This is a genomic window from Pseudomyxococcus flavus (assembly GCF_050038885.1).
In the GTDB taxonomy this organism is placed as follows: Bacteria; Myxococcota; Myxococcia; order Myxococcales; family Myxococcaceae; genus Myxococcus; species Myxococcus flavus.
The window spans coordinates 9,132,436-9,189,496 of the sequence record NZ_CP143624.1; the positions used below are offsets into that span (position 1 = coordinate 9,132,436).

Consider the following 57,061-nt stretch of genomic DNA (forward strand, 5'->3'; position numbering starts at 1 on the left):
CCGATGACGCCCTTGTTGCCCCCCACCGCGAGGCACACGAAGGTCGTCCCCATGCCGCGCTTGGAAGCGTCCGACATCGCGGTGCGGTAGATGTCCGCGCACGCGCGCTGGACGGCGACCTCGATGAGCGCCGCGGCCGCGGAGCGGCTGTCCGGCGTCGGGTTGTTGCCCAGGTCCTTCAGCAGGTGGCGGTTGGCGGAGATGTGCTGCCTGACGACTTCCGTGGCCCGGTTGCTGGCGACTTCACCCGCCGCGTGCCCGCCCATGCCATCCGCCACCACGTAGAGCCCGAGCGACGCGTCCACCAGCATCGCGTCTTCGTTGTGCTGCCGCCTGCGGCCGACGTCGGTCAGTCCAAAAGCTTCTGTGGTCAAGGCCACCGCGTACACTCCCATGTGTGACAGAGGGCGACTCCGCACGTTACGCAGGCACACGAAGACGTGGCAAGGCTCAGGGAGCCATCCTCACGGCCAGCATCCGCACAAAACCGCTGGACGTGTAGAAGCCCACCTCCACCTGTCCGAAGCGAAGCCGCGCCCCATCCGCCACCGGGACAGCCCGCCGGGGGACGAGCCGGACGCCTCCCGCCCAGGTGCCGTTCTTGGAGCCGGCGTCCGTCAGCAGGAAGCCCGACTGGCCCTCCTCCCGGGTGAACCATGCGTGGAAACGGGACACGCTGCCGTCATCCAACACCACGTCATTGTTCCCCGTCCGCCCCACGGTGATTCCCCGGCCGAAGGCGTTCGGCCTCGACTTGACCACGGGGAACACCACCGGCCCGCTGGCTCCCAGTGTGGGAGCCCCGGCATTCGTCACCGTCTTCAGGCGGTATTCCTCCGACTCCGCGCCGCCCGTGTCCTCCGAAGCCGGAGTGAAGACGAGCAACGCGGGGGGCAGGTTCCGCTCGAAGGCTTCTCGATTGCGGAGATACCGTGAGACGTGGGCGCTGAGCGGCTCGGACATACGTAGCGTGCGAACAGGGTGCCCTTCGGTCGCACTCTACGCAAACACTAGCGCCAATCCACGAACAACCCGACCATCGGGCCACCGACGAAGAACCGGCCAAGGCTGCGGCGCTTGTAGCCAAAGGGCTCGGCGTAGCCCACAGCGAGCCCGCCCGCGACGTCCCCGAACTGGTAGCCCAGGTGGATGCGCCCCTCGATGAGGCCGGCCACGCGCCGGTCCGGCTCCAGCCCTCCGTCGAAGGTGGCACCGTAGAAGACGGGGCCGCCCGTCACCTGGAAGCCCCAGTGCACCTGGCCGGGCAGCTGGTTCCGGTACCCCACACCCACCTGCGGGCTGTGCTGGTAGAAGGACTTCACCGCGTTCTGCGGCTTGCCCTCTTCCGGATCCGGGAAGGCGACACCCCACGACACGCTGCCTTCCAGCAGCAGGGCGAAGGCGTCCTTGCGGTCCTGATGGAAGGTGAACTGCCACTGCACCTTCGCGATGGGTGACACCACGCCATCCTGGAGCGCGGCCCCCAGGAACACCCCGCGAGGCGCCCACGCGGGCGTCGGGGAGCGGTGCTCCTTGAGGCGCCGGGTCTCCTGTGCGCCAGCGGAAGAAACCAGACCAAGTGCAACTACCAGGAAAACGGGGAGCGTGCGGTGCATGGGACCCTCTTCCCGCCATGGCACGGCCCGCTTGTCAACGGACTGTTCGTTTCGCTATGACACACCTTGTTACCTTCGGATGGGCCCGGGCCGGGGATGTCTTCCCGGAACCACTCGCCGCGGGGCACAAGGAGCGGGACACCGCATGCCAGTCGTGACAGTCCGGGCCGGGAACAAGCAGCGCCCGGGAAGGTTCGACGTACTCGTCCGCAAGGCCACGGAGAAGGCCTCCGACCTGCTGGAGGAGAGTGACCGCGTCCTCGTGGTCTACGAGAAGGGCTGCGCGAGCCTCTATTACGAGCGTGACGGCGAGGCGCCCACGCCCTCCCCCGCGCAGCGCCCCTCCTGAGCGCGGGCCCAGCCCGGCCTGCACCGCTCAGCGCCCTGCTACCGTCGGGGCCCGAGCACGATGATGGCCATCCCCGCGATGGCGACGAGCGCCCCGGTGATGTCCCACCGCGAGGGACGCTCGCCTTCCACGAGCCACAGCCAGACGAGCGCCACGGCAATGTACACGCCGCCGTACGCCGCGTAGGTGCGGGCCGCGCCCGTGGGGTGCAGCGTCAACAGCCACGCGAAGGCCGCGAGGCTCCCTGCAGCCGGCACGAGCAGCCACGCCGACCTCCCCTGCCTCAGCCAGAGGTACGGGAGATAGCAGCCCACCACCTCGGCGACCGCGGTGAGGACGAAGAGCCCGAAGGCATACAGCAGATGCACGGTGCGATACCTCTCCAGGTGCTCGGGCTACGCCTTCGCGCCGCCATCTCGGTGAGCGCCATGATGTACGGAAGGAAGGTTACCGGGGGTCCGCATCCGTTCCGTGCAGGTTCGCGAGGCGTTGACGGGTGTGGCCGGTTCCATGCCCGGAGCCTTCCATCAATCCGCCCCGCGTCCCAGTCCAGAGCCTGGACGCTCGCATCGGCTCACCCGCGGACACTCCGGGCTCGAATCGGGCCCGCCGACACCCGGACGCCTTGTACACGCGAGGCGGCTGAGGCATCCCGAGGGGGCTGGAGGCAGCCCCCGCCCTGCCCAGGAACAACGGCTCGTACCACGCCCCTGACCATCCATCGGGTATCCGCGCCATGACCCTCTTCCCGCCTCCGGAGGCCCAGGACACCCCGCCACGTCGAAGCCGGAAGCGGCGCGCGGCAGCCTGGGCCCTGGGAGCGGTGCTGGTGCTGGAAGCCGCCATCAACGTCGCGCTCAATGTCGGCGTCGTCCAGGCCATCATGCGCCAGGCGACCCGCCGGACCGAGCTCACCTGGACGCGCGCCTGGTGGCTCTGGCCCATCGGTCCGCTCCACCTCCGCGACTTCACGCTGACCCAGCAGGACACGCACCGGTGGTGGCAGGTGAACATGGACGCGCTCGAAGCCAACGTGTCCCTGCTGGCCCTGCTGGGAAGGCGCGTGGACGTCCAGCGCATCGACGGCCATGGTGCGAGCTTCCGGATTGAGCCGTCCTTCGGTGTTCAGGAAGAACCCCCGCCGGGCCCCGGCTACCGCCCGTGGGTCATCCAGTTGGAGGACGTGACGGTCCACGAGGTTCGTGAGCTGGACTTCGGGCGGATTCGCTTCGTGGGGGCGCTGGACGTGCAGGGCGCCTTGAACCTCAAGGGGCGTGAGCGCCTCCAGGTCGAGACGCCTTCGATTCGCGTCGCCTCCGGCGCCATGGAGCTCGACCGGCGCCCCGTCACCCGGCTGGAGCGCCTGGAGGCGAAGGCACGGCTCGACGCCCCCTTCACGGGCGAGAATCGCTGGGACTTGTCGAAGGCGCTCAGCGCCGAGGTCCAGAGCCAGATGGCGCTGCTCCCCCTGGACTGGCTGAACGAGCACCTGGGACAGCGCTCAGGTATCGCGCTGCACGGCGGTGAAGGCACGCTGACACTGGACCTGCACCTGCACGAGGGCGCGCTCGCGAATGGCACCCGGGTCGAGGTGGAGAGCTCCGAGCTGGAGCTGCGGGCAGGTCCCATCCGGGTTCGGGCGCCCTGGAGCCTCGAAGCCTCGCTGGCGTCGGAGAGCCCGACGGTGCGCCAGGGGACCGCGCGGCTCACGCTCGCGCCCGTGCAGGTGTCCGGCCCTGAAGGCGTGGCAGCGGTGATACCCGAAATCACGCTCGCGGTGCTCGCGCATCGCCGCGCGGCGGAGGCGGACTGGGAGCTGGAGCCCGACCTTCGCGTGGCCAGGAGCCAGCCCATGGACTTGAAGCTGCTCAATCCCTGGCTGGCACGGACCCTTGAAATCGATTCCGGTTTCATGACGGTGCAGAGCAAGGCGCGGTCGAAGTCCGCGAAGGCCCGGGACGCGCTGCGGCTGAGCGTGGATTCCGACCTCGTGTCCGGACGCATGGGGGACATCAAGGTACTGCTGCGCGCGGAGGCGGACGTGGATGCGCGCAACCTGTCGTGGGACACGAAGTCGCTGGCACTCACGGGGACGACGCTTCGCCTGAGCAACGTCTCCACGAATGGCCCCGTGCCCATCCGAGCCTGGAGCGGCGTCTTCACCCTGCCCCAGGCCCGGCTGTCCCTGTCCCCCACCGTGCTGTCAGCGCGCTTCACCAGTCGGCTCACGGACACGCAGCCCATGGTCGCGCTGTTGACGAAGACCAAGAACCTGCCGGCCTTCCTGACGTCCCTGCTCAACATCCAGGGCGTCACCGTCACGGGCCGCGTGCAGATTGACGAACAAGGCCTCCAGCTCCGCGAGCTCCAGGCCACCGGCGAGGGATTCTCCCTGGAAGGACACCTGGACCTCGCGCAGGGACAGCTGACCGGGGCGCTCCTCGCGAAGCTGGGCCTCATCACCGGGGGCATCGAGTTCAAGCGCGGACGGCAGGACATCCACCTGCTCAACGCGAAGCGGTGGTTCGCCGCGCAGCAAGTCCCGCCCTTCCGGTAGCGCCTACGACAGGTGACGCGCCTCCAGCAATCACACGGGCCGCAAGCACGCGCTGCATGAAAGAGCGCCCGGGTGAGCGCATGGGTGTACTCCTCGGTAGCCAGTAGGAACTCGCTGCGTCCGATGCTGGCCGGGCGCCCCCTCACAGTGCCGCCTGCCCGGCGGGCAGCAGGAGCGCTTCGGAGTCCTTCGCCAAACCGGCCGCCCCAAGTGCCGCCGTGCGAGCACGCAGCGCACGCCGTGTCTTGAAGTGCATTGCCAGGCGGACGAGCGCTCCCCGGTGCCTTCGGTCTCGTGACAGGAAGCATGCGGCCGCTGCGCGCTGGCCTCGTGCTTGCAGTCTCAAAGCAGCGACGGTCAGCGCGACCGTGCGCTTCCTCCCCGTCGTTCACACACGAGGCCTCCCGACGATGTCGCTGGTGCTGCTCGGCCCCCTGCTCCTCAATACCCTGTTCACGACGCCCGAGCCCGCCTCACCAGCGCCGACGACGAAGGCTTCGCCCCGCGTTCCCGGCCTGGATGTCGCGGCTTCCCCCACGCCACCCACGCACCCGGCGGAGGTCCATGACCTCACGTCCCCGCTGCCGTGGCTGGGGTTGATGCTGGACGTGGGCGTGCCCGAAGGCGCGGGTGCGTCGCTCGCGTTCCGCCCGCTGCGCATGCTCCGGCTGCATGGCGGCCTCGTGCACAACGGCATCGCGCTGGGAGCTCGCGCCGGGGTCTCCTTCATCCCGTGGCAGGGGTTCGTGCGCCCGACCCTGACCGCGGAGGCCGGCCGACTGCCAGAGCAGAACGCGCGCGCCACCGTCGAACGATTCGTGGGGGCGCTGGGCCCCGCGGGCCTCCTGCTGGAACGCGTGGGGTACGACTTCGCCAATGCCCACCTTGGGCTGGAGGTGGGCAGCCCCCGACGCTTCTCGTTCTTCCTGCGCGGCGGTCTGTCCTACGTGCGCGCCGACGTGCACGGCGTGCAGCCCTGGTCCGAGGCGCGGAACGCCGACGTCACGGTGGAGCGCATCACCACGCCCCGCGTGAGCGGCACCCTGCCCACCATCAAGCTCGGCTTCCTGCTGTACCTGGGCTGAGCGCCGCCGCGGCCCTCCCCCATCCACTTGCCTTTCCGCTCAACGGAGTCCCGTTCATGTCCCTGGGTCGCAGTTCCTCCTTCCGCCTCGCGCTGGCCGCGGGTGTCTCCCTCCTCTCCGGCTGTGGAGAGGTCCTCTACGGTGAAATCGACATTCCTGAAGTCTGCGCCCGCATGAAGCCCTACGCATTCCAGACACCGGCCCTGCCGATGGAAGGCACCTTCACCCCCACCCTCAGCCTGGAGGTGGAGCTCGAGGACGCGTTGCCGCTGGACCTGGACCTGGTGAACGCGGACGTACGCTTCCGGCGCGCCACCTTCCGAGCGCTGAGAGGCAACCTCGGCTTGCTGGACGCGCTGGAGCTGGAGGCCGTCCATGCCTCTGCGCGCAGCGAGCCCACGGTGATGGCGACGTGGAGCGGCCCCGCCTCCGCCACCACCGAGCTCCACCTGCCGGGCAATGACACCGTGAACCTGTTCCCCTACATCCAGGATGGGAGCCTGCGCTTCAATCTGAGCTTCACCGCGCACATGCCGGACGAGGACGCGGAGATCGAACCCGTGCTCTGTCTGGGGATGAAGGGGCGCATCAACTATGGCGATGCGTTGACCGAGTCGCTCTAGTCGCGGTTGTCTCGCGAGTTCCCCGCGAGCCACGACAGCACGAGCAAGGCATTGACTCCGGGATTACCCAGACACGGCCCGTAGCAATCGCTCGGTGCCCTGGCCGCCTCCGCTCAGCGCCAGGGCGCACACACGAGGCGTCTCCTCCGAAGCTCGGCTCCACGCTGAGTCACCACCTACTCGCCATCCCGCGATGTACCCACCTGCGCCCAGCGCGGAAGCAAGGTGACCGTGGTCAGGCAGGCACGGCGTGCTGCTTGCAATCCCCACCATCGCTCACGACAGCGGAATTGGGTCCGCATGGATGGGTGCCCTCCCATGATTGATATGTCCCCCAAGAAGATACTCCTCGTGGACGATGAGTTGAGCGTCATCAATGCCTTGCGCCGCTGCCTGCGCAATGAGGGCTATGACATCGTCCACGCCAACAACCCCTTCGAGGGATTGCGACTCCTCCGGAGCGGCACCATCGACCTTGTCATCTCCGACCACATGATGGCTGGAATGACGGGGCTGGAGTTCCTCAAGCTCGCACGCGACCGGCATCCCGACTGCGTCCGCATCATCCTGTCCGGTCAGGCCGATATCCAGACGGCCATCGATGCCATCAATCACGGAGAGATCTACCGGTTTTTCACCAAGCCATGGAATGACATGGAGCTCCGGGTGATGTTGAACCTTGCCTTCGAGCAGCAGCGGAGCGAGCGCGAAAACCGCCAGCTGCTCGCGCAAGCCCGGAACCGGGTCCTCCCGACGCTTCCGACGATGCCCTCGAAGCCGCCGCGGCTTCCATCCATCGTCCGTGACGCGCAGGGCGCCATCCTCCTCACCGAAGAAGGGGACTCCGAGGTCGCACCGGCCTGAGCCCTCCAGAGTCACGCATGACGACGCTGCCCATCACGCTCGTATTTCGTTCGACGGTGCCGCCGGCGCTCCAGGGCGCACTCGATGCCGCCGGATTCCCCTGGTGGCGCGCGAGCGCCTCCGAGGCGGCTCAGTCCGTCCGAGCGGGTTGGGCCCAGGTCGTTATCTGCGAGCAGGTGCCGGGTTGGCAGGCCCTGGTGGCGCAAATCGAAAGCGTCCGCGGGGCCGCCATCCTCTGGGGCCCACCGCCCGCCCAGGACGACGGACGGCGCCTGCTGCCGTCCAGCGTGGAGACGCTCGAGGACGCGGCCCTGGTGCGAGAGGCGGTGGAGCGCGCCGAGGCACGCAGGCGCGCCCGACTGGAGCCGCGGTCCGACACGGACCTGCTCGCGCGCCACGAGCGCGCTGAGCGGGTGAGCCACTACGCCCAGTCCATCGCGTCCCAGGCCACCGTGTCGGACCTCGTCGCGGAGGCCATGTCCTGCACCCGCGACCTCTGCGACGCGGATGGCGCCGTGCTCCTGCTCGTCGACCGCGCGACGGGAGACCTCGAGTTCCAGCCCCGCTGGCCCGGCAGCCGCACGGCGCCACGAATCCGGCGCCGTCCGGGCGAAGGCATTGCCGGCCAGGTGGCCCGCGACGCCAGGTCCATGCGCGTGACGAGCGAGCGCGAGTGCACCGAGCTGGGCACGTCCCAGGGTGCCGTCACCGGCGTCGTTCCCGGCTCGGTCATCGCCGTTCCCCTGCTGTTCGCGGGCGACGTCATCGGCGTGCTCGAGGCGGTGCGCGGCGTGGAGCGGCCCGTCTTCAGCGCCCGGGACCTCGAGTGCCTGGAGCACCTGTCGCCGTATGTCAGCATCGCCGTGCACAACGCGCAGCTTTGGCAGGAGCTGTACGAGAGCCGGGCAGAGGTCCTCCAGGCCAACGCGCGGCTGGAGGAGAAGGTCCGCCAACGCACCGAGCAGATCTCCAAGGCGCAGCGTGAGTGGGTCGCGACCTTCGACTCCATCGGCGAGCCCGTCGCCTTGCAGGACGGCTTCACGGTCCGCCGCGCCAACCTCGCATATGCCCGCCGCGCGGGGGTCTCCGTGACGGAGCTCGGGGGCCGCAAGTGCCATGAGCTGCTGGCCCGCCAGAGCACCCCCTGCGCCGGCTGCCCGCTGGCCGAGACGCCGGAGGCGGCGCTGTCGGGCGACATCGCCCTCCCGGATGGCACCCTCTTCGCCTTCCATGGCTTCAAGCGACTCGATACGGCGTCGAGCCGCGAGGTGGTGGTGCACTACCGCGACATCACCGCGGAGAGGCGCCTCGAGTCCAAGCTCCGGGAGTCGGAGCGGCTCGCCGCAGTGGGCCAACTGGCCTCCGGGGCCGCTCACGAAATCAACAATCCCCTCGCGTTCATGCTCTCCAACCTCCGAAACCTCTCTGAGTACCTCCAGGAGATGGCGTCGGGCCTGGAGCCCATCCGCGCCGCGGCGCGCGCCCTTTCCAGCGGGCAGTGCGCCGAAGCGGGCCGCGCCCTGTCGAGCGTGGACCTCGACTCACTCGACTGGAACGTGCGGGACGGGCTCGAGCTGATCGCCGAGTCGCTCACCGGAGGCGAGCGAGTCGGAAGCATCGTCCGCAGCCTCCGGGAGCTGTCCCGCCTGGAGATCACCCGAAGCGAGCAGGCCTCCGTCAACGACTCCGTCATCCGCGCGGCACGAAAGGAGTTGGGCGATACCACGGACGACGTGGTCCTGGAGCTGGCCTCGAAGGCCCGAGCTCGGCTGTCTCCCCTCCATCTGGACCAGGCGCTCGGCCACGTGCTGCGCAATGCCCGTCAGGCCGTCAAACCCGGGCAGCACATCTTCGTGAGGACGCGGGACGAGGAGCAGACCGTCGTCGTGGAGGTCCAGGACGAGGGCCGGGGCATCGCCCCGGAGCATCTGGGCCGCGTCTTCGATCCCTTCTTCACGACGGGCGATATCGGACAGAGCGTGGGCCTGGGACTCACCGCGACGTATGGCATCGTCAGCCGCAGCGGCGGAACCATCGCCATCCGCTCCCAGCTCAACGAGGGCACCACCGTCCGCATCGAGCTCCCGATGGAGCGCTCGGCCAGCGCCGCCCCGACGACGGTGCAGGAGCCGGGCTCGAACCGCCTCACCCTCGCCGAGACCACCCACTGAGGTCCGCCCGGGCCAGGGGCTTTTCCCGCCGGGTTGCGGGAGACCCATTTGGAGGAAACCACCCGCCTCGCATCCCCGCATGCGGACGCAGCGCGAGGCGCGGCACGGCGCTCGCAGTGACGCTCCACGGACACACGTTCCATCACCGCAGGAGAACGCTCACGTGGCTGCTACATCATGCGAACTCAATCGTGCATTCCGCCGTCGGTCCGACGCGCTCGCGAAGGTACAAGCGGCCCTCGATGAGGGCCTCGCGCAGCTCGCCGACCCCATCGCCCCGCGTGAGCGTCAGGCCATCATCCTGCTCGTCTGGCTGGTGGCCCGGCTGCAAGGCGCCCATGACCTGGCCGCCGCGGCCAGCCTCTGGTCGTCCATCCAGCAGACAGGCTCGGTGGTGTTCCGCGGCGTGCGCCTCCGCTTCAACGCGGATGGCCCGACGCCTCCCATCTCGGTGGAGCCCTGACATGAGCCACGCCAAGCGCCTGTTGTTGCGCGCCTTGCCGCCAGGCCTGCCGCTGCCGTTGCGCATCGTCCTGAAACTGGGCGTGACGAGCGACGAGCTGATGCCCGTGCTCATCCTCGCGGCCCGGCATCCGGAGAAGCTGCGGGTGGGCCTGACAGAGGACCTGTCCTTCACGGAGCGGTGGCTGCTGCTCACCACCATGGTGGCCGCCCCCCTGGTGGTGACACCGCTGTTGGTGGCCTCCGCGGTCGCCGGCGTTCCGGCCCTCGGAGTGCTCGCCATCAGCGCCCTGGCGCTTCCCGGGCTCGCATTCCTGGTGGCCTACCCGTGGCGGCTGCGCGCCGTCATCATCCGCCGGGCCTTCGCCACTCACGCCGTGAAGCAGGCAAAGCCCGATGCGGTGTCGATGAGCCTCTTCCTCGACGAGGCCATCCGGCATCCCGCCGCGCCCCCTCGCTGAGGGGCCCTGCCGCGCCGCGCCTCACCGGGAGTGCCGCTCCGGGCCACGAGGAATCCTCGTCCGCCAGGGTCCACGTTTCGTCGGACCGGCGCGCCCACCGTGCGCCTGGAACGACAGGCCATGGAACGCGCCGCTCACGCCTGCCCGGTCGATGGGTCAAAGGCCCTGGACCGGAGCCGCGTCCACCCACGAGCCGCCACTCCACGACGCGCGCTCTGCGACACACGCGGCCCTGGACGTTGCGCTGGCTTCGTCAGGGTACGCGGCGACCTTGAATACGCCCCGCCGCAGGCGAGCACAGGCCTTGGCACGACAAATGTACATACGCAAACACAAGCGCCGGTCCTGAAAAACACGGCGTGGCAGCTCCACTTCACCCAACGAAAGCATCCATGAAGCCCTCGCAGCGTCTCGCCTCCACCTTCGCCGCCGTCCTCACCCTGTCCTCGCCCGCGCTCGCCGGCACGGCGACGAGCAACCTGAACGTCTCCGCCACCGTCTCCGCCAACTGCACCATCAGCACCGCCGCCGTCGCCTTCGGTGCGTATGACCCGGTGTCGGCCAACGCCGCGGCCGGGCTGGACGGCACGGGCTCCGTGACGGTGTCCTGCACCAGCGGCTCTGGCGCGGTCATCACCCTGGGCCAGGGCAACAACTCGGACACGGGTTCCACCGAAATGGCGCCGCTGCGCCGCATGTCTGACGGTGCCGCCAATTTCCTGGCGTATGCGCTCTACCAGGACGCGCCGCGCACCACGGCCTGGGGCAACACCGCCGAAACCGGCGTGCCGCACCTGGGCACCGGCACCGCGACCAGCATCACCATCTTCGGCACCATCGCCGCCGGGCAGAACGTCCCGGCTGCCACGTACAACGACTCCGTGGTCGCCACCATCACCTTCTAGTCACGCAGCCGGATGATGAGCATGGCTCGGCGTACCCGCTTCTCTCCCGCCCTCCTCATGGGACTGCTGCTGGCCACCACCAGCAGCCTGGCCTCCGACTATCAGGTCAGTCCAGTCCGCGTGGACATCCATGGCCGGGTCCGCACCGCGGTGCTGACGGTGCACAACCAGGGTCAGGAGCCGCTCAGGCTCCAGGTCTCCGCGTTCTCCTGGGAGCAGACCCCACGGGGTGAAATCCAGCTCGACGCCACGCAGGACGTATCGTTCTTCCCGTCGCTCCTGACACTGGAGCCCGGGCAGACACGCAACGTCCGCGTCGGGGTGGCGAGCGGCGCGGGCGACGCCGAGCGCACGTACCGGCTCATCATCGAACAACTGCCGCCGCGGGTCCGCGACGGCAGTGAACCTCCTGGCGTCCGCGTGCTCACGCGGATGTCCATCCCGATATTCGTGGCCCCGGTGAGCAAGTCGAGCACCGGGGTCCTCGAAAAGCCCTGTACCCGCGAGGGCACCCTCGCCTTCGCGGTCCGGAACACCGGCAGCACCCACTTCATGGTGCGAGAGGTCCGCGTCCGCGGCCTGGACGCCCAGGGCTCCGTCGTCATGGAGCAGCAGCTTCCAGGCTGGTACGTGCTCGCAGGGGGCCGTCGAGAGTACGCGCTCCCGCTCGAGCCTCGCGTCGCCCACCGCGTCGAACGGTTCACCATCGACGCACACACCAACGGCCCGACCCTGTCCACCCAGACGGGCGAGGCCGACCGCACATGCCCGTGGTGAGCAAAGGGCCCGACGCGTGCACAGCGGACAGCGCTGCGCCGCCACGGCCACGTCCCGCCCGTCTGGGCGTGGCGCTCGCGCTCTGGCTGGCGGCCTCCAGCGCGGTGGCCGAAGAAGCCGCCTCGATGGAGCGGCTCGTGCTGGCCCTGGAGGTCAACGGCGTGGACCGCGGCGAGGTGTTCCCCGTGCGGCGCGACGGGCTCTTGCTCATCGACACCCGCGAGCTTCTCGACGCCGGCATCCTGGTGGCCATGCTTCCGGGCCGGCGTGAGCAACTGGACGGCCGGACGTACCTCGCCGTGGATGAGGCCGCGCCGGAGCTTCGCTATTCGCTCGATGAGCAAGCGGCGCTCCTGAGGCTCACCGCCTCCCTCGCCGCGTTGCCCATGACCCAGGTCGACCTGCGCGCGGGGACGCGCCCGACCGACCTGGAGATTTCCAGGCCCGCCAGCGCCTTCCTCAACTACGCCGCCCGGCTCCGGGGAACCGAGCTCGCGCTGACCGCCGATGCCGGCTGGAGCCTGCGCGGGCTGCTCCTCACCAGCACCGCGACCTGGGCGCCCGGAGGCGCACCCGTCCGGGGGCTGACCCAGCTCACCCGCGACGAGCCATCGCGGGTCCGCCGCTGGATGGCCGGAGACGCCATCGTCTCCACCGGCCCCCTCGGCGGCGGCGCGGTGCTCACGGGGCTGCACGTCTCGCGCGAGTTCCGCCTGGACCCATATGGTCTCTTCGTCCCGGGCGCCCACGTCACGGACGGAGTCACCACGCCCTCGACCTTGGAGGTCTACGTCAACGACGTGCTGGTGCGCACGCTGGACCTGCCGCCGGGCCCCTTCTCGATGCAGGACCTTCCGCTGACGCGCGGCGCGACGGATGCGCGCTACGTGCTCCGGGACGCCTTCGGCCGCACACGCGAGGTCACCCAGCGCTTCTATCTGGCGTCCGGGCTGCTGGCGCCGGGCATGAGCGACTTCGCGCTGTCCGCGGGCTTTCGCCGGGAGAACCTGGCAACGAAGAGCTTCGACTACGGCCCCCCCGCCCTCCTCGGACGTTACCGGCGAGGTCTCGGTCCTCGGCTCACGGCCGGCGGGCGGTGGGAGGCCGCGCTGGACCGCGTCTCCGCGGGCCCGGAGCTCGCATGCCGGCTCCCCGTGGGCGAGCTGTCGCTGGCGCTGTCCGGAAGCCTCGTGGGCCCGCGCGCGGGCGCGACGGGCCAGTTGCAGTACGCCTATCTGGAGCGGCGGCTCGGCATCGGGCTGTTCGCGCGCGGCACCACGGACCATTACGCGACCGTCAGCCTGGACCCTGAGGATGAGCGCCCGCTCCTGGAGGCCGGCGGCTCGGTGAGCATGGCGCTCGGACGCGCTGGCTCGCTGGGCGTCCAGGCCACGGCTTTGCGCTGGCGGGACCAGGGCGTGAGCTTCCGCGCCACCGCGCTCGGCAGCCTGCAGCTGACGCGTGCGCTCACGCTCTCGCTGTCGGCGAGCCGCGCCGCCGGCATCGCCCGGTCCGCCGCCTGGGAGGGCCTGCTCTCCCTGTCCGTGCTCGTGGGCGAGCGGACCTCCGCGCGGCTCTGGCGCCAGCAGGGCCCGGGCCCCGGAGCCACGGCGATGGACGTGGTGCGGACACCCCCGCTCGGAGGAGGGCTTGGCTACCGCGTGCAGGCTCAGCACGGGCCACGGAGCCAGGGCGATGCGCGGGTCGAGTACGCGGGGGCCATCGGACGGGCCGCGGCGGGCGCCGGATGGCGGGATGGCGTCTTCACACCGCAGGCCGAGTTTTCTGGCGCGCTGGTGGCCATGGATGGCGTGGTGCTGCCCACCCGCAGCGTGGAGCAGGGGTTCGCGCTGGTGCGGGTGCCGGGAGCAGACGGCGTCCGAGTCCTCCTCAACCAGCAGGACATCGGGCGCACCAACACCTCGGGCGCCGTCGTCGTGCCGGGGCTGCTCCCCTATTACGCGAACCGCGTCTCCATCGCACAGGAGGACCTGCCGCCAGGGTTTGACGTCCCCGAGGTGGAGCGGGCCATCGCACCCGTGTTCCGGGGGGGCGCGCTGGTCCGGTTCAATGCCCGACGCTTTCGCGCCGTCCGCGGCTCGGTGGTCATCGACGAGGCCAGCGGAGCAACCGTCCCCTCCTTCGGAGAGCTCTCCGTCGCGCTGGGTGCGCCATCGCGGCAGGAGCGCCGCTCTCCGCTCGGTCGTGATGGCGAGTTCGAGCTGGAGGACCTGGAGCCTGGTTACTACCGGGCGACCGTTCACTCGGAAGCCGGGACGTGCGTGTTCGTCCTCACCGTTCCGTCCCAGGCAGATGGCATCACCGAGGTGGGCCGCCAGAGGTGCCAACGATGAGACATGGAATCCCGCGACTCGGAAGCTGGTTGCTGGCGCTCGCCGCGCTCGGGGCTCCCGCCGCGCACGCCCAGGCGGCCTGCTCGCTCGACGTGGTCGGCTGCAGCTTCGGCGCCTACGACATCTTCAGCATGGCACCGCTGGACTCCACAGGTAGCATCACCGTCTCCTGCGTGGGAATGAATGAGCCACTGACCGTGGTACTCACGCTGGACGCAGGCCGCTCCGGTGATGCTTTGCGCCGCGCCATGTACAACGGTCCCATTGTCCTCGAGTACAATCTCTATCTCGACGCGGCGCGCAGCCAGGTCTGGGGCAATGGCCTGTCCGGGACGTCCAGCAGCCAGGTCATCGTTGACGGCAGTCCGGTGACCATCCCGGTCTTCGGGCGAATCCCCGCCGCGCAGAAGGCGGCCACGGGCGCCTATGCCGACACACTGGTCGTGACCGTCACCTATTGACGGCCCACCTTGGCAACCCATCGCATAGGCCCAAGTGTTTCAGACTGAGGCGGTGCGACGCATTGGTCGCACACTTGCAATGAGAATCCGTCAAACTCCAGTCAAGGCTCTACTCCCGTGGAACAATTCAAGAAGCACGAGATATCACCACGGCGCCGGCTGCGCGTGGTGGATGATGAACGGAACGCGCTCAACACCATCCGCACCATCTCCAAGACTCGGAATGACAATCATCCGAGACGACCTGTAACAACTGCTCTCAAAGAGCATCTATTGCAATCAGAGAGCGCCTCTCTTTACAGGCTGTCATGGAAACAAAACGAGCGACTCCAGACACTCCGCGCCGACCTGGAAGCCTTGCTCCCGCAGCGCACCGAGGCGCTCCGTCACGCCAGGCGGAAGTGGGAGCACACGTTCGCTAGCCCGGCCGGCAAGGGCCCACGCTTTTCCGTCCTCATTCCCGCTCCAACATCGTGCAGGAAGGCACCATGACGCAGTGCAAGCGCGCGAAGATTCTCGTCGTGGACGATGACGCCATCGTCCTCAAGGCCGTGACCGCCATCCTCCAGCGGGAGGGCCACCTGGTCGTCTCCGTCAATGACGCGGTGGAGGGCGTCGCGGCCGCCAAGGACCCCTCCATTGACATCGCGTTGCTGGACCTCAAGATGCCGAACCTCACCGGCATGGACCTGCTGCGCGCCATCAGAGCCGAGCGCCCGGACATGGAGGTCATCATGATGACGGCCTATGCCACCGTGGGCATGGCCGTGGAGGCCGTGAAAGCGGGCGCCTACGACTTCCTCACCAAGCCCTTCGAGAACATCGACGAAGTGAGCCTCGCGGTGGCGAAGGCCGTCGAGCGAAAGACGCTCAAGGACCGCACCCGGGTGCTGGAGGAGGCGCTCACCGCGCGCAGCCAGTTCGAGGACCTCATCGGCCAGTCCCCCCAGATGCGCAGCGTCTTCAAGCTGGCGGAGATGGTGAGCCACTCCACGGCCACGGTGCTCATCCAGGGCGAGAGCGGCACCGGCAAGGAGCTGGTGGCCCGCGCCATCCACTTCCGCAGCCCACGAAAGGACGCGCCGTTCGTCGCGGTCAACTGCTCGGCGCTGTCGGAGACGTTGCTCGAGAGCGAGCTGTTCGGCCACGTGAAGGGCAGCTTCACCGGCGCCACCGGCAACAAGAAAGGGCTCTTCGAAGTCGCGCATGGCGGAACCCTCTTCCTGGACGAGATTGGCGACATCCCACCCGCCACCCAGGTGCGCCTGCTGCGCGTGCTCCAGGAGGGCGAGGTCAAGCGCGTGGGCGCCAACGACCCCATCAAGGTGGACGTGCGGGTCATCACCGCGACGCACGTGGACTTGTCCCGCGCGAAGGAGCAGGGACGGTTCCGCGAGGACCTCTTCTACCGGCTCAACGTCATCGCCATCAATCTTCCGCCGCTGCGTGAGCGCCCGGAGGACGTGCCGCTGCTGGCGCACCACTTCCTCCAGCTGTACTCGGCCAAGATGGGAAAGAAGGTGACAGGGTTCACGCCTGCCGCCATGGAGGCGCTCATCGGCAACCGGTGGCCGGGGAACGTGCGCGAGCTGGCGAACGTCATCGAGCGCGCGCTGGTCCTCACCTTCAACGAGGTGCTGGACCTGGAGGACCTCCCGCCGGGCTTCACCGAGGCCCCCAGGGCCAGCTCGCCCACCGAGGTCACCAGCCTGGCGCACCTGCATTACAACCAGGCGAAGCGCCTGGCGATTCGCGCCTTCGAGCGGCGCTACCTCTCCGCGTTGATGGAGAAATTCGGGAACAACGTCTCCAACGCGGCGCGCGCCGCGGGGTTGGACCGCTCCAACTTCCGCCGGCTCCTCAAGCAGTACGAGGTGGCGGGCCGCACGATGAGAGCCTCCTCCGAGGCACAGACCGACGACGACGACCTATCCACCCACCCCTCCTGACCGGACCTCCGATGGCGCAAGAACCAGAGGAACGCATGACCGCCTCCTGGTGGACGAGCTCCAAGCGGGTGGCCCCAGGCGGCCATCGCCCCAGTGAGCCCAGGCGAGATGGTGAGCCAGGAGCATCCAGCCCACCCCATCGGCGCCCGATGAAAGCCCGTGCCGCCGAGGTCGCCGTCGACGTGCGTCGCGAGCCGCGGCTCTCCATCGGTGACGAGAAAAGGAGCGAGGTCCTCTTCTCCGAGCAACTGCGCAGGGGCCATGTGAGCGTGGACCACCTCTTCGCGGGGTTGCTCTTCGTCCAGTGGATGCTGGCCGTCGCCGCATCAATCCTCCTGTCGACGAACACCTGGATGCGCAGGCTCGCGTGGCCCCTGGACAACGTCCATGGGGCGCTCCTGCTCGGTGCCGTGTTGAGCGGCATCCCCATCGTGCTGGCCCGCCTCCGGCCTGGGTACCCGCTCACGCGGCACGTCATCGCGACCGCCCAGTTGCTCTGGGCCTCGGTGCTGGTGCACGTGAGCGGCGGCCGGCTGGATTCCTACTTCTATGTGACCGGCTCACTGGCCGTGCTCGCCACCTACCGCGACTGGAAGGTGCTGATGACGGCCACGTGCGTGGTCGTCCTGGAGCACATCCTCCGAGGATGGTTCCTGCCCGGCTCCGTCCCCGGCCTGGTGGAGGAAGAGTGGTGGCTCATCCTCGAGCATGTGGGCTGGTTGGCGCTCACGAACCTGTTCCTGGTGGCCAGCATCCAGCGGACGCTCGCGGAGCTGCGCCACACTGCCCGGCGTCAGGCCCAGGTGGAAGCCATTCCCCGCGTCCTGGAGCAGCGCGTGGCCGAGCGCACGGCGCAGTTGGAGGAGGCCCAGAGCCTGGCACACCTGGGGAGCTGGGAGTGGGTCCCGGCAGAAGACAGGATGCACTGGTCCCCCGAGGTCTACCGCATCTGCGGAGTCGACCCGGCGACGTTCAAGCCCTCCATCGATAAGGCCCTTGCCCTCACGCAGCCAAGAGACCGGGAGGCGCTTCGGGAGAACCTCGAGCGGTTGCTCCGCGAGGGCGGCGAGTTCGCGCGCGAGATCCAGCTTGTCCGGCCGGATGGCCAGTGCCGGCACGTGCTCGTGAGAGGAAGGGCTGGACCGGACACCTCGGGGACCGGGGTGCGGCTGGTGGGGACGAACGAAGACATCACCGAGCGGAAGCTCGCCGAGGCCGCCCTGCGCGCCAGCGAAGCGAAGTACCGGCAAATCGTCGAGACCGCGCACGAGGGCATCTGGGTGGTGGACCAGGACGCCCGGACCCTCTTCGTCAACCGCCGGATGGCGGAGATGCTGGGTTACGCGCCGCACGAGATGCTCGGGCGGCCATCGGCCACCTTCCTGACGCCCGACTCGCAGCAGGTCCGCGAGCATCTCTTGAAAGAGCGTTCGCACACGCTCGACGTCAAGCTGCGCCGCAAGGACGGCTCGGAGCTGTGGACGATGATGTCGACCAGCGCGGTGCTCGCGCTGGACGGCAGCTACGCCGGCGCTCTGGCCATGGTGAGCGACATCACCGAGCGAAAGCAGATGGAAGAGCGGCTGCAGAGCAGTGAAGCCCTGCTGAAGAAGGCCCAGGAGCTGGCGCATGCGGGCAGCTGGGACTGGGACCTGACGACGGGGCAGCTCGTGTTCTCCGAGGAGCTCTGTCGGATCTTCGGTCTCGATCCGACGCAAGTTCCGACGACCTATGACGCCTTCGACACCTACGTCCACCCGGAGGACCGGGACACCGTGCGGCGGTGTCTCGACGTGGCGATCGTGAACGCGGCCGGCTGCGCCGTGGAGTTCCGCATCATCCGGCCGGATGGAGCCCTTCGAACCCTGAGCGCGCGGTGCCGGGCGACCTATGACGAATTCGGCCGGTGCAACCGGATGAGTGGCGTGACCCAGGACGTGACGGAGCGGAAGGAGCTGGAGGCCCGGCTGCTGGTCACGGACCGGATGGCATCCCTGGGCACGCTCGCGAGCGGGGTCGCCCACGAAATCAACAATCCCCTGGCCTACGTCACCAGCAACCTCGACTACCTCGCTGGCGAGCTGAGCCGGCTGGAGCGCGCCTACCCGGGTGAGGACTTCCAGGAGCTGGCGCAAGTCGTGAGTGAGACCCGGGAGGGCGCAGCCCGGATCCGGCGCATCGTGAGCGACCTGAAGGCACGGTCCCGCTCCGACACGAACGAGCACGAGCTCATCGATGTGGAGCAGGTCCTCGCCTGGTCCATCAAGATGGCGTGGAACGAGATACGTCACTCCGCGCGGCTGGTGAAGGACTGCGGCGCGGTGGCCCTGGTCGAGGGAGACGGCGCACGCCTGGGGCAGGTCTTCTTGAACCTGCTGATCAACGCGGCCCAGGCCATTCCCAGCGGCCGGGTGGACCAGAACGAGATCCGGCTCAGGACCCGGATGGACGATTCGGGCCAGGTCGTCATCGAGGTCGAGGACACCGGCCCCGGCATTCCTCCCGAGGTTCGCAACCGCATCTTCGACCCCTTCTTCACGACCAAGGCGGTGGGCGTCGGCACGGGCCTGGGGCTGACCATCTGCCACGGCATCATCAAGGGGATGGGCGGGGAGATCACCGTGTCGAGCGAAGTGGGCAAGGGCACCACCTTCCGCGTCGTCCTGCCCGCCGCGGCATCCGCCCCCCGCCCCGATGAACACAAGAAGAAGAAGCTCACGGAGGTGCCCCCCGTCGGACGGCGCAGAATCCTCATCGTGGACGACGATGCGGCCGTGGCCAGCTCGCTGCGCAGGCTGCTTGCCCCCGAGCATGACGTGGAGGTCGCGCTACGAGGTACAGAGGCGCTCCAACGCATGGAGGCCCAGGCGTTCGATGTCATCTTCTGCGACCTCCTCATGCCGGAGATGACGGGGATGGACCTCTTCGACGAGCTCAAGCGAACCGCGCCCGAGTCCGCGAACCGGATGTTCTTCCTGACCGGTGGAGCATTCACCCAGCGCGCACGTGAGTTCCTCGACGAGCACCCCGACCGGTACATGGAGAAGCCCGTGGACATCGAGGCGGTCCGCCGGCTGGTCCAGGAACTGGTATCGCCGAGCTCCGGTACCGCGCCGGAGTGTTGACGCGCCCCCCTGGGCGGCATGCCATGGCACCGCTGGGCCTCGGCCTTCGCCTCATGCTGGGAGGACGCGGCGGGGCGCCCCCTGCAGCCGCTCCGCACGGGCTGTTCGCGCCACGAGGGTGAAGGCCGCGAACGTAGGGCCGCACCGTCCTCGAAGCGCACCATTCGCCACCCCGGGTGTCGACGTGCATGCAGCGCACGCAGCCGCACGGCCCCCGCAATCTGACGTCCCTCCGCCGCGCGCTCGCGCCTCCCCCTGCCGTTCAGCGCTCACGTCGGCCGCCGGGAACGACCTCTGCAACCCGGCATGAGCCGTGGCACCTCGGCGCACCGGTCTCCAGGACATGCGCGTTGCGAGCGCGGGTCTAGTGCTTCCACAGCTTACGGAGGAGGCGTGGCCGCCCTACCACGCTCCTGCGTTGCGCCCTCTCAGGCGAGGGGCCCGGGCGGGCCGCCGCTTCGTCCCGCTCAGGCAGAAAGCCTGGGCTGTCACCGGCGGAGACGTAGTGCGCTTCATCCTGGGCCGAAGCGGGCAGCAGGTCCCTTCCACGGCAGTCCAGCACGACCCGATCTCCTCGCACATCCGTGATGCGCTCGACCTGGCACACGTAGTCCTTGACGCTGAGCCAGCCGCGGCCGACGTGAAGGTGCCCCTGTCCCACTCCGAGCACCCAGCCGACCCGCCTGCCTCGACAGTCAAGCACCGTCATGCCTTCCTCGATCCTTGAAGGGTCCAGCATGGGTGTCGCTCCTTTCCAGATTCCGAGGACCCTCCCCAATCTGGAGCGTCCTGCACACCTCTGCATGGAGGGGCGAGAGTCCGGGGACGCGCTCGCCAGTGCCTCACCGGGGCAAGGACGCCATGACACGGCGGACACAGGTGAAGCCGCCCGGGTTCTGGGCGCCTGCCGGGACGCCGGCAATGTCACTCGGCGCCTGATCCCGGCTTGGCCGAAGCCGCCCGGGTGACGCCGCGAGCCTTCTCATCGCTCGCGAAGTCCCCTTGGCGTCATGTGCAGCCAGATGCACATGGAATCTCGCGCACGCGCTCCACCGGCTTGCCCTTGGGGTCTTCCAGCGGCCAGTCACCACGCATCAACCCCGGCACGTGGGGGCAGGCGTCACCACAGCCCATGGTGACAAGCCACTGAGCCCCCTGGGCCAGCTCGCCCGTGAGGCGCTGGGGCCTGGCGCCCGATAAATCGATTCCCACCTCGGCCATGGCGGACTGCACCTCGGGATGAACACGCCCCCCGGGCTGAGTCCCGGCGGAAACGGCACGCGCCTTGGCCGGGTCCACCAGGGCGTTGAAGAAGGCCGCCGCCATCTGCGAGCGGCCGGCGTTGTGAACGCAGGCGAAGGTGACCGTGTTCATCGTGAGGACTCCGAGGGAGGTAGCGAGGTGCGCTCGAAGCGGCGGGGCAGCACGGCGTCATGGGCTTCGGGGAAGAGCCGGCGCTTGAGCCACAGCGACAGGTAGACTAGCGCGATGAGCGCGGGCACCTCGATGAGCGGCCCGACCACCCCTGCCAGCGCATCCCCCGAGGCCATGCCGAACACGCCCACCGCCACCGCGATGGCCAGCTCGAAGTTGTTGCCGGCCGCCGTGAAGGACAGCGACGCCGTCTCCTCGTAGCTGAAGCCCAGCTTCCGCGAGAGGAAGAAGGCGCTGGTGAACATGACGACGAAGTAGACGACCAACGGAATGGAGATGCTCACCACGTGGTCAGGCCAGCAGGGCGCCGCCCAGCAGGAGCACCAGGACGGCCCCAAGGAGCGCGGCGAAGACGGCGAGCGCGGCGGGGCCCGTGGGAGAGGGGTCCACGGGTTCGCCCCGGGAGAGCGCCCGGTGGTTGCGCAGAAAGCGGTGGACAGCCACGACATTGGCCGCCATGCCAAAAGCCACCATCAGCACACCGGCCACCATGGACGCGGATGCGTGCCCGGCGTCTGGGGCCGTCCCGGACGCGGAGCCGCCAAGCGCCCGGAGGAAGGCGCCAAAGCGCGCCACCACGAAGCCAAAGCCCATCATCGCCAGGCCGGTGCGTATCCATGCCAGCAGCGTGCGCTCCGCAGCCCAGTCATAGCGCGCGTCCCGCGCCGGCCGCATGGCGACCGGAGTGACGGGCGAAGGCCCCTGAGGGGCCGGCGTGCCACGGGGGTCCTGCTCGGCGGGAAGGCTCACCCTCCCATCACACACCCTTCACGCGGTCCACGACAAGCCGGAGAGTCCTTCGCCTCGGGTCTCCGGCTGGGATGGCTGGGGCCGCGGACTATTCGACCCGCAGCGCCTCGATCGGTTCGACTCGCGACGCCCGGAGCGCCGGCACCAGACTGGCCGCGAAACCAGCCAAGGCGAGCACCGCCAGCACCGCCACGATCGCCAGCGGATCGGCCGGGCTGACCCCGAAGAGGAAGCTCCGCACGAGCCGTGAGAAGGCCATCGCGATCACGAGCCCGATCGCCAGTCCCAGACCGATCTGCATGCCCGCGTCGCGAAGCACGCCCCGCAGGATGAGCGACTGCGGCGCCCCCAGCGCGGCGCGCACGCCGAACTCGAACCGGCGCGATGCGACCGCCACCGCCATCACCGCGTACAGCCCGACCGAGGCCAGCAAGAGCGCCAGTCCGGCGAACACGCCCACGAGCAACAGATTCAACCGTTGCTGGCTCGTGGTGGACGCGACGATGGCCTCCATCGGCTGGAGATTGGAGATCGGCTGCAGCGGCGCGACTTCCTGGATCGCGCGCCGCAGCTCCTGCTCGTCCACCCCCGTGGTCGTGGAGCGCAGCTTGACCGCATAGCTGAGCGGTCCGAACTCGCGCAGCAGCGCCCAGATCGGCGGTGGAATCTGCGCCAATGGCGCATAGAGCGTCGGCGGCAGCGGTTCGCCGGGCCCGAACTGGCGCACGTCGCCGACCACGCCGATGACCCGCATCGCGATGTTCGGCCCCTCGTCCATGGGCAGTGTGACGATCTTCCCCAGGGGCTCCCCGCCCAGGTAGTCACGGGCGAAGGCGGCGCTGACCAGGCAGACCAGCTCGCCCGCCGCGTCGTCGCGGTCGTCGAAGCCGCGCCCGGCAAGCACGGGAATGCCGAAGCTCTCGAAGAAGCCCGGGCTGCTGAGCCGGTATTGACCGGTGATGGTGCGCTGGTCCGGGAGAACCATGCTGTAGTTGAGCTGGGAGCCTGTTGGCAGGTTGGTCGATGCGCCGGCGGTCTCGACTCCGGGGAAGCGCTGCAAGCGCTCGAGAATGCGGCGGGTCTGCTCGACGGCGTCGCTCGCTTCGACGTAGCGCTCCTTGACCGGCGCCAGCGTGAACGTGGTGACCGCGCGGCTCTGAAAGCCCATGGGGACGGCCTCGAGCTTCTGCAGGCTGCGCATGAACAGCGCCGCGCCAATCAGCAGCACCACGGCCACGGCGATCTGCGCGATCACCAGCATGCGCCCCAGACGGCCACTCTGCTGGCTCAAACCACTCCGTCCTCCCCCGATCAGCTCGCGCGCCAATTCGCTGCTCTGGCTCCGGAGGATGCCCAGCGTCGCCGCGCCCACCGCCGTCGCCACCCCCGCCGCGAGCGCGAACGCCAGGCTGGAGCCATCCAGCGCGACGGCTTCACCGCGCAGCCACTCGGATGGGACCAGCCCGCCCAGGGTCCGCAGGCCTCCCCACGCCAGTCCCAGGCCGGTGACGGCGCCAACCAGCCCCACCAACGCGCCCTCCGCCAGCGGTGGCAGACACAGGCGGCTCAAGGGGGCGCCCAGCGCGGCGCGAACCGCTCCGTCGTGGCTCTTCGACAGGGCACGCAGCAGCATCAGGCTGGCGAGGTTGATCGCCGCGATCACCAGCACGCATGCGGCCGCTCCCAGGAACAGCCAGATCGCGTCCCCGGAACGGCGCGCGAACACGCTCGTGGCGAGCGGCAGGGCCGTCGGCGGATTTCGCCGCAGATACTCCCGCTGGCGCTCCGTCGCCCCCCCGTGGCTGTCCAGCATGGCCGTCAGCACGACGCGCGTCTCCGCGGCCGCGCCCGCGACGGTGGCGTCGGGCTTGAGCCTCGCCACCACGACCTGGTTCGTGGAAAGGTCACGAGCGGTCAGGTCCGGCTGGAGCGACATGAGGAGGTCGAAGCGGTCCGGCCAAACGAACGCTTCCGGGAGCACGCCGACGACCTCGACGGGCCGGCCCTCGATCTGCAGTGTCCGGCCCACGACCGACGCATCCGAGCCGAAGCGCATCCGCCAGAAGTCGTGGCCGAGAATCACCGCCTCGGGCCCGTTGGGTCGGTCCTCATCGCTGTTGAAGTTGCGCCCGACCACGAGCGGCAGCCCCAGTGTCTCGATGAAGCCGCGATCGGCCCGCAGCGCCGTCACCACCTCGGCCTGGTCGCCGAACGCGACGTTCGTATTGGTCGTCCAGCCCATCAACATTCCGGCTGACTCCACGCTCCGCATCGATTTCAGCAGCGGGTAGTACTGCGGGGCGGCGATGTTGTGGTCCTTCTCGACTTCGATTCCGAGCGTGACAAGCCGCTCCGGGCTCGGGAACGGCAACGGCTTCAGCAGCGCCTGGTGCAGCAGCGAGAACGCGATGGTGACCGTGGCGACGCCCAGCGCGAGCGTTGCGACCGCGAGGATGAAGTATCCAGGGCGGCGCACCAACCCGCGCCAGGACTGGCGCGCCTCTTCGAGCATGATGCCGATCGAGCTCATAGGGCCGACTCTAGCGTCTGCTCCGACGCCACCGCGATGCCTCGTTCATGGAATAGCCCTTCGAGCGCAGCCGTGTCGCCGCCAGTGCGGACCATGCCAGCCTCCTTGCCGCTCATCGCAGATGAAGGGCGTCCCGGCCGCTCACTTGCGTGGCGGCGCGAAGCAGGTCGCCGGCGGCGCAATCGCCCTGCTCCATGCATTGCTCGAGATGGGCGAGATAGAGACGCCGGGTGCGCGCCACCTCGGAATCGTCGTGTTCCTTCAGCGCCGCGCGCAGGACTTCGGCCATGACGCGTCGCCCCAGCGTCACGGGGGAAAGCCGGTCGAAGTCGGCCGGCGGCACTCGCCCGCCGAGCTTCTGCCGCACGGCCTCGGGGCTGGACTTGAGCCGCTTGCCGAACACCTCCGCCCAGCCGGCCGAGACGGCATATGCCGCCAGGTTGCTTTGGTCGACGAAGTCGAAGCTGACCGAGATGGACGTCTCCAGCGTCTGCACATGGTGGGCCCATTGCGTGCCAACGAAGAGCACCTGGCCCACCTCGAGGTCACCGACCCACTTCACCGCCTGGCGCCACGTCGGGAAGTCAGCCTCGTCCGGCCGCTCGGGATCCATGAAGCCCACGTCCGGATTGTGGACGTGGCGGAGATCGCCCGGCGAATACAGCGTCGCACGCTTGCGCCCCTTGAGCTGGGCGATCAGCGCGATGGTCCCGTTGTTGTCGATGTGCAGCGGCGTCAGCGCCCCGGGCAGGCTGACCAGCAACCAGAAGTGGTTGAACAGGGAGTAGTAGTAGGGCAGCGCGTGGTTCCAGGGCCGCAGCGGCGCCGGGACCAGCGGCTCAACTTCGGCGAAGACCGGGTCGTCGGCCTTGTGGACGATTCTCAGCGTGCCGCAGTACAGCGGCAGCTCCTGCGCGAGAAACTGCTCGTAGTCGCCTTCCATCCAGCGCCCGTCGTAGAGCTCCCGTGCCCGCTCAGGATGGCGGATGTACTCCAGGTAGCGGCTGAATTCGGTCTCGACGCTGACCAGGCTCGACTTGCGATTGGTGATGAAGTTCGGAGCCTTCGCGAAGGCCGTGAGCTGCCCGAAGCGCTCCTGGAGGTACTCCAGGCGCTGCCAGTTCGCATAGCCCGGCCATGCCTCGATGTAGCCCTGGACGATCCACGGGTTGTCATGGAGCAGTCCAGGATTGCGCTCCGCCAGACGACGGAACTCCTCGCTGGACACCACCGGTATCTGCTTGGTCTGCATGGCTCAGTCTTCTCTGGAAGGAGGGAACGGGGTGCGGAGCGCCGCGTCTCCGGACGCGAGGATGGGCACGATTGCGGCGAGCAGCCTCGCTGCGAGCACACTGGTGACGTCCCGATGGTCGAGCAGCGGATTGACCTCCATGACGTCGAAGCCCACGACGCGGCGCCGGGACGCGATGAGGCCGGCCATCTTCTCGACCAGCTCCCCGCTCAATCCCCCCGGCACCGGATGGCCGGTCCCCGGCGCCAGGCGCGGATCGATGGCATCGACGTCGACCGAGATGTAGACCGGCTCGCCTTCGGGTAGCAGGTCCGGCACACTCTCCGGCGGCGTGCTGAGCGCGGCGTTCGCCGGCATCACGATCATCTTGTCGGAGCGGGTGCTCTCGTCGAAATAGGTGATGCCCCGGTGGCCGATCTGCAGGATCCGGCCGACGTGCCCCAGACCCGCGATCCGCCGCAGGACCTGCTTGTGGTCGTGCCAGCGCCCACCCGGCCAGGCACAGAAATCGGTGTGCGCGTCGAACCAGACGATGTTGAGGGTTTGATGGCACCTCAGCGCGGCGACCGCCGCGTACGAGACCGAGTGATCGCCGCCGAGCACGATGGGAATCGCGCCGTCCTCGACGAGCGGCTCGATGGCCTGCTGCGCCCTGACCAGCACATCGGCCCAGTCATAGCCGTGCACGCCCTCCACATCGCCTCGATCGACGCCAGCGACCTCCAGCCGAAGACTCTGGCTGGCGCGCCGAATCGCATCCGGACCGAAGCGCGCGCCGGAAGCGGCGCCGTTCCCGCAGTCGCTCGGAACGCCGATCACCTCGATGCGGGCGCGCGGCGAGCGCTCCTCCGTGCGCGGCCAGCCGAACAGTGACAGGGACGCGTCGTCGCCGGCGCTCGTCGTCGCCTCATGCCTCCATTCCATTATCGATCCTTTGCCGCGCTCAGGGCGGTCAAGAGCACATGCAGCGCCGTCATCGAGGTGACGCCCCAGCAGCGCGCCATCGGGATGCAGCCGCCCAGGTCCATGCCGACGATCTGACACTGGGCGCCGATCAACCCCAGCAGCCTGTGCAGCTCGGCGTACGCGAAGCGCTCGCTCGGCGCGACGCCGTCGTCGCTCCCTCCTGGTGGTTCCAGCGAGCGGATGTCCACGCTTACATACACATGCCGGCAGTCCGACAGACAGCGCGCCAGCGCAGCCTCCCCTCCCGCCTCTCTCAGCGCCGGAGCGGAGAGGACGGAGAAGCCGGCCAGGTCCTGGTCCGCCGCTTCGGCGGCACCCAGGTGCACATAGCGGGTCACGCCAGCGAGGCCGAGCGTGTGCGCCGGCAACGTGGACGGCGAGACAAATGACGGATGGACGGGACCACGGCCGCGCGCGTCGACCGCGATCCTCACGACCGCAATCGATTGCCGCGCCTGGAGCCAGTGGATGGCCGGATAGGCGATGGATGCGTCGCCGCCGAGAAGCACGGGCAGGCTGTCGGCTCCCATCACCTTGCCCAGCACCTCTTCGACGCGGGCGAACACTGCCGCCTGCTCCTCACCACGTTGCACGAACACGTCGCCGCAGTCGGCGATGGTCACTCCGCGCAGGATCGGGCGTCGGCGGTCCGTGTCGTACCAGCCCAGCGGCCTGCCGTTCTGGCGGTCCACGTCGTAGAGGATCTGCAGCGACGCATCCCGGAGCGCGGCGGGCCCGGCGCGGGCGCCGGCGGCCGAGCGGTCGCTGAGGTCGTAGGCCACGCCAAGGACAACGACATCCGAGCGCGAGGTCTCCAGCTTCTGCGCAGGCGCGTCGAAGATGCGCACGGGCGCGTCCGTGAGCAGCCTTCGGCTCGACACGGTGGCGTTCTCGCCGACCAGGAACCCCTTCGCGCGCAGGCGCTCGAGCGCCGTAGCCGCCTTGGCGCCGTACCGCACGTCGTCGACGATGACCCGCATGCTGCGAGGCGTCTCGAACTCGAGGAGGAGTCCGTACAGCGCCCTGGGAATGCGGATCCGGGTCCCATCCGACTGCAGAAAGATGGTCGCGGCGCTGGCGTCGAGCTGTTCGACCCGCATCGCGGGCGAGACGACCAGCCGCACGTCCTCCGAGGCGGCAGGCGCCTCGGCCGGAACCGCCGAAGGTTGCGAGTCAGCCATCACACCGCTCCACGCGCTGCCGTCTCGAGCGCCGACGGCGCGCTCTCCTCGAGCGCCGCCAGCAGCTCGCGCTTGACGTGCGCCGAGCGCTCCGACAGCGGCGTGGCCAGCGCGCTCCGCAGGATGCAGATCATCAGCTCTCGCCCGAGCTCCGGGCAGCTTGCGTCCGTCAGCGCTTCATGGACGCGGCGATCCGGAACCCGGGAGCGAATCAGCTCCGCGTTCTTTCTCGCGAACCGGCCGAGCTCGTCTCTCCAGTCGACCGACTTCGCGTACTCGCGCAGGTTGAGGGCGTTGACGAAGTCGAAACTGACGGTGGTCGAGTCCGAAAGCGTGACGACGTGATGCGCCCAGTTCGGTCCCCAGATGAGCAGCTCGCCCGGATTGAGCAACCCGGTCCATGGGCGGGCCTTCCGCCAGGTCGGGAATTCGTCTTCATTCGGGGCCAGTGGATCCAGATAGCCCACGGCGGGGTTGTAGAAGTGGGGCTTGTCCTCGGGGCTATAGAGAATGGCCCGCTTCTGTCCCCGCAGTTGCGCCAGGTAGGCGATGACCGCGTTGTTGTCCTGGTGCAGCGGCGTGAGCGCGCCTTTCAGGCTCACGTACAGCCAGACGTGGTTGCCCGACTGGTAATAGTAGGGAATCTCGTTGTTGAAGTGCTCCAGCGGCTCCGGAAGGACCGGAGCGATCTGCGAGAAGACTTCCTCCCGGGCGTGACGGACCAGCCGGAGGTTTCCGCAATACAGGGGCAGGCCGAGCTCACGCAGCAACTGCGCGCTGCCTTTCGACCATTTCCCATCGAAGAGCGCGTCGACGCGCTCCGGGGCCTTGACGTACTCCAGATAGGTGCCGAAGTCGGTCATGACCTGACACATCTTCGACTGCTTGTGGGTCACGAACTGCGGAGCGCCGGCCGTCACGGGCAGGTGCCCGAACGCCGCGCTGAGCGCGTCCAGCTCGACCCACTGCTTGCTGGCGATCCACTTGTCGGTGAATCCCCTCACCACGCAGGGCTGTCTCGTGAGCACGTCCGGCGACTCCGCCAGCAGTTGCCGGAACCCTTCGAGGTCATACGCGGGAATCGGTGTGGCTTTCATTCGGCTGTTCCTTGTGCCTGACGCTGGTGATGGGAAGTGAACCTGGCTCGCACGCTCCTGGCGGAGCGCGGCATCGTCTTCATGCGGATGCACCAGCTAGCGGGCTCCCCGGAGCTGGGCATCCCAGTGGTCCGCGGCTTCTCGAATGAGTTCTGCTGCGATGGTGCTCGTCGAGTCCTCGACGTCGAGCGTCGGGTTGACCTCGACCATGTCGAGGCCCGCGAGCCTGCGGTTCCGCACCAGCGTTCTCAGTATCTGGCGCACGCGCAGCGGGTGCAGGCCGTCCAACACCGGGGCGCCGGTACCGGGCGCGAGGAACGGGTCGACAGCGTCGATGTCGATCGAGACGTAGCACGGCAGCTCCTCCGGTACGAGCGCCAGCAGCTCGGCGTCGGTCAGGCCCCGCGCGCGCGCCGACGTGACCACAACGGCGCTATCGCCCAGCGAGCGCTCGTCGCCCACCGTGATTCCCCGGTAGCCGATCTGCACGATTCTGCGCACGCCGCGCAGCTTCGACAGCCTGCGCAGCACCTGCTTGTGGTCGTGGAACGCCGTGTCTGACCAGGGGCTGAAGTCCGTGTGCGCGTCGATCCAGACCAGACACAGGTCTCCGGCGGCCTGCAGCACCGAAACGGGCGCGTAGCTGATCGAATGATCGCCGCCGAGGAACAAGGGGCACAGATGGCGGTCCCGGAGCTCCCTCGTTGTCTCCGCCAGCCGCTCCAGGTACCGGGCGAGATTCGCCAGCCCGTCCACGTCGCCCCAATCGCAGCCCGCGACACGGGGGCGGGGCAAGCGCCGGCTCGCCTCGCGTATCGCCGCGGGGCCCTTCGCCGCGCCACGAGCAATCGGGTTGCCGAGGTCCGTCGGCGCGCCCACGACGCAGAGCATGCCCGGCTCGGCAGGTGCCCGCTCCCGGTCCGGCCAGTCGAACAGCGACATTCGCGGAAGCGCCCCGTTCATCGCGCGGCCTCACTGCGCTGTCGGGAGGCCTCCATGGCTGTCAGCGCGAGGTCGCAGGCTGCCGCGGCGGAGAGGTGTGCGTACCTCGACCGCATGTCCAGGCCGACGAGATCGATGCCGACGATCCGATGCATCCGCCCCAGCGCCGAGATCACGCTCCTGAGCTCGGGTAGGGAAAGCCCGGCCGAGGAGCCGTGTTCGTCCGTTCTCATGTACTCCGGCTTCGTGAGCCCGAGGTCGATCGAAAGATGGACGGCGGAGGTCCCGTCCCAGTCGCGGGCCAGGGTTTCCAAGCCCGCCTGGCGAAGCGTCGGCACGTCGTACAGCACCGCGCGGTCCGCCGGGCTTGCGGGGGGCGCCTCCGGCCCGCCCACGCTCACGAAACGCTCAATCCCATCGAGTTGCAGGAGGCGAGCCGCGACTTCATCCGTCCCGATGACCTCGGACGCCGACGAAGGGCTCGCCACCGGCCTGGCCGAGAGCTGGACGACAGTCAGCGAACCGCGGCGCCGGAGCGCGGCGGCGACGGCGTACGTCACCGAACTGTCCCCACCGAGAACGACCGGCACCGTTCCCTCGCCGAACGCTTCGAGGGCCGAGGCAATCCTTCCGAACAGGTCCGCCTGGTCTTCTCCGTATTCGACGTAGACGTCGCCGGCATCGGCCAGTGTGGCGCCCCGCAGGATCCAGGTTTTCCGGTTCGCATCGAACCAGCCTTTCGACCGACCGTCCTCAATGCGTATCCGGTAGAGGTAATCGAGCGACTTCTGCCGGATCGCCGACGGCGCCCCCCGGCAGTCATCGGCGCCCGCCAAATCGTAGGGCACGCCCAGGACCACGAAGTCGTCGGCCGCGGAGGCCGCGTTGTAGGCTGGCGCGCTGCAGAATCTGTAAGGCACCGCCGTGCGCAGCCGGAGCGCGCGGCCCGCGCGCGGAGCGTCCGCGTCCAGGAGCATCCCCTTCTCCAGCAGCTTCGCGATTTGCGCGCGAGCGCCGGCCACGGCCCCGGGAGGCACGACCTCGTCCAATCGGCGCGGCTTCACGAACGCCTTCAGGAAGCGGTAGGCGGCGATGGACAGCTTCATGCGCGCCGCCGTGGCCGTATTGGCGACCGTGACGTGGGTTTCGTCCTGGCTCTCCACGATCAGATCGTCTGACAGCACCAGACGGATCGCGGACGGCTCGCCCTGCTCCACCGGGTCCAGGGGCGCGCCGCCGACAAGCGGACCCTGCCCTCGGCATGCGGCGGGCGCGTCGGGAGACACGGGCGCGGCGAGCGGGGAATCCGGGTTGCGCATGTTCAGTCTCGGCCCAGTTCGCTCAGGCCCCGCTGCGCAGGACCTGGGCCCGGAACGCCCTGAGCTTGCCGAGCAGATTGACCGCGCTTCTCGCCAGGCTCCACAGCGTGACGGCCGCGCCCGCGAGCATCAGCGTTCGCCAGAAGACCTCCAGGAAGGTTTTGAGCAGCTCGAGCAACGGCGCTCCGCCACCAGCCGCCTGGACGAAATCACGCAACAGCGCGGGATACTCCTTGGCGATGCTCAGAACCACGAACTGGAAGATCACCTTCAGGATGTAGACGAGGAATAGCGAGCCCAGCGCCGTATAAATCCCGAGCGCCCACTGTGCCTTGCGGCTCAGGTCGATCTTCGGCCCCGGCTCCTGGGCTCCGAAGAGCTTGCCTCCGATGTGCTGCAGCCACAGCATCTGCTGCTTGCGAAGATTCACGATGCCGAAGAAGTCGCTCATCAACCAGTATCCGTCCATGCGGAGGAACGGGTTGAAGGTCGTCACAATCGAGAGGTCGATGATGACGAAGGCGAGGAGGAATACGAGTTCCCCAGTCTTCAGGTACAGCGCGAGGGTCAGCAGCAGGAAGAACGACTCGAAGTAGACGCCGCCGATGTCCACGACCGCGCGCTGTCGACGTGGGAGCTTCCAGGCCTCCGACACGTTCGTCCAGAGGACCGTATAGATGATGTACACGCCCCATCCGATGGTCATCCTCCGGCAGCCGTAGTAGGCGGCGGCGCTGGCATGCCCGAACTCGTGACAGAGGGTTCCCAGGGTGGAAAGCAGCATCACCGCCAGGATTCCGGCGGCGTCGAGCTGGTTGAAGTCGACGCGCTGCTCCGTGAGCAGCACGCCATACACATAGGCGTGTGAGAGCACGGCCAGAATCAGGCCAAGCACCATCGCCGGAGTCTTGAACATGAACCCCAGGCGCCGCGCTATCGGCTCGACGACATGCGGAGGGATGATCGGAAGCTTGATGAACAGGAACGCGCGCTTGGGCTGCGAGCTGACGCCCGCACGTGCGGGATCCTGGTCCGGGTGAATGAGAATCCCCTTGGGGATCAGGGATTTTTCGACCAGGCGCCGGAGCCAATCCCGCTCGAAGGTCCCCGCCCCGCGCTGCAGGAACGCGTCGATGGCTTCGTCGATGGTACGGACACCGTCGAACTCCCGCACCAGTTCCATGTAGGCCACAGGCAGGGCGAAGCGGACCGCCTCATCTCCATTGGGGACAGCGCACATGACCATCGGCTTCGTCGCATCCGAGTCGAAACTGGATACCTCGAGCAGGGGATTGGCCAGCGGCCGGGCATGTTCGGTCATGGTCCGCGCTTCCTGAACTTGCCTTCCAGGAAAATCCTTCGGGCGCTTCGATCGATCCGCAGCCGGATCGGGCGAAAGCCCGATCCGGCCTTGGAACAATCGGCATGCGCCGACAGTTGAACCGCTTACTCCGCGGCGCGCTCAACCTGCGCGTCGCAGCGGCCGTTGCAGCGGCCGGCCAGCTCAAGGCGGTCCTCAAGCTCGATGATCTCGAACTCGTCGATCAGGAGGCTCTCGTTCTTCTCGCCCTTCGCCATGTCGTTGTTCATGCGCTTGTCCTTTTCGAAGATGCACTTCGTTTGTTACTGCATTACCAAGCCCCGTGCATCGGAGGGTGGTAACTCCTGTTCACCGATGGAGGACGGAGGGCCGCGCTCCGCTCGGCTTCAAATCGTGTTCAGCGGGTTGCTCGGGCGCGTTTGAAAGAGCGCGCCCGAGGTTTCACCCGTGGCATCGAACTGCGTCTCGCGATGCGAGCTGGCAAATCAGGCTCCACATCCGAGCTCGCTCGTCGCTCGGGTGCCCGTCGAGCCATCGCAGGTCCACGCCCTGGCGCTCGTCCGCGAGGCGCGCCGCCAGATTCACAATGGTGGACGGAAATCTGTAGCAGCGCCCGGTCATGGCATCGGTCCAGACGATGTCGTTCGCGCCCGGGAGCTCGACGATTCGCCGCGTATCCATCGCCACCCTGCCGCCAGCCCTCAGGTGCTCGCTCAGGCTCGGTTCAACCTCCTCCACCGGGCGCGTGGTGGAGGGAGTCGGGAGCCGCCACTGGTGGAACAAGTCGCCGCCGCACCACTCGTCCGCATGCGTGAGCAGCGCTTCGCCCAGGAAGGTATAGGCGCCCTGCACTGCCTCTTCCACGAAGCGTTCCGCGTCCTCCCCACGCAGCGGCCCGCCCGGATCGTGGACCGGCCCCGTCGTGCATATCCGCAGGCCGTCGCGATTGTGGGAGACCACTGGGATGACCGGCGAGCCAAAGCGTGCCGCCATGGCGATCACCCCGTTCTTCACCCGGCACTTGCTCCCGAGGAGCGCTATCGTCGAGCGCCGCGCGTCGCCTCGTGCACCGTCGATCCCCGTGTTGCCGTCGATGGTCGACATGACCAGCTCGCCCCTGGCCAGCGCCTTGGCCAGACTGATCGATCCGGCGCGTGCCTCGACGTCGATGAAGCTGAAGGTTCTCCAGAGGGCCGCGTCGGGATTGCACGCTCGCGCAGTCTCATAGTCGTGGTACGAGTCGCTCGCGAGCGGCAGGTGCGTCGTGATCCCCGCATGCGCGAGATCGGAAGGGATATAGCGCATGTGGCCGAGGTGGAAGGACACGACCACCGCCCCCCGTCCGAGCTCGACCAGCGCGCGCGCCTGCTCCACGAGAGCGCCCGCCAGTTGCGGCGCGTCGGGCTCCGACGTCAGCCTCGGCAGGTAATGCTGGTGGTACTCCCACCCGCCGAGAATCTTGCTGATCGCGGCGGCACGCGCCGTTCGAGCGATCCTCTCCGGCGGCCAGTCATGGCCGAACAGTGACAGGAGGTTGAGACGGTAGGCACGCAACCCGAACGACAGAAGCTCGTCGTCACTCAGCGAATGGACCAGGTCGAATACCTCGCTCTTGCTCGCGTCGCGTAGGGCGAGCAGGCGCTGGACCTGCTCGACCTTGGCCGATGTGGTGCTTGCGGCGCTCCCGGAGACGGCTCCCTGTGTCATCGTGCTCGCGCTCTCTTCTTGGCGTTGGGTAACGTCGACCACTCTGGCTACTCGCGCCCCCCGATTCTCACTGGCGGCGCCGAAGCGGCGACGGCGCTACTCGTCCCGTCCTGTTTGGCCTTGAAGTAGTCGACCATCTCCCGCTTGGCGGTGAAGCGGATGCTCGGGCAAGGGCGCTGGCCATGGTCCATGCGTATCTGCGGACAGTGCACGCCCTGGCAGGCGGGCAGCATGTGGCAGCTCTGGCAGCCGGTATCCCGCTCGAAGGCGGGCTCGGTCCACAGGGCCATCTTGTCCGTGTTCAGGTCGAGCGTGCCGTCGGGCAGGAGCTTCCCGACGATGTTGCGATCCTTCTTGTTGAGGTCGATCGTGCACTTCATCAGGTCGCCGTGAGCGCCCACGATGAAGTTGTAGGGCCTGACCGCGTAGCAGACCTGCGTCCCCACGCCCACGCCGGGCCGCCACCCACTGGTGACGCGCAGCCCCAGCGACCGGGCTGCGGCCTTCAGCCGCATGTGCGTGGCGTGGGCTTCATCCTTGCCGCAGACGTCCAGATTGGCGTCGTTGTCGCCGCCCCACCGACCCACGGCGTGGAAGGACACGGTGAACCGGTCGTCGTTGCTGAACTTCTCCTGGAGCGAATGCAGGAACGCTTCCAGCCCGTCAGCGTTGGACTTGGCGAAGTTGACCCGAATGACGACCGAGAAATCGTCGTCGCGCTCGCTCAGTTTCACCAGGTTGTCGTAGATGGTCTGGTACGTGCCGCTGCCGTCGCGCCCTGGCCTGTGCTGATTGTGGTGCTCCGGAAGACCATCCAGGGTGATCTGGAAGTCGGTGATTCGCCATGAAAGGAGGCGCGCGGCCACGTCCTCCGTCAGCAGGTAGCCGTTCGTGGTCATGTGGCTGAAGTACTTCAGCCCTTCACGCTCGGCTGTCTCGGCGAAGAACGGCGCCAGGTCCTCAATGGCTTCCAGACCGTACAGCGGCTCGCCTCCAAACCAGTTGACGGTGAGCTCGCGCATGGTCCTGACGCGGCTTTCCACGAGCTTCTTGATGCTCGCACGCACGCCGGGGCGCATCGTGCCGCGCTTGAAATCCTCGTAGCAGTACGTGCATCGGAAGTTGCAATCCTCCGAGGCCAGCAGGATCAACTCGAGGATGTCGTTGCGGTGATTCTCCTGGCCGAATGCGTACTGGACACGGCGCAGCTCGTCGGCCTCCTTCGGTATCAGGTAGCCTCTCTTGGCCAGGTATCCGGTGATGCCGCCGCCGTCAGAAGAGACACCCTTCTGGCTGATGAGCTCCAGCACCGGCTCACGCTGCGCCGGGCGGAACGCGTTCAGCGAGCCCGTATACGTGTTCCACAGCAGCAGCCAGCCTTCGTCCGTGATTGCCTGGACATTGAAGCGCGAAGGCTTCCAGTGCCGTTGCGAGCGGGACGGCTTGGGCTGCGCGCTTGCGGACGGCTCATCGGCCGAGGCGCCCACAATCCGATCGAGAGGGGACTTCCAGAGAACGTCCTTACCCGTTGTCACGCGACCTCCCGGTCACTCGGATCTATACAGAGTTACCTACATTTCGTCTAAGTAGCACGTCTCCTTGTGAACCACAATAGGGCTTATTATCGCGAATACAGGTGCGCAGCCGCCATTCCATCCATCACGAATGCGGCGCATCGCTGTATTCGCGATGGATGGAATTGATGCCTCCGCTGTCGCTCTATCGAGGCAAGCCGGACCCTCGCGCAGTCATCGAGGACTCCACACGGCTCGCAGCATTGGCCAATCCGCTTGCGTTGGCGCAGTGCAACAAAGAAGGCGTATCAATTCGTGTGGAACGCGTCAGGCGATACAGCGAACTCCCGGGTGTAGCACTGCTGGAGGAGGGCAAATCCATTCCCCAGGTCGCCTGGGATTTGGACCTGAGCGAGTCAGCGCTGTGGTTGTCGGTGGAGACTCGCTGTGGGCCAGACGTTGTGGACCGTGCGGCTCAGCACCATTCAGCTCGACAGGCTCGGCCTCTACACGTGCCGCGTGAACGACGATGGAGCAACCTGCTCCCAAGTCCGGGCGAACCACCCGAGGGGACACACAGTCCGTCCTCGCCCACCCTCCCCCGTACGCCGGACGCCCACCGAAGGCCCAGGAGCGTCTCCGGAGCGTCGCTTCGCCCTCCCGAGGCGGCCATCCCGGAAACTCGCGATTATTGCGAAGAGGCAGCCCGCAATCGCCCTCTGTGGCGCTCCGCTCCAGGCCTCCCTCCGGCGCCCCCAGGCTCCGCCGCTGCGGGTGTGCCGAGCTGCCTGGGCGCCGCCTGGTCGGTTCGAGGGGGAAGAAGATCGCCCCATCTGGCGTTATCCCGTTTCGAAGTCCTTGCGGTGGGGCGTCCGTCCCGCTATACGGGGGTCACTTTGCGGCCAGGTAGCTCACCTGGTTAGAGCGGCGGTCTCATAATCCGCAGGTAGTCAGTTCAAGTCTGACCCTGGCCACTACCCCGGCGTCACTTCCGAGTGACACCGGGGTTTTTCTTTTCAATCGGCCGTTTGCAGCATCCACACGTGGCCGTCGGGGTCCTTGAACGTCCCCGAGTACCCCCAGGGCTTCTGGCCCGGCGCGGCCGCGATGTCGGCCCCGGCCTCCCGAGCCCTGGCGATGAGCGCGTCGATCTGGGCCTCCGTCTCCAGGGACAGGCTCAGGATGCACTCCGAGACGCCCTGCTCCGCCACCCGGTTGCCGCCCGCCACCCAGCCGAACCCACCGGTGGGGATGAGCATCAGGCTGACGCCCGCGTTGAGCGAGAAGTGGACGGGCTCGGGCATCGCGTCGCCCTCAAGCTCGGCGACGAGGCGGAAGCCAAGGCCCTCTCGGTAGAAATGAAAGGCCCGCTCGAGGTCCCGCGTCGGAAGACTGACGATGACGTGGGGACTGCGCGGTGCCGGGTCCTGCTGGGAAGGGTGCGCTGCCATAACGGCCTCCAGGGAATGGGGTGCTGGGAGCTAGACGCCCATTCGCACCTGGAATCATCGGTCTCCCCGACAGAAGGCCGGGGCGCGACGCCACCCCGGCCCCTCTACGGACTACTGGCAGTCGCTCAGCGGGAAGACGTAGTCGCGGCGCGGCGTCTGGCCCGGATCCTGGTTGATGGCCGCGACGCTCAGCTCGCTGTAGTTCACCGTCTGGCTGCTGCCGATGACCATCTGCGTCTTCTGGACGCGCGTGGTGGACAGCACCACCTTGCCCGTCGTGCCGGTCGGCTCGATGCGGAAGCAGTTCATGATGCGCGGGTCCACCGTGGACTTGCGGCACTGCGTGTACTGCCCCAGCACCTCACGCTTCGTGTACGTGCAGCGGCAATCCCAGGGGTCGTACTCCTCGGAGACGTACGCGGCCTCGAAGCCGGTCTCCGTCTGGACGACCTCCAGGTGCGTGCCGCCCTGGAACTCGTCACAGCGCAGCAGCACATCGCCCACGGCGCCCTGCTTCACCTCGGCCATCTCGGGAACCACCTCGGTGGTGGCCATCGGGTCCTGCGGCTGGGCACCGTCGCAGCCCGCGCCCAGGAGAGCGCTCATCAGAATCATCGCGGAGAAACGAATGGGGGAACGCATTCCAGCTCCTGAAGAAAGGTCCGGGTCATCCCGGACCTCCCGCATGGGAGCTTTTTCCGAGCTGGATCGCAATGCACTTCTCTGTCACTTCCCCCGCTCGCACTGCGCGTCCCAGTCACTACGGCATCCTGAGCGCCGTCCACAGCGACACCCCACCGAAAATGAAGAAGAGGCTGGCGGCGGCCCACCGTACCCAGCTCATCTGCACGCGCCCCGCGAGCCGGTCTCCCAGGAACACGGCCAGGCCGTCCGACAGCATCATCCCGGCGGTGGTGCCGAGCGTCACCGTCACCGCCGCCTGGTAGCGCGCGGCCACGGCCATGGTGGCGAGCTGCGTCTTGTCCCCCATCTCCGCGAGGAAGAAGAGGACCACCGTGGTGAGGAAGGCCCCGAAGCGCGGCGCCTTGCCGCCGTCCTCGTCCAGCGTGTCCGGCTTGAGCGTCCACAGGCCGAAGCCGATGAACAGCGCCGCCAGCAGCAGCGCCATCCACTTCGCCGGGACGTGCGCCGACACCCAACTGCCCACGCTGGACGCCAGCGCGTGATTGGCCACTGTGGCGACGAAGATTCCCGCCAGCACATGCCACGGCTTGCGGAAGCGCGTGGCCAGGGAGAACGCGAGCAACTGCGTCTTGTCCCCCATCTCACTGGCGGCGACCAACACGAACGAACCCACGAACGCTTCCAGCATGACCACCCCTCGCACTGATGCGGCCGGGGTTCTGACTCGTGGAAGCGCCAGGGAAGCACGCGCACGACGGACCTCGGCCAGGAAGAGAAAGACAATCCCTGTCCGAAGGTCTCGTTCGTCTCGCGAACATCACGAGGTGGGGGCCCGGGCTGTCTCCAGCCAGTGTGTCGAGCGCCCCGCCGCCAGCGCCGCTGGCGTGAACTACTCCCCTAAGGTGCCTCGCGAAGTAGCAGCGGCCCCACGTGGTGTCAACGGCAGGCGCGGCTCACCGGATGGGCCCGGTCCCCGGCGCATTTTTTGACGGAGTGCCCGTCCGCCCGCCTAATGCCGGGCACAGGCAGGTAGCGGCCTGTAGCAGCCACGCCCGGAGGAAGTCCGATGCAGGATGGAAGCGCCAGTCCCCTGAGCCCCGAGGCTCCGTCGTCCCCGGCGGCCACGGAAGTGTCTGTCGACGTCCGTGGCCCGGACGCCGATATCGTCTCCACCCACGTCCTGGTCCCCGAGGAGCAGGTCCAGAAGCTGCGCGAGCTGGCGCGGCGGACCCGCATCCACCAGAGCGAGTACCTCCGCGAGGCGGTGGATGACCTGCTCGGCAAGTACGGCCGCGGCACGCCCAAGGAGGAAGGCCAGTCATGAGGGCAGCCGCCGTCGCGTCCCGCGCGTCCCTCCCCCGCACGCGCGAGCTGATGCCCGCTTCGATGCTGCGCGACGCCGACGCGGCTCGTTCGCCTCGCACCCGCCTGGACGCCGAGCGACCGGCCTCGATTCGCGAGGCCATCATCCGCTGGCTGGACCAGGAGCTCTGAGACAGGGCGTCCGGCCCCTCCATGGAGGCCGGACGCGACACCGGGGTAGGCTGCGGGCTCCCTTTTCGGAGGAGTCCCACACCCCATGCGTCTCCCGATTCTCAGCGCCGCACTGGCGCTTGTCTTCACCGGCTGTGCCACGTCCAGCTTCGAGAAGCTCTACCCGGGCATGTCCTCCCATCAGGTCGTGGAGGTCATGGGCTCGGGCCCCACGCGCGCGCAGGAGTTCCCCGACAACTCCACCGCCTGGTACTACGGCGAGGACCGCTGCGTGCTGATGCGCGACGACAAGCTCGTCGCCAAGGCGACGTCCGAAGACACCACCACCATCAACACGCCCGTGGTCTCCGTGCGCGACACCTCGAAGGCGCTGTGCGCCCCCGAAGGCTACGCGACCCAGGAGAAGCGCGAGCAGACCATCGAAACGCCGTTCGGGAACGTCAAGGGCAACATCGACCCGAAGGCCGCCATGGAGAAGGTGAAGGACGTCATCACAGGCAAGCGCGGCGACACCGAGCCCGCCGCCGCGCCCACCGAGGGCGAACAGGCGGCCTCTCCCACGCCGTAGCGCTCTGGACGCCCGGGGCCAGCCATGGCCCCTCGCTCAGGCGGAAGGCGCCGCCGCCTCGCCGTCCTTGTCATCCAGCTTGCCGGCGATGTCCTTGAACGACAGGTGCCCCATGGACAGCAGGACGAGGCCCAGGCCCACCTGCTGTACCGTCTGGCACAGCCACATGACGTTGGCGTAGGCCAGCCCGCTGGCATTCACCGCCGCCGCGGGCAGGAAGAGACTCAGGCCCACCTTCGTCGCCGCCTGGAAGGTGCCCATCATTCCGGGCGCCGCGGGAATCATCAGCCCCACCACCAGCACGCCCAGCACGACGTAGGCCTGGAAGAGCGACAGGTGCATGGGCTCGCACACCGTGCCAGGCGCCGCGCCCGAGCAGTCGAACGCATTGGCGAGCACGGCCATGCCCGCGCCATTCACGCCCCAGTACAGCGCCGTGTACAGGAAGAAGAGCGCGACCTGCCGCCCCTTCGGGAGCTGCCGCATGGCGCCCACGAAGGTGTCGACGATGTCCGCCACCTTGTCCGCCACGGGCGGCGCGAGCCGGCCCACCGTGGCCCGCACGAGCCGCACGGTGCGCTGCTGCTGCCACAGGCCGAAGAGCAGGAACGCCAGGCCGCCGCCGAACACGGCGAACATCAGCCACGAGCCCAGCTTGACGTAGCGAATCTCCGGCGTCTCCGTGGGGACGAAGAAGAGGAGCACCCGCAGCATCGCCGCCACGGCGAGGCCGTCCACGATGCGCTCCAGCACCACCGACGTCATGGCCGCGCTGCGGCGGATGCCGCTGCGCTGGGCGATGAGGAAGGGCCGGGCGAACTCCCCCAACCGGAAGGGCAGCACCAGCAACATCATGAAGCCGATGCCGGATGCCTCGTTCAGCTTGCGGAACGGCACGTGCTCCAGCCCCGACAGCAGGCAGCCCCAGCGCAGCGTGCGGAACACGTGGATGGCCAGGAGGCAGCCGAAGTACGGCACCAGCCACGCGTAGTTCGCCGACCGCAAGCTGGCCAGCTGGGTGGCCCAGTCCGTGTCCCGGAAGGCCCACCACATGAAGAGGAAGGTGACCAGGAGGCTGGCCAGGAGTTTGACGGCGCGTTTCACGACGGCCGGGTATACCGTCAGTCCGAGTCGGACTCCAGTGACTCACCGGCCAGCAGACAGGCGGGATTGTCCCTCATGAGACGCGTGAAGGCTGCGTCCCCTGCCCTGCTCCGCAGCTCTGCCAGTGAGCGCCCGACCCAGTCCCGGGCCCCCACCGGCCCGTGCAGGTCCGTGGCCCCCACCGCGTAGAGCCCGTCCTCCAGGAACGCACGCGACAGCTTCTTGGGCGTGCCCCCATAGCGCCCGATGAGCGCTCCGATATCCAGTTGCAACAGTGCCCCGGCTCGCACGGCCTCCGCGGCGCGCCCCTTGCGCTCGAACTCCAGGCACCGCTCGGGGTGCGCCAGCAGCGGCACCACGCCCTTGGTGCGGATGCGGAAGAGGATGTCCGGCAGCGCCGGCACGGGAGCGGTGTAGGGCAGCTCGACGAGCACGTAGCGGCCCGAGCCCAGCATCCGCGCCTGGGGCGTGTTGAGGCCGCGGAGGAAGGCGTCGTCGAGCACGTTCTCCGCGTTGCGGCCCAGCTTCAGGGGAATGCGCTCGCGCTCCAGCGCCTCCGCCAGCTCCGCGCGGCGGGCGTCCACGATGTCCACCGGCGCGTACTCGGGCCGCGCATGGGGACTGGGGGCGACGGTGGCGAAGCCGAGGTCAACCAATGCACGCGCCATCTCCAGCGCGTCCTCCAGGGTGCGAGCCCCGTCGTCCACGCCCGGCAGGAGATGACAGTGCAGGTCGACGAAGCCGCTCACGCGTCGCCGTACTGCCGGTCCGGGTGGCTGTCAGCAGGCAGCTCGTCTTCCCGCTCATCCGCCTGCCGGTCGGGCACGCGGTACTCCTCGCCGAGCCACCGGCCGAGGTCCACGGCGCGGCAGCGCTTGGAACAGAACGGGAACGCGGTGTTCGTGCCCCGTGGGGCAACGGGCTTCTGACAGATGGGACACGTCGAGGTGCTCATGGTGGTCGGTGTTCTAGATAAGCGTTGACGTTCTCGCGAGCCAGGATGTTTCGTGCGCACCCTTCCACTGGAGGTCCGTGCCATGAAGGTCCTGCGCATCACCCGTCCAGGTGGCCCCGAGGTGCTCGCCGAGGAGGAGCGGCCCGACCCCGTGCCGGGTCCAGGGGAGATCCTGGTCCGGGTCCGGGCCTCCGCGCTCAACCGCGCGGACCTTCTGCAGCTTCGTGGTCATTACCCTGCCCCGCCGGACGTGGCGCCGGACATTCCCGGCCTGGAGTACGCGGGCGAGGTGGTGGCCGTGGGCCCGCGCGCACGGCGCTTCCAACCTGGCGACCGGGTGATGGGCCTGGTGGGCGGAGGCGCCTGGTCGGAGTTGCTCGTCACGCACGAGCGCGAGGCCCTCCCGCTCCCCGAGGGCATGGACTTCACGGACGCGGCGGCCATTCCGGAGGCGTACCTCACCGCCTTCGACGCGCTGGTCCTCCAGGGCGAGCTCATGCCTGGGGAGACGGTGCTCGTCCACGCGGTCGCCAGTGGCGTGGGCTCCGCGGCGGCGCTCATCTGCCAGGCCCTGGGGGCTCGTGTGGTGGGCACGGGCCGCAGCGCGACGAAGCTGGCGCGCGCGGCGGACTGGGGTGTCGCGCGCACCGTGCTGTGCGACACGAAGCCGCCTCGCTTCGCCGACGCGGTGCGCGAGGAGACCGGCGGCAGGGGCGCGGACCTGTGCCTGGACCTGGTGGGTGGCAGCTACGTCCCCGAGACGCTCAGCGCCCTGGCTCCACGCGGGCGGCTGATGCTGGTGGGGCTGGTGGCGGGCTCGGCGGCGGAGGTGAACCTGGGCGCGGTGCTGACGAAGCGCCTGCGCGTCACGGGCACCGTGCTGCGCAGCCGCCCGCTCGAGGAGAAGATTGCGCTGGCGCAGCGCGCGGAGCGCCACCTGCTGCCGCTGTTCAAGTCGGGCGCGCTGCGCCCCGTCATCGACGCGGTGGTGCCGCGCGCCGACATCCGGCAGGCGCTGGAGCGCATGGCGGACAACGACTCGGTGGGCAAGCTGGTGGTGCGGTGGGACTGAGCAGCCCCCGCCAATAGAACGTTGCGCCCATACCGGGCGCCCTTATCCTGCGCCGCCATGGCAACCCACTTCGACCCCAGCGCCGCCGCCCAGCCGGACTCCGGCGTGTTCGGCCTTCCCCACACTCCGGAAGAGGCCCACGTCGTCCTCATCCCCGTGCCCTTCGAAGCCACCACCAGCTATGGCGGTGGAACCTCCGATGGCCCGGCCGCCGTCCTGGAGGCCAGCCGGCAGGTCGACCTCTTCGACGTCGAGACGGGCCGCCCCTACGAGCGCGGCATCGCCATGCTCCCCGAGTCCCAGGAGCTGCGCGACTGGAACGCCCGCGCCAAGGAACGCGCCCAGGTCGTCATCGAGGCGGGGGGTATCCACTCCGGTGACGCCGCGCTGCTCCAGGCCGCCCAGGACGTGAACGGCCTCTGCGACCAGATGAACGAGCTCGTCTACCGCACCGCGAAGCACTGGCTGGACCAGGGCAAGCGCGTCGCCGCGGTCGGTGGAGACCACTCCATCTCCTACGGCATCATCCGCGCGCACGCGGAGAAGTACCCGGGCATGGGCGTGTTGCACCTGGATGCGCACGCGGACCTGCGCGTGGCCTACGAGGGCTTCACCTGGTCCCACGCCTCCATCATGTACAACGTCGCTGAGCGCATCCCCGGCGTGAAGACGCTGGTGCAGGTGGGGCTGCGCGACATGAGCGCCGAGGAGCACCAGTACATCGCGGACTCGAAGGGCCGCGTGCACGGCTTCTTCGACGCCGACCTCCAGAACAAGCGCTTCGACGGCGTGCCCTGGAACCGGCAGGTGGCGGACATGGTCGCCCTGCTGCCCCAGCAGGTCTACCTGTCCTTCGACATCGACGGGCTGGACCCTGTGCTCTGCCCCCATACGGGCACGCCCGTCCCCGGTGGCCTGTCCTTCCCCGAGGCGGTGGCCCTCATCGCCGGCGTGGTCCGCTCCGGCCGCACCATCGTGGGCTTCGACCTCACCGAAGTGGCCCCCGCCCCCGACGGCGGTGAGTGGGACGGTAACGTCGGCGCCCGTCTGCTCTACAAGATGATTGGCTGGATGCTGAAGTCGCAGCAGGCCTGACGTCTCGTCGCGCCCAGCACCACGGCGCCGCCATGGCGAGCTGTGCCGCCGCCAGTTTCCAGTGGCGGCCTGTCGCGCCGCTCGGCGCGCCTCACGGGTGCTGGGGCAGTGGCCGCGGAGCCCCCCTCTTCTGGTGACACGGAAGCCGGAAGCTGCTCCTGCGTCGCGCGCATCGCGGCCCCGTCGGAGCGGGCGCCTCCCTCCGAAGCCACCTTCTATCGGCGTGGACTGAAGCGCATGCAGGCGCACTTCCACGCGGAAGAGCGCGTACAGTCATTGGCGAACGCCATCGAAAGGCACCTCCCCCGCGCCTGGACCTCCGCGGAGCGCGCGCAACGCCATGACTCGCCGGCCCCTTTCTTCTGATAGCTCCACGGCCGTGCGGCGCGTGTTCAGGAGATGCACCTGGCTCTTGGGCGGTGCGCTGGCCGTCGGGCTCGTGGGAACGGGCGTGCTCGTTGCCATCGCCTTCGCGGAATGCCCCCGAACCGAGCACCTCGCTCGCGAGACGCCTCCACGCACGAGCTACATGCGACGGGCCATCGCCGACGGGCGGCTGGACGAGGGCTATGCACTCCAATGGACCGCCGCCGATGCGCTCCCGGCCCGGGTGCTGTGTGCCGTCATGATGGCCGAGGACCCCCTCTTCTTCCGGCATCAGGGCTTCAACTACTCACTGATGCTGACCGCGGTGGTGGCCCGGCTGGTCGGCGACACCGTCGGCAGCAGCACCCTGTCCCAGCAACTGGCGCGAAACCTCTTCCTGGGCCCGGAGCAGACCGTCCCCCGCAAGCTGCGAGAAGCCGTCATCGCGCACCGATTGGAGAAGACGCTCGGCAAGCGCCGCATCCTCGAGCTGTACGTGAACCTGGTCGAGTGGGGCCCAGGCGTCTGGGGCATCACCCATGCCAGCCAGCACTACTGGCGCAAGCGGCCCGATGAGCTCACCGTCTTCGAAGCCGTCTTCTTGGCCTCGCTGTTGCCCGCGCCTTCTCGTCCACTGGCCGGCGCCAACCTGGAGCGGTCCGCCGTCAGCCAGCGCATCGTGCTCGATGTCCTCTACAGCGCCACCGTCATCGACGCCGATGAATGGCGCCTGTCCCTCCAGCGCCTGGAGGCGACCTATCGCGCCCTGCAGGCGGGCCTTCCTGTCGACAAGGCACTCTCGCTGCCCCTGGCGGAAGCCCTGGCGCTCCCGGCCGGACGCGCCTTGCCGGTCGGTGCCCTGTCACCGCGCGAGCCCCGTCCGCTCCTGTCAGAGGGGCGCCTGCTCGATGAGCAGTGTGGGCTCGCCCATGCCGAGGCGCACTTCGGCCCCTTCTGAGCGTCAGGCGCTTCGCGGCAGCGTCAGGCTGAACGTGGCGCCCTGCCCTGGCTGGGACTCGACGGACAGCGTGCCGCCGTGGAGGCGCGCCACCTCCGAGGCCACATACAGCTCCAGGCCCGCCGCCCCCACCGCGTCCGACGGGAAGGGCTTGAAGAGCTGGGCCACCGCCTCCGCGGGCAACCCGGGCCCCGAATCCCGCACGTGCACGGTGACGTGCTCGCGCGCAGGCTCGAGCCGGACCACCGCGCTGCCGTGCTTCACCGCGTTCGCCAGCAGCACGTCGAACACGCGCCGGAGGCGCGGTGGGTCGACAGGCAGGAGCACCGGCTCGGGCGGGAGCTCCAGGGCGACACGCGCGCCGTGCGCGGCCACGGCCTCGCGCAGGTGCTGCGCCATGTCCGTGTCGGCTCGCTCGAGCGTCGCCGCTCCCGACGAAAGCCATGCCAGCTCCCTCAGGTTGCGGCTCATGGACTCCATGGACTGGAGCTGGACCTCCAGCGTCTCCAGCGCGGCCCGGTCCACCTCGGGCGCGCGCTCCAGCCGGCGGAGCTGCTCGCGCGCCGTATCGAGCGGCCCCTGGAGCGTCCTTGCCACCCATTGGCCCAGCGCGCCCACGGGCGACGCCTCGGCCGCGGCCCGGGGCTCCGGCGCTGAGGCCAGGGACTGGCGGATGATCGACTCGAAGTCGGTGATTTCGAAGGGCTTGTGGAGGAACGCGAAGGCTTCTGGCGCCCCGTGGGGGAGCACCGCGCTCAGGAGGATGACGGGCACGTCCTTGAGCTGCGCCTCCTGCTTCATCCGGCGGCACAGGTCCACGCCGCTCAGCCGGGGCATCATGTGGTCCGTCACCACGAGCTGGGGCCGCCGGACGCGCGCCAGGCCGAGCGCCTCCTCACCGTCCCTGGCCCTCAGTACGTCGTGGCCCAGGTCCTCCACCACCTGACTGAGGACCTCCAACACCGCCGGCTCATCGTCCGCGACCAGGACGAGACTCATGCTCCGACTCCCTCGACTCGACACGCACCAACTGGCTGCGCGCCGCCAGGATAACAATCCGCTCGGAGGTGTACCGGTCCGCGCGGAGCCCCTGCATCCCGGAGATGCATTCGTTCACGGATGACCGGAGTGGTTTATGAAGAGTGAGACACCGCATCCAGGGGGCCCCGGGTAGGCTGCGGCCTTCCCGACAGTTACTTTGTCGTTCGCCCGACAGTCCCTGGCCGTGCACGGAGGGTTTGAATGAAGCACGCAGTCATGAGGTGGAGCCTGGTGGCCGTTGCCCTGCTGACCTCGGGCACGGCGAGCGCGGACCTCGCGCGGCGGCGCGATGCCATCGTCGAGGTCGTGCAGAAGGTCTCCCCGGCCGTCGTCTACATCGGCACCGAGCAGGAGGTGGAGTCGCGCTTCCGCGGCCGGCGCTCCCCCCTGGAGGAGTTCTTCGGTGGGCTGGGCGCGGAGCCGGAGCGGCAGAAAATCTCCGGCCTGGGCAGCGGCGCCATCATCGACCCGGCGGGCATCATCGTCACCAACGACCACGTCATCCGTGGCGCCTCCGCCATCCACGTCATCCTCGCGGATGGCCGCTCGTTCGACGCGGAGGTCATCGGCAGCGACGCCGCGAACGACCTGGCCGTGCTGAAGGTCAACGCGAAGGAGCCCCTGCCCATCGCGAAGCTGGGCACCAGCGCCGACTTGATGATTGGCGAGACGGTGATTGCCATTGGAAGCCCCTTTGGCCTCAGCAAGACCGTCACCGCGGGCGTGGTCTCCGCCGTGGGCCGCACCTTCCGCGCCGACAACCGCGTCTACAACGACTTCGTCCAGACGGACGCGGCCATCAACCCGGGCAACTCGGGCGGTCCCCTGCTCAACGTGGACGGTGAAATCATCGGCATCAACACCGCCATCTTCGGCGGGGGCGCGCAGGGCATCGGCTTCGCGATTCCCGCCGACAAGGTGCGCCGCATCGTCGACGAGCTGACCCGCTTCGGGAAGGTGCGCCCCGCGTGGGTGGGCATCGATACGGCCGACCTTCCTCCGCGCATCGCGCGGCAGCTCGGATGGGACCGCGCCTACGGCGCCCTCGTGACGGCGGTGGAGGCGGGGAGCCCCGCGGCCGAGGCAGGCGTGAAGCGCGGTGACGTGGTGGCGGAGCTGGGCGGCTCGCGCATCCAGGACGCCGAGGACTTCGACACCCGCGTTCGCGGCTACCCCGCCCGCTCCGCCTTCCCGCTGGTGCTCTTCCGCGACGGCGGCCTTCGCACCGTGCAGGTGACCCCGGTGGAGTTCCCCGCTCGCATGGTCGAGGGGCTGGCGTGGGACCGGCTGGGACTCCGCGTGAAAGAGGTGCGCGGCGTGCTGGCGGTGGCGAGCGTGCGTCCGGGCTCGGTGGCGGCGGACATCGGGCTGGAGCCGGGAGACATCATCCTCCGGGTGAACAATCAGCCCGTGGCGACGAACGACGCCTTCCGCGAGGCGCTGCTCACCGCGCGACGAGGACGTAGCGTGCTGTTGCTCGTGCGGCGCGGTCGCTACGGCTACCACGTGACGCTGCCCTTCGAGCAGGAGGCGGGCTACCGGCTCTAGCCGCTGTCTCAGGGCTGAGGCCTCCCCGTATTTCGGGACCCGCGTGACTCGCACTAACATGCGGTGTCATGAGTTCCGTCCGTTACCAGTCCCTCGGTCCCCTGCTGGCCGGGGAAGGCTCGCGCGCCTTCCTCGGACTTGCCCTGGAGGACGGCGCGTTGCCCCGTCCCGTGGTGCTCATCTGGGCACCGCAAGATGTCGTGCAGAACCCCGAGCTGACGGCGACGCTGCGGCGCGAGACGGCTCGCGCCCTCGTCTTCGAACACCCGCACATCCTTCGCGTCTTCGCCCTGGCCGAGCAGGACGGTGGACTGGCCCGCGTCACCGAGTTCGCGGACGGTGAGCCGCTGCGGCGCCTGCTGGAGGCGCAGCCTCGTCTGCCGCCGCACTTCGCCGCGCTGATCGCGGCCGACGCCGCCGTGGGCCTGCACTACGCGCACGTGGCGGGCAACGACGACGGCACCCCGTTCGTGCATGGAGACGTCCGGCCCGAGACGCTGATGATCTCCTTCACCGGCTTGACGAAGGTGACGGGCTACGGCGCGCTCGGCGTCGCTCCGCGTGAGCGCGGCGGCAAGCGCGTGAAGAACCGCCGCATGTACAGCGCGCCCGAGCAACTGCTCGGTGGCCGCGAGGCGGTCAACGTGCAGTCGGACGTGTTCCTCCTGGGGCTCGTGCTGCACGAGTGCCTCTCCGGCAAGATTCCCTTCAAGGACGCGGCGGACCCGGACAAGGCCGTGCTCACGCGCTCGCTGCCACCCATGGCGCAGGACGTGCCGCTGAAGCTGGACGCGGTGCTGCGCCGGGCCACGGCCAAGCGGGCCAAGGAGCGGTACCCGTCCGCGCTCGCGTTCCGCGAGGCCGTGGTCGAAGCCGTGGGCTCGCTGCCCACGCACGCCGAGTTCGCCGAGTTCCTGTCCAAGCACTTCCCGCCGGAGAGCGAGGCCCGCGCGGCGCGGCGCCGCGTGATCGAGGCGGGTATCGCGGACGTCATGCAGAAGGCGGGGCTCACGCCGCCCGCGGTGGCGGAGTTCCTCGCTCGCGGCACCCTGCCCCCCAGCCTGATGCCCGCGAAGTGGCCGGAGCTGCCGGGACAGCTGTCCGTCTCGGGCGCGGCGGATGCCAACACCCAGGCGGGTGGCGGCGCTTCGACGGCCCAGGCCGCGGCGGGGGGCAGTGCCTCTGGGGCGGCAGGAGGCGCCGCAGCGGCAGGGAGTGCCGGTGCGCAGGGCCAGGCGGGGGCGACCAGCGGTGCCGGTGCGCAGTCGGGAGGCTTCGCGACGGCAGGCAGTGCCTCCACGCAGAGCCACGCGGGAGCAACCGGCGCTGCCGCTGCACACCTGGCGACTCCAGGCGGCGCGCCCACGCAGAGCCACCCGGGAGGAACCGGCGGTACCGGTGCGCCGTCGGGAAGCTTCACGGCGGCTGGCAGTGGTAGCGCGCAGGGCGGCGCGGGAGCCCCCGGGACGGCGGGCAGTGCCGCCGTTCAGGGGCAGACGGGAGCCCCTGGCCTCGCTAGCGCTCAGGGCCACGTGGGAGCCTCCGCTGCAACCAGCGGCACCGGCCAACCTGGTGCCTTCGGACCGACGGCCACCGGCGACGTTCAGGGACAGCCGGTCGCCGGAGCGCCCACGGGCACAGGGCCCCAGCCTGCGCACGCGGTGCCTCACGGCGCTGCGGGCACCCCGCCGCCCACCGCGCAGAAGCCGTCGCGTTCGTGGATGGCCATCGTGGGCGTGGGCCTGGTGCTCACGCTGGGCGCCGCAGCCATCGTGCTCAAGCAACTGCCCTCCAACATCGAGGCCGAGCTCGCGGACGCTGGTGTGGATGACGCCGCGCTCGCCGTGGACGCGGGGGCACCAGTGGACGCGGGCACCGTGGATGCGGGCATCCCCATGGGCACGCTGGACATCACCGTGGACCCGCGCGTGGAGGTCTCGATTCCCGGCCAGTACCTGGGACGCACGCCGGTCAGCGCTTCCGTTCCCGCCGGGCGTCATGTCCTGACGCTCAGCAACCCGGTGCTCGGCATCCAGACAACCCGGGTCATCACCGTGCCGGCCGGCGGCCGTTCGTCGCAGCAGATCTACCTGAACAAGGGCTTCGCGAACGTGCGCGCCCCCGAGGGCGCCATCGTCACGGTCGACGGCCGGCTCATCGGCGCGGCCCCTGTCGACGAGCTGGACCTGTACGAAGGCACGCACCAGCTCCTCGTCATCGTCAACGGAGCGCGGTGGCAGAAGACGTTCAAGGTGGAGCCCGGTCAGCGCGTCAACTTCGACGTCGACTTCGAGCACCCCGAAGAGGAGTAACGGGCGCGACGATTACCGCGGCGTGAACATTGGCTTCACGCCGCGGTTGCGGTGCCCTGGCGGTGAGCCCAGACTCCCGCGCCCATGAGCCAGAAGCCTTCCGCTGAGTTCGACATCGTCGTCTGGGGCGCCACGGGCTTCACCGGACGGCTGGTCGCCGAATACCTCGCCAGGAGCCAGGACACCCACCGCGCACGGTGGGCCCTGGCCGGGCGCGACCTCGGCAAGCTGGGGAAGGTCCGCCGGGAGCTGGCGGCCATTGCTCCGTCCTGCTCCGAACTGCCGCTGCTCATCGCGGATGCGCGCGACGCGGCGTCACTGGACGCCCTGGTGCCGCGCACCCGTGTCGTCTGCACCACCGTGGGCCCCTATGCGCGATACGGCAGCGAGCTGGTCGCCGCCTGTGTCCGCGCCGGTGTCAGCTACTGCGACCTGACGGGCGAGGTGCAGTGGATGCGCCGCATGATTGACGCGCACCACGAGCAGGCCCGGCAGAGCGGCGCCCGCATCGTCCACACCTGTGGCTTCGACTCGATTCCATCCGACCTGGGCGTGTTGATGATGCAGGAGCACATGCGAGAGGCGCATGGCGGTCACCTGGATGCCGTCCGCCTCTACATGGGCCCCATGCGCGGAGGCGCCAGCGGTGGAACGGCGGCCAGCATGGTGCAGGCCCTGGAGGAAGCTTCGACGGACCGCTCGGTGCGACGAATCATGGCCCACCCGCACGCGCTGGACCCCGTTCCGGGGCCCCGGCGCCCCGAGTCCCGGGACGAGCTGGGCGTCCACTACAGCGAGGAGCTGGGCCAGTGGACCGGCCCGTTCTTCATGGCGACGGTGAACACACGCGTGGTCCGGCGCAGCAACGCCCTGCTCGGCCACCCCTGGGGAGAGCAGTTCCGCTACTCGGAGGTCGCCAGCTATGGCTCCGGGCCCAAGGGGCTGCTGCGAGCCACTGGATTCACGGCGGGCATGGGGGGCCTCGTCGCCGCGATGCAGGTGAAGCGCCTGCGTACGCTGCTGGAGGCGAAGGTGCTGCCGGCGCCCGGTGAAGGCCCGACGGCCGAGGCCCGGGAGAAGGGCTTCTTCGTCGCGCAGCTCCGGGGCGAAGGCACATCGCCCCGCACCGGGCAGCAGGTGCGTTTGAAGGGCAAGGTGGCGGCACAGGGTGACCCGGGTTACGCGGCCACGTCGCGGATGCTCGCCGAGTCCGCGCTGAGCCTCGCCTTCGACGACATTCCCAGCGCGGGCGGCGTGCTCACGCCAGCGTCCTGCATGGGCATGAAGCTGGTGGAGCGACTGCGCCGCGCGGGCATGACGTTCGAGGTGGAGGAGCTCGGCTCCTGAGCCGCTCCACCGCGACGTGAGCGCGCCCTACGCGCTCTTCCGGCGGCGCATCATCGCCTCGTACGAGCGGCCCACGCTCTGCGAGAGGATGAGCAGCTCACCCACGTCGGGCGGCGTGACCTGGTCCGGTCCGTTGTCCACGTAGAGCAGGTGGACGACCTTGCCGCGCACCAGCAGCGGGAGGATGACGGCCGTCGTCGGGAAGCCGCCCCCCAGCAGCTTGTAGAACATGCCCATCGCCGCGTCTCGGCGAACCGGGCCGATGTAGTGCGAGCGCGTGTCGCGCACGAGCCGGAACGTGCTCTGCTCGCGGAGCGGCACACCGATGCGCCGCACCACCGCGTCGCGCACGCCCGTCCCCATGCCGTGCCAGCCCGTCACGAGGCTGCCCTGCACCGACAGCAGCAGGTTCCGCTTCCACTTGCCCAGCGCGAAACGCAGCACCGTGCGCGCCACGTCCTCGCGGTCCGAGCTGCGCGCCAGCTCCGCCTGCGCCTCCGCGAAGGTGAGCGGCGTCGGTGGTGGCTCCGGAGGACGCGGCGCCTGCACGTGGGCCGCGGGCGGAGGTCCCCCGAGCGCGGCGCCCATCGGCGCGGTCGGCGATTGTGGCGGTGCCGGCGGCAGGCCGCCCTGTGGCGGGAAGGCCATGCCCGGTGGCGGCGACGGCGGCTGTGCCATCGGAGGCGGGACGACGCCCTGGGACGGCACCGGCGACTGAGGAGGGACACCGAGGCCCTGGGACGGCACGGCAGGATGCGCCAGCGGAGGCGCGACGATGCCCGGCGATGGGAATGGCGGCTGCGCCACCGGAGGTGGAACAACGCCCGGTCGCGCCACCGCAGGTTGAGCCATCGGAGACGGAACCATTCCCGGTGGCGAAGCTGGCGGCTGCCCCATCGGAGACGGAGCGATGCCCGGTGGCGAAGCTGGCGGCTGCGCCATCGGAGACGGAGCGATGCCCGGTGGCGAAGCTGGTGGCTGCGTGCCCTGCAGCGAAACGTGCCCCGGTGGCGAAGCTGGTGGCTGCGCGATTGGCGGCGGAAAGGCGCCCGGTGGCGAAGCTGGTGGCTGCGTGCCCTGCAGCGGAACGGGCCCCGGTGGCGAAGCTGGAGGCTGTGCCCACTGCGGCGGAATGGGCCCCGGTGGCGGCACCGGCGGTTGCGCCATCTGTGGCGGCGCCCCATGCACCGGCGGCCGAGCCCCGGCCTGCGGAGGCGTCATGGACGGCGCTACCGGAGCCACAAACGCGGGCTCCAGCACCTCCACCCCGGTGATGATCTCCTCCTCCCCCACGTCCCCGTCGTAGTCGGCGCCGCCGCGCAGCGCGGAGGCGTAGACGGACTGGAACTCCTCCTCACTCATCAGGTCGGGCGGCTTCTCGGCCGCCTTCGCGAGCTCGGCCTGGGAGCCCTGCGCCGGGCGGGGCCGCACCGCGTTCATGTCGATGGCGCGCAGCGGCCGAAACGCCTTGCAGTAGCGGCGCAGGAGCTGGTTCATCCGGAACTCGGGGATGACTACCGGCACCACGCGCTTGCCTGTCCTGAACGCAATGGCGTCCAGCGTCGTGAAGTCGTGCGGGTTGACGACGGCGACGCTCAGCCGCGTCGCATCCACCCGCATGGGCAGGTACTCCTTGTCGTCCGCGTGGTTCGCGGAGACGAGCTCCAGCGCCTTGGGGTCGGGCACCATCTCCCCGGACGCGAACGCGCTGTTGTGAAGCTTCCCCAGCGACTTCGCGAGGTCCTGCTCGGAGAGCAGCCCCAGCTCCACCAGGTTCGTCCCCAGCCGCCCGCCGTGGACGACCTGGGCCTCGAGCGCTTCCTCGAGTCCCTCGGCGGTGACGAGACCATCCCTCAGGAGCTGTTCACCCAGGCGCATGAGGCCCGCTTGTAGCCGTGCCCCATCCTCCTCCGCAAGCGCACCCGCACCCCATGCGCGAAGGGCTAGTCCTCCGGGTGATGACTCAACGCCACGCGGTTGCCCTCGGGGTCCCGGACGTACACCGTCCAGCGCGTCTCGTGCTCCAGCGGCACACCCGCCTGGGTGAAAGTCTCCACCACGCCTGCGCGCGCCCTCTTCGGAATCCGGAACGCGAGCAGCAGCAGCCCCGGCGCGTCATGCCGGAACGGCGACTGCACGGGCTCGCCGCCCGCCGCCTCGATGGCCAGGAAGCCGCCCCCTGGCACGCCCACCCAGATGCTGCGCAGGGAGCCGTCTGGACGGTGATGACGGGTCAACTCGGGGAAGCCCAGCAGGTCCCTATAGAAACCCGTAACGCGTTCGATGTCCTTCGCCTGGATGGCCACGTGGTGGAAGCCCTGAACGTCCATGACGCGGATGCTATGGTCTGCGCGCCCATGGCGCGACTGCTCATCGTCGAAGACAACCACGAGCTGGCCTCCCTCATCGTCTCCATGGCGCAGAGCCGTGGCCACGAGGCGAAGGCGGCCTCCACTGGCGAAGCCGCGCTGGAGGCGTTGGGGCCGGATACGCGGTGGGACGCCGCGCTGGTGGACCTGCTGCTCCCGGACATCCGGGGCAGTGAGGTGCTGGCGGCGCTCCGGGCCAACGGCATCCCCGCCATCGCCGTCAGCGGGGTGTACAAGGGAGACCGCTTCGCGCAGGAGGCGGTGCAGGTCCACGGCGCCCGCGCCTTCTTCGAGAAGCCATTCGAGCTCATCACCGTCATGGAGGCCCTGGAGCAGGCCGGTGGCGTGACGCCTCAACCCCGCGCTCCGCCGCCCATCGCGGAGAGCGTGCTGTTGGACGAGCTGCTCGACGCCGAGGACCTCATCGTGCTGGAAGAGTTCCCCCTCGAGTCCGGAGGCTCGCCCGAGCCCCTGCAAATCGTCCCCAGCACGGATCCCCTGCCGGAGCCAGAGCCCACCACCGACGAGCACGCGCTCCCCCTGCCCTTCGGCACGCGCGAGAAGGTGTGGAGCGAGAGCGCCGCGCCCGCCGAGCCGCCACCGCCCCGGCGCGCGCTCCCCACGTGGTCCCTGGGCGGCAACCTGGAAGAGACCTCCGTCCCCCGGCTGCTCAACGCCTACTACGAGGCCCGCCACCACGGGGAGCTGAAGCTCCAGCAAGGCGCGGTGCACAAGGTCGTCTACTTCGAGTCCGGCTGCGTCGTGTACGCCGCGTCCAACCTGGCCACGGAGCGCTTTGGCCGCTTCTGCGTGCGCAAGGGCGTGCTGCCCGAGGCCCGGCTCGCGGAGGTCACCGCCTACGCGAAGGAGCACGGCCTGCGCACGGGCGAGGCCATGCTGCGGATGGGCCTGATGGACGCGGCCCAGCGCAAGCAGCTGCTCATCGAGCAGGTGACGGAAATCATCGGGTCCACCTTCACCTGGAAGGAGGGCGGCTTCGGCTTCAGCGCCATGCGCCCTCGCCGCACGGACCTGGTGAAGCTGTCCGTCTTCCCGGGCGACATCGTGCTGGAGGGCGTGGAGAAGACGGAGACGCTGGTGGCCCTGCGGAAGCACATGCCGCGCTCGCGCCGCCTGTTCCCCACTGCCGACCCGCCCTATGGCCTGCATGAGCTGAAGCTCGAGGGCCCCCAGGCCCTGGTGCTGGCCTACGCGGATGGCAGCAAGACGGTGGAGGACCTGCTCGCGCTCACGGACTTGTCCGAGCGGCAGACGCTGGCCACGCTGCGCGCGCTGGAGCTGCTCGGGGTGCTGGAGGAGCGGCCCGACACGCCGAGCCGCCGCCACCGCATCAGCTTCGGGCTGTAGCCGCGCTACCTGCGGCGGCGCAGCACCCGCGCCAGCGCCACCAGCCCGAAGAGCGCCACGCCGGAGCCTCCCCCCGAGCAACCACAGCTCGACGGAGACGGAGGCACCGGCGCGTCACCGGACACGGGCACGCCGTTGAGGGACATCTCGCCGCCCAGGCGCGGCGTGGACAAAAGCGGCGAGCGCCCCACGTACGTCAGCGTGCTCGTGCCGCGCGCGGGCAGCCGCAGGTTCTCCAGCACGAAGCCCCCTTCCACCGGCTGCGCCTCCACGTCGACGCCGTCCAGCTTCACGCTGCCGGGCACCCACTCCAGCCCGTCCACGTGCTCCACGTAGCGCAGCGTCCCCACCTCGCACTCGGAGGTGTTGCGCAGCTCCACCAGGACGCCCACCAACCCCTTCTCCGACGCGGAGGGCGTCTCCGTCGTGTGGCGCACGTCCACGAAGCGCTCGGAGGTGATTGGCACCACGTGCTCGGTCGTCGCGGTGTTGCCCCCACCCGCGTCGGCGAGGACACGCAGGGTGACGGACTGTCCCACCAGCGACTCGAGCGCCGTGTCCCGCGTGCTCACGGTGACGCTCCGGCCGGACAATGACGCATCCACGAGCGAGGGCCCCGCCACCTGCTCCCAGGAGAGGGCCACCTCGCCACAGGCCTCGGCGGGAATCGTCTGCGTCAGCGTGGCGCTCGCGCCCTCGCCACAGCGGGCCACCAGCGCCCCGGCCTCGAGCGCGCCCAGCCGTGCGGGGAGCGGCTGATTGGGAACCTCTACCGAGGCACGGCCGCCTTCGCGCACCGTGCCGTTGCTGTCATCGAAGAGCTCGCCCCGGACGCGGTAGGCCTCGGCGGAACAGGAGCGCGGCAGCTCGGGGCTCCACGTCCCGGGCACCGGAACCACATCCGAGGCCAGCTGTTCGCCGTCCAGCGTCTCCAGGAACATCCGCGCCTTCAGCGCCCGGGCCTCCACGCAGTTCAGCGACGTGCCCAGGGCGACGTCCACGCGCCCCACGCCCGCGGGCGTCACGCCCAGCTCCAGCGTGCCCGCGGCGACGTCCTCCAGCGACGGTTCGACGCGCACGCGCAGCTCGGACTCGGGGCCATCCTGGACCCTGCTCTCCGCACCGGGGATGCGGTTCCTCACGGTGAGCGACAGCGTGGCGCGGGTGCACTCCAATGCCTCCACGCGCAGGCGTTCACTGGTCACCGCCGGATCCAGGGACACCGGCGTGCCGTGCGCGGTCGTCACCGTGATGCCCGCCGGCAGCCCCGAACCCGGGGCGGTGAGCCGCCACTCCGTCTCGATGGCGGGCAGGCCCGGCGTGCCCGAGCAGGCGTGCAGCACGTCGGGCACCAGCTCCACGCTCTCTCCGGGGCCTGAGGTCAGGACACGCTCCGCCCCGGGCGCGAAGGGCGCCAGCGGCCGGCCCCAGGGCGCGACGTCCACGGTGAAGAGCGACGGAGTGCTGGAGGCCACGCCGCCCGTGTCCAGGCCACGGACCTCGTACGTGTAGCTGGCTCCGGAGGCCTGGCACAGGACGTCCGGCGGGGTGAAGGTGGCCTGAGGACCGCCGTCGGTGGTGAGCGGCGGCGCACCG

Annotated in this window: 52 protein-coding genes and 1 tRNA gene (2 of these 53 running past the window's edge); 25 read left to right on the forward strand and 28 right to left on the reverse strand. The window is 69.2% G+C overall.

The window, feature by feature from the left end; translation table 11 throughout:
* The 3 genes from VZL07_RS37650 to VZL07_RS37660 all read right to left on the reverse strand — a co-directional run.
* Positions 1-389, reverse strand: the 5' end (the start) of a protein-coding gene (locus VZL07_RS37650; protein WP_426757456.1) for a Stp1/IreP family PP2C-type Ser/Thr phosphatase. It extends 895 nt beyond the left edge of the window; 389 of the gene's 1,284 nt are visible here — the first part of the coding sequence; its start codon is at positions 387-389; its stop codon lies beyond the left edge, outside the window.
* 61 nt (positions 390-450) lie between these two features.
* Positions 451-963, reverse strand: a complete 513-nt coding sequence (locus tag VZL07_RS37655; protein ID WP_426752800.1) for an FHA domain-containing protein — start codon at positions 961-963, stop codon at positions 451-453.
* A gap of 47 nt (positions 964-1,010) precedes the next feature.
* Positions 1,011-1,616, reverse strand: coding sequence for a hypothetical protein (locus tag VZL07_RS37660; RefSeq protein WP_426752801.1), 606 nt, complete (start codon positions 1,614-1,616; stop codon positions 1,011-1,013).
* A 145-nt stretch (positions 1,617-1,761) separates the two neighbouring features.
* Here VZL07_RS37660 and VZL07_RS37665 point away from each other — a divergent pair, with 145 nt between their 5' ends.
* Positions 1,762-1,965, forward strand: a complete 204-nt coding sequence (locus VZL07_RS37665) for a hypothetical protein (protein ID WP_426752802.1) — start codon at positions 1,762-1,764, stop codon at positions 1,963-1,965.
* Between the two features lie 38 nt (positions 1,966-2,003).
* Here VZL07_RS37665 and VZL07_RS37670 read toward each other — a convergent pair whose 3' ends face one another.
* Positions 2,004-2,333, reverse strand: a complete 330-nt coding sequence (locus VZL07_RS37670) for a YnfA family protein (protein WP_426752804.1) — start codon at positions 2,331-2,333, stop codon at positions 2,004-2,006.
* 368 nt (positions 2,334-2,701) lie between these two features.
* Between VZL07_RS37670 and VZL07_RS37675 the strand changes: the two genes are divergently transcribed.
* The 13 genes from VZL07_RS37675 to VZL07_RS37735 all read left to right on the forward strand — a co-directional run bounded on the left by VZL07_RS37675 (position 2,702) and on the right by VZL07_RS37735 (position 19,759).
* Positions 2,702-4,522: a hypothetical protein gene (locus VZL07_RS37675; RefSeq protein WP_426752805.1), complete on the forward strand. Its 1,821-nt coding sequence runs from the start codon at positions 2,702-2,704 to the stop codon at positions 4,520-4,522.
* Positions 4,523-4,932: 410 nt separating this feature from the next.
* Positions 4,933-5,607, forward strand: coding sequence for a hypothetical protein (locus VZL07_RS37680; RefSeq protein ID WP_426752806.1), 675 nt, complete (start codon positions 4,933-4,935; stop codon positions 5,605-5,607).
* A 56-nt stretch (positions 5,608-5,663) separates the two neighbouring features.
* Positions 5,664-6,230, forward strand: coding sequence for a hypothetical protein (locus VZL07_RS37685; RefSeq protein WP_426752807.1), 567 nt, complete (start codon positions 5,664-5,666; stop codon positions 6,228-6,230).
* A 318-nt stretch (positions 6,231-6,548) separates the two neighbouring features.
* Positions 6,549-7,094: a response regulator gene (locus tag VZL07_RS37690; protein WP_426752808.1), complete on the forward strand. Its 546-nt coding sequence runs from the start codon at positions 6,549-6,551 to the stop codon at positions 7,092-7,094.
* Between the two features lie 17 nt (positions 7,095-7,111).
* Complete coding sequence (locus VZL07_RS37695) at positions 7,112-9,265, forward strand: ATP-binding protein (protein WP_426752809.1); 2,154 nt, start codon at positions 7,112-7,114, stop codon at positions 9,263-9,265.
* A gap of 163 nt (positions 9,266-9,428) precedes the next feature.
* Positions 9,429-9,728, forward strand: a complete 300-nt coding sequence (locus tag VZL07_RS37700) for a hypothetical protein (RefSeq protein WP_426752810.1) — start codon at positions 9,429-9,431, stop codon at positions 9,726-9,728.
* A gap of 1 nt (position 9,729) precedes the next feature.
* Positions 9,730-10,188, forward strand: coding sequence for a hypothetical protein (locus VZL07_RS37705; RefSeq protein ID WP_426752811.1), 459 nt, complete (start codon positions 9,730-9,732; stop codon positions 10,186-10,188).
* A gap of 392 nt (positions 10,189-10,580) precedes the next feature.
* Positions 10,581-11,093, forward strand: a complete 513-nt coding sequence (locus VZL07_RS37710; RefSeq protein WP_426752812.1) for a Csu type fimbrial protein — start codon at positions 10,581-10,583, stop codon at positions 11,091-11,093.
* 21 nt (positions 11,094-11,114) lie between these two features.
* The gene (locus VZL07_RS37715; protein WP_426752813.1) at positions 11,115-11,870 is read left to right on the forward strand and encodes a fimbrial biogenesis chaperone; all 756 of its coding nucleotides are present in this window, start codon (positions 11,115-11,117) and stop codon (positions 11,868-11,870) included.
* A 68-nt stretch (positions 11,871-11,938) separates the two neighbouring features.
* Complete coding sequence (locus tag VZL07_RS37720) at positions 11,939-14,224, forward strand: fimbria/pilus outer membrane usher protein (protein ID WP_426752814.1); 2,286 nt, start codon at positions 11,939-11,941, stop codon at positions 14,222-14,224.
* A 29-nt stretch (positions 14,225-14,253) separates the two neighbouring features.
* Positions 14,254-14,685, forward strand: a complete 432-nt coding sequence (locus VZL07_RS37725; protein WP_426752815.1) for a Csu type fimbrial protein — start codon at positions 14,254-14,256, stop codon at positions 14,683-14,685.
* A gap of 488 nt (positions 14,686-15,173) precedes the next feature.
* Positions 15,174-16,634 (forward strand): sigma-54-dependent transcriptional regulator, encoded by a 1,461-nt coding sequence (locus VZL07_RS37730; protein ID WP_426752816.1) that lies wholly within the window; start codon positions 15,174-15,176, stop codon positions 16,632-16,634.
* A 149-nt stretch (positions 16,635-16,783) separates the two neighbouring features.
* Complete coding sequence (locus VZL07_RS37735) at positions 16,784-19,759, forward strand: PAS domain S-box protein (protein ID WP_426752817.1); 2,976 nt, start codon at positions 16,784-16,786, stop codon at positions 19,757-19,759.
* Between the two features lie 1,008 nt (positions 19,760-20,767).
* Here the strand turns inward: VZL07_RS37735 and VZL07_RS37740 are convergent.
* From VZL07_RS37740 to VZL07_RS37805, 14 genes are all read right to left on the reverse strand, one after another.
* Positions 20,768-21,133 carry a low molecular weight phosphatase family protein gene (locus VZL07_RS37740; protein WP_426752818.1) on the reverse strand — a complete coding sequence of 122 codons (366 nt, stop codon included), beginning with the start codon at positions 21,131-21,133 and terminating at the stop codon, positions 20,768-20,770.
* Positions 21,130-21,477 (reverse strand): arsenic resistance protein, encoded by a 348-nt coding sequence (locus VZL07_RS37745; RefSeq protein WP_426752819.1) that lies wholly within the window; start codon positions 21,475-21,477, stop codon positions 21,130-21,132. The genes VZL07_RS37740 and VZL07_RS37745 overlap by 4 nt, the downstream gene beginning before the upstream one ends.
* A gap of 7 nt (positions 21,478-21,484) precedes the next feature.
* Positions 21,485-21,943: a YidH family protein gene (locus VZL07_RS37750; RefSeq protein WP_426752820.1), complete on the reverse strand. Its 459-nt coding sequence runs from the start codon at positions 21,941-21,943 to the stop codon at positions 21,485-21,487.
* 88 nt (positions 21,944-22,031) lie between these two features.
* Positions 22,032-24,473 (reverse strand): ADOP family duplicated permease, encoded by a 2,442-nt coding sequence (locus VZL07_RS37755; RefSeq protein ID WP_426752821.1) that lies wholly within the window; start codon positions 24,471-24,473, stop codon positions 22,032-22,034.
* A gap of 112 nt (positions 24,474-24,585) precedes the next feature.
* Positions 24,586-25,725, reverse strand: a complete 1,140-nt coding sequence (locus VZL07_RS37760; RefSeq protein WP_426752822.1) for a cupin-like domain-containing protein — start codon at positions 25,723-25,725, stop codon at positions 24,586-24,588.
* 3 nt (positions 25,726-25,728) lie between these two features.
* On the reverse strand, positions 25,729-26,649 hold the full coding sequence (locus tag VZL07_RS37765; protein WP_426752824.1) for an arginase family protein: 921 nt from the start codon (positions 26,647-26,649) through the stop codon (positions 25,729-25,731).
* Positions 26,649-27,872, reverse strand: coding sequence for an arginase family protein (locus VZL07_RS37770; RefSeq protein WP_426752825.1), 1,224 nt, complete (start codon positions 27,870-27,872; stop codon positions 26,649-26,651). The genes VZL07_RS37765 and VZL07_RS37770 overlap by 1 nt, the downstream gene beginning before the upstream one ends.
* The gene (locus VZL07_RS37775; RefSeq protein WP_426752826.1) at positions 27,872-28,969 is read right to left on the reverse strand and encodes a cupin-like domain-containing protein; all 1,098 of its coding nucleotides are present in this window, start codon (positions 28,967-28,969) and stop codon (positions 27,872-27,874) included. The genes VZL07_RS37770 and VZL07_RS37775 overlap by 1 nt, the downstream gene beginning before the upstream one ends.
* Before the next feature lie 96 nt (positions 28,970-29,065).
* Entirely contained in the window at positions 29,066-29,911 is an 846-nt protein-coding gene (locus tag VZL07_RS37780) for an arginase family protein (RefSeq protein WP_426752828.1), read from the reverse strand.
* A 17-nt stretch (positions 29,912-29,928) separates the two neighbouring features.
* Positions 29,929-31,230 (reverse strand): arginase family protein, encoded by a 1,302-nt coding sequence (locus VZL07_RS37785; protein WP_426752830.1) that lies wholly within the window; start codon positions 31,228-31,230, stop codon positions 29,929-29,931.
* A gap of 22 nt (positions 31,231-31,252) precedes the next feature.
* Positions 31,253-32,551 (reverse strand): hypothetical protein, encoded by a 1,299-nt coding sequence (locus VZL07_RS37790; RefSeq protein ID WP_426752831.1) that lies wholly within the window; start codon positions 32,549-32,551, stop codon positions 31,253-31,255.
* Positions 32,552-32,676: 125 nt separating this feature from the next.
* Positions 32,677-32,820 (reverse strand): hypothetical protein, encoded by a 144-nt coding sequence (locus tag VZL07_RS37795; protein ID WP_426752833.1) that lies wholly within the window; start codon positions 32,818-32,820, stop codon positions 32,677-32,679.
* Between the two features lie 172 nt (positions 32,821-32,992).
* Positions 32,993-34,300: a hypothetical protein gene (locus VZL07_RS37800; protein ID WP_426752834.1), complete on the reverse strand. Its 1,308-nt coding sequence runs from the start codon at positions 34,298-34,300 to the stop codon at positions 32,993-32,995.
* A 5-nt stretch (positions 34,301-34,305) separates the two neighbouring features.
* On the reverse strand, positions 34,306-35,745 hold the full coding sequence (locus VZL07_RS37805; RefSeq protein WP_426752835.1) for a radical SAM protein: 1,440 nt from the start codon (positions 35,743-35,745) through the stop codon (positions 34,306-34,308).
* A 927-nt stretch (positions 35,746-36,672) separates the two neighbouring features.
* Here VZL07_RS37805 and VZL07_RS37810 point away from each other — a divergent pair.
* Positions 36,673-36,746, forward strand: a tRNA-Ile gene (locus tag VZL07_RS37810).
* Positions 36,747-36,788: 42 nt separating this feature from the next.
* Here the strand turns inward: VZL07_RS37810 and VZL07_RS37815 are convergent.
* From VZL07_RS37815 to VZL07_RS37825, 3 genes are all read right to left on the reverse strand, one after another.
* Positions 36,789-37,223, reverse strand: coding sequence for a VOC family protein (locus VZL07_RS37815; protein ID WP_426752836.1), 435 nt, complete (start codon positions 37,221-37,223; stop codon positions 36,789-36,791).
* 111 nt (positions 37,224-37,334) lie between these two features.
* Positions 37,335-37,865: a hypothetical protein gene (locus VZL07_RS37820; protein WP_426752837.1), complete on the reverse strand. Its 531-nt coding sequence runs from the start codon at positions 37,863-37,865 to the stop codon at positions 37,335-37,337.
* 118 nt (positions 37,866-37,983) lie between these two features.
* Positions 37,984-38,556: a TMEM165/GDT1 family protein gene (locus tag VZL07_RS37825; protein ID WP_426752838.1), complete on the reverse strand. Its 573-nt coding sequence runs from the start codon at positions 38,554-38,556 to the stop codon at positions 37,984-37,986.
* A 378-nt stretch (positions 38,557-38,934) separates the two neighbouring features.
* Between VZL07_RS37825 and VZL07_RS37830 the strand changes: the two genes are divergently transcribed.
* From VZL07_RS37830 to VZL07_RS37840, 3 genes are all read left to right on the forward strand, one after another.
* Positions 38,935-39,192, forward strand: coding sequence for a ribbon-helix-helix domain-containing protein (locus tag VZL07_RS37830; RefSeq protein ID WP_002639417.1), 258 nt, complete (start codon positions 38,935-38,937; stop codon positions 39,190-39,192).
* Positions 39,189-39,362 carry a hypothetical protein gene (locus tag VZL07_RS37835; protein ID WP_426752839.1) on the forward strand — a complete coding sequence of 58 codons (174 nt, stop codon included), beginning with the start codon at positions 39,189-39,191 and terminating at the stop codon, positions 39,360-39,362. The genes VZL07_RS37830 and VZL07_RS37835 overlap by 4 nt, the downstream gene beginning before the upstream one ends.
* 85 nt (positions 39,363-39,447) lie before the next feature.
* Positions 39,448-39,930 (forward strand): hypothetical protein, encoded by a 483-nt coding sequence (locus VZL07_RS37840; RefSeq protein ID WP_426752840.1) that lies wholly within the window; start codon positions 39,448-39,450, stop codon positions 39,928-39,930.
* Positions 39,931-39,966: 36 nt separating this feature from the next.
* On the opposite strand, the gene VZL07_RS37845 is transcribed toward VZL07_RS37840, so the two are convergent.
* From VZL07_RS37845 to VZL07_RS37855, 3 genes are read right to left on the reverse strand one after another with little or no spacing between them, the layout of a single operon-like run.
* Positions 39,967-41,034, reverse strand: coding sequence for a lysylphosphatidylglycerol synthase transmembrane domain-containing protein (locus VZL07_RS37845; protein ID WP_426752841.1), 1,068 nt, complete (start codon positions 41,032-41,034; stop codon positions 39,967-39,969).
* Between the two features lie 17 nt (positions 41,035-41,051).
* Positions 41,052-41,783, reverse strand: coding sequence for a tyrosine-protein phosphatase (locus VZL07_RS37850; protein ID WP_426752843.1), 732 nt, complete (start codon positions 41,781-41,783; stop codon positions 41,052-41,054).
* A complete protein-coding gene (locus VZL07_RS37855; protein ID WP_426752844.1) occupies positions 41,780-41,989 on the reverse strand; it encodes a DNA gyrase inhibitor YacG in 210 nt (69 codons plus the stop codon). Before VZL07_RS37855 ends, VZL07_RS37850 begins: the two co-directional genes overlap by 4 nt.
* An 82-nt stretch (positions 41,990-42,071) precedes the next feature.
* On the opposite strand from VZL07_RS37855, the gene VZL07_RS37860 reads away from it, so the two are divergent.
* The 3 genes from VZL07_RS37860 to VZL07_RS37870 all read left to right on the forward strand — a co-directional run bounded on the left by VZL07_RS37860 (position 42,072) and on the right by VZL07_RS37870 (position 45,480).
* A complete protein-coding gene (locus tag VZL07_RS37860) occupies positions 42,072-43,061 on the forward strand; it encodes an NAD(P)H-quinone oxidoreductase (protein WP_426757457.1) in 990 nt (329 codons plus the stop codon).
* Positions 43,062-43,118: 57 nt separating this feature from the next.
* On the forward strand, positions 43,119-44,156 hold the full coding sequence (gene speB, locus VZL07_RS37865; RefSeq protein WP_426752845.1) for an agmatinase: 1,038 nt from the start codon (positions 43,119-43,121) through the stop codon (positions 44,154-44,156).
* A gap of 412 nt (positions 44,157-44,568) precedes the next feature.
* Positions 44,569-45,480, forward strand: a complete 912-nt coding sequence (locus VZL07_RS37870; protein ID WP_426752846.1) for a transglycosylase domain-containing protein — start codon at positions 44,569-44,571, stop codon at positions 45,478-45,480.
* Between the two features lie 3 nt (positions 45,481-45,483).
* Here the strand turns inward: VZL07_RS37870 and VZL07_RS37875 are convergent, their stop codons facing one another.
* On the reverse strand, positions 45,484-46,479 hold the full coding sequence (locus VZL07_RS37875; RefSeq protein ID WP_426752847.1) for an ATP-binding response regulator: 996 nt from the start codon (positions 46,477-46,479) through the stop codon (positions 45,484-45,486).
* A 243-nt stretch (positions 46,480-46,722) separates the two neighbouring features.
* On the opposite strand from VZL07_RS37875, the gene VZL07_RS37880 reads away from it, so the two are divergent.
* From VZL07_RS37880 to VZL07_RS37890, 3 genes are all read left to right on the forward strand, one after another.
* Positions 46,723-48,069, forward strand: a complete 1,347-nt coding sequence (locus VZL07_RS37880) for a trypsin-like peptidase domain-containing protein (protein WP_426752848.1) — start codon at positions 46,723-46,725, stop codon at positions 48,067-48,069.
* Positions 48,070-48,137: 68 nt separating this feature from the next.
* Positions 48,138-50,381 (forward strand): protein kinase domain-containing protein, encoded by a 2,244-nt coding sequence (locus tag VZL07_RS37885; protein ID WP_426752850.1) that lies wholly within the window; start codon positions 48,138-48,140, stop codon positions 50,379-50,381.
* Positions 50,382-50,465: 84 nt separating this feature from the next.
* The gene (locus tag VZL07_RS37890; protein ID WP_426752851.1) at positions 50,466-51,728 is read left to right on the forward strand and encodes a saccharopine dehydrogenase family protein; all 1,263 of its coding nucleotides are present in this window, start codon (positions 50,466-50,468) and stop codon (positions 51,726-51,728) included.
* 27 nt (positions 51,729-51,755) lie between these two features.
* On the opposite strand, the gene VZL07_RS37895 is transcribed toward VZL07_RS37890, so the two are convergent.
* Entirely contained in the window at positions 51,756-53,606 is a 1,851-nt protein-coding gene (locus VZL07_RS37895; protein WP_426752852.1) for a hypothetical protein, read from the reverse strand.
* Positions 53,607-53,671: 65 nt separating this feature from the next.
* Positions 53,672-54,058: a VOC family protein gene (locus tag VZL07_RS37900; RefSeq protein ID WP_426752853.1), complete on the reverse strand. Its 387-nt coding sequence runs from the start codon at positions 54,056-54,058 to the stop codon at positions 53,672-53,674.
* A gap of 12 nt (positions 54,059-54,070) precedes the next feature.
* Here VZL07_RS37900 and VZL07_RS37905 point away from each other — a divergent pair, with 12 nt between their 5' ends.
* Positions 54,071-55,465, forward strand: coding sequence for a DUF4388 domain-containing protein (locus VZL07_RS37905; protein WP_426757458.1), 1,395 nt, complete (start codon positions 54,071-54,073; stop codon positions 55,463-55,465).
* Between the two features lie 5 nt (positions 55,466-55,470).
* Here VZL07_RS37905 and VZL07_RS37910 read toward each other — a convergent pair whose 3' ends face one another.
* On the reverse strand, positions 55,471-57,061 hold the 3' portion of the coding sequence (locus VZL07_RS37910; protein WP_426752854.1) for a hypothetical protein. It continues 1,499 nt past the right edge of the window; only the last 1,591 of its 3,090 coding nucleotides appear in the window; the start codon falls outside the window, past its right edge — the gene reads right to left on this strand; the stop codon is at positions 55,471-55,473.

Bases quoted from the DNA above. Each gene is read 5' to 3' on its own strand.
- VZL07_RS37780 (WP_426752828.1), bottom strand. From the start codon at position 29,911: ATGTCGCTGTTCGACTGGCCGGACCGGGAGCGGGCACCTGCCGAGCCG.
- VZL07_RS37880 (WP_426752848.1), top strand. From the start codon at position 46,723: ATGAAGCACGCAGTCATGAGGTGGAGCCTGGTGGCCGTTGCCCTGCTG.
- VZL07_RS37815 (WP_426752836.1), bottom strand. From the start codon at position 37,223: ATGGCAGCGCACCCTTCCCAGCAGGACCCGGCACCGCGCAGTCCCCAC.
- VZL07_RS37680 (WP_426752806.1), top strand. From the start codon at position 4,933: ATGTCGCTGGTGCTGCTCGGCCCCCTGCTCCTCAATACCCTGTTCACG.
- VZL07_RS37665 (WP_426752802.1), top strand. From the start codon at position 1,762: ATGCCAGTCGTGACAGTCCGGGCCGGGAACAAGCAGCGCCCGGGAAGG.
- VZL07_RS37790 (WP_426752831.1), bottom strand. From the start codon at position 32,551: ATGACCGAACATGCCCGGCCGCTGGCCAATCCCCTGCTCGAGGTATCC.
- VZL07_RS37660 (WP_426752801.1), bottom strand. From the start codon at position 1,616: ATGCACCGCACGCTCCCCGTTTTCCTGGTAGTTGCACTTGGTCTGGTT.
- VZL07_RS37690 (WP_426752808.1), top strand. From the start codon at position 6,549: ATGATTGATATGTCCCCCAAGAAGATACTCCTCGTGGACGATGAGTTG.
- VZL07_RS37735 (WP_426752817.1), top strand. From the start codon at position 16,784: ATGAAAGCCCGTGCCGCCGAGGTCGCCGTCGACGTGCGTCGCGAGCCG.
- VZL07_RS37710 (WP_426752812.1), top strand. From the start codon at position 10,581: ATGAAGCCCTCGCAGCGTCTCGCCTCCACCTTCGCCGCCGTCCTCACC.
- VZL07_RS37770 (WP_426752825.1), bottom strand. From the start codon at position 27,872: ATGGCTGACTCGCAACCTTCGGCGGTTCCGGCCGAGGCGCCTGCCGCC.
- VZL07_RS37890 (WP_426752851.1), top strand. From the start codon at position 50,466: ATGAGCCAGAAGCCTTCCGCTGAGTTCGACATCGTCGTCTGGGGCGCC.
- VZL07_RS37730 (WP_426752816.1), top strand. From the start codon at position 15,174: ATGACGCAGTGCAAGCGCGCGAAGATTCTCGTCGTGGACGATGACGCC.
- VZL07_RS37820 (WP_426752837.1), bottom strand. From the start codon at position 37,865: ATGCGTTCCCCCATTCGTTTCTCCGCGATGATTCTGATGAGCGCTCTC.
- speB (WP_426752845.1), top strand. From the start codon at position 43,119: ATGGCAACCCACTTCGACCCCAGCGCCGCCGCCCAGCCGGACTCCGGC.
- VZL07_RS37755 (WP_426752821.1), bottom strand. From the start codon at position 24,473: ATGAGCTCGATCGGCATCATGCTCGAAGAGGCGCGCCAGTCCTGGCGC.
- VZL07_RS37705 (WP_426752811.1), top strand. From the start codon at position 9,730: ATGAGCCACGCCAAGCGCCTGTTGTTGCGCGCCTTGCCGCCAGGCCTG.
- VZL07_RS37885 (WP_426752850.1), top strand. From the start codon at position 48,138: ATGAGTTCCGTCCGTTACCAGTCCCTCGGTCCCCTGCTGGCCGGGGAA.
- VZL07_RS37675 (WP_426752805.1), top strand. From the start codon at position 2,702: ATGACCCTCTTCCCGCCTCCGGAGGCCCAGGACACCCCGCCACGTCGA.
- VZL07_RS37840 (WP_426752840.1), top strand. From the start codon at position 39,448: ATGCGTCTCCCGATTCTCAGCGCCGCACTGGCGCTTGTCTTCACCGGC.
- VZL07_RS37655 (WP_426752800.1), bottom strand. From the start codon at position 963: ATGTCCGAGCCGCTCAGCGCCCACGTCTCACGGTATCTCCGCAATCGA.
- VZL07_RS37795 (WP_426752833.1), bottom strand. From the start codon at position 32,820: ATGAACAACGACATGGCGAAGGGCGAGAAGAACGAGAGCCTCCTGATC.
- VZL07_RS37715 (WP_426752813.1), top strand. From the start codon at position 11,115: ATGGCTCGGCGTACCCGCTTCTCTCCCGCCCTCCTCATGGGACTGCTG.
- VZL07_RS37685 (WP_426752807.1), top strand. From the start codon at position 5,664: ATGTCCCTGGGTCGCAGTTCCTCCTTCCGCCTCGCGCTGGCCGCGGGT.
- VZL07_RS37785 (WP_426752830.1), bottom strand. From the start codon at position 31,230: ATGCGCAACCCGGATTCCCCGCTCGCCGCGCCCGTGTCTCCCGACGCG.
- VZL07_RS37860 (WP_426757457.1), top strand. From the start codon at position 42,072: ATGAAGGTCCTGCGCATCACCCGTCCAGGTGGCCCCGAGGTGCTCGCC.
- VZL07_RS37905 (WP_426757458.1), top strand. From the start codon at position 54,071: ATGGTCTGCGCGCCCATGGCGCGACTGCTCATCGTCGAAGACAACCAC.
- VZL07_RS37830 (WP_002639417.1), top strand. From the start codon at position 38,935: ATGCAGGATGGAAGCGCCAGTCCCCTGAGCCCCGAGGCTCCGTCGTCC.
- VZL07_RS37875 (WP_426752847.1), bottom strand. From the start codon at position 46,479: ATGAGTCTCGTCCTGGTCGCGGACGATGAGCCGGCGGTGTTGGAGGTC.
- VZL07_RS37775 (WP_426752826.1), bottom strand. From the start codon at position 28,969: ATGAAAGCCACACCGATTCCCGCGTATGACCTCGAAGGGTTCCGGCAA.
- VZL07_RS37760 (WP_426752822.1), bottom strand. From the start codon at position 25,725: ATGCAGACCAAGCAGATACCGGTGGTGTCCAGCGAGGAGTTCCGTCGT.
- VZL07_RS37900 (WP_426752853.1), bottom strand. From the start codon at position 54,058: ATGGACGTTCAGGGCTTCCACCACGTGGCCATCCAGGCGAAGGACATC.
- VZL07_RS37695 (WP_426752809.1), top strand. From the start codon at position 7,112: ATGACGACGCTGCCCATCACGCTCGTATTTCGTTCGACGGTGCCGCCG.
- VZL07_RS37740 (WP_426752818.1), bottom strand. From the start codon at position 21,133: ATGAACACGGTCACCTTCGCCTGCGTTCACAACGCCGGCCGCTCGCAG.
- VZL07_RS37855 (WP_426752844.1), bottom strand. From the start codon at position 41,989: ATGAGCACCTCGACGTGTCCCATCTGTCAGAAGCCCGTTGCCCCACGG.
- VZL07_RS37765 (WP_426752824.1), bottom strand. From the start codon at position 26,649: ATGGAATGGAGGCATGAGGCGACGACGAGCGCCGGCGACGACGCGTCC.
- VZL07_RS37825 (WP_426752838.1), bottom strand. From the start codon at position 38,556: ATGCTGGAAGCGTTCGTGGGTTCGTTCGTGTTGGTCGCCGCCAGTGAG.
- VZL07_RS37835 (WP_426752839.1), top strand. From the start codon at position 39,189: ATGAGGGCAGCCGCCGTCGCGTCCCGCGCGTCCCTCCCCCGCACGCGC.
- VZL07_RS37895 (WP_426752852.1), bottom strand. From the start codon at position 53,606: ATGCGCCTGGGTGAACAGCTCCTGAGGGATGGTCTCGTCACCGCCGAG.